General features: G+C 67.1%; 57 protein-coding genes (1 of these 57 cut by a window edge). 25 read left to right on the forward strand and 32 right to left on the reverse strand.

Going from position 1 to position 55,710, the window contains the following annotated elements:
* The 10 genes from pks13 to glf form a co-directional block, all read right to left on the reverse strand.
* Positions 1-1,011, reverse strand: partial view of a polyketide synthase Pks13 gene (gene pks13 / locus ACWW1C_RS27765; protein ID WP_455981244.1) — the beginning only. 4,470 nt of this gene lie to the left of the window's left edge; the window shows 1,011 of its 5,481 coding nt (coding positions 1-1,011); its start codon is at positions 1,009-1,011; the stop codon falls past the left edge of the window.
* Between the two features lie 56 nt (positions 1,012-1,067).
* Positions 1,068-2,954: a long-chain-fatty-acid--AMP ligase FadD32 gene (gene fadD32, locus ACWW1C_RS27770; RefSeq protein ID WP_455981245.1), complete on the reverse strand. Its 1,887-nt coding sequence runs from the start codon at positions 2,952-2,954 to the stop codon at positions 1,068-1,070.
* Between the two features lie 243 nt (positions 2,955-3,197).
* Positions 3,198-4,211, reverse strand: a complete 1,014-nt coding sequence (gene culp6 / locus ACWW1C_RS27775; RefSeq protein WP_455981246.1) for a carboxylesterase Culp6 — start codon at positions 4,209-4,211, stop codon at positions 3,198-3,200.
* Positions 4,212-4,370: 159 nt separating this feature from the next.
* Positions 4,371-5,273, reverse strand: coding sequence for an alpha/beta hydrolase-fold protein (locus ACWW1C_RS27780; RefSeq protein WP_455981247.1), 903 nt, complete (start codon positions 5,271-5,273; stop codon positions 4,371-4,373).
* Between the two features lie 235 nt (positions 5,274-5,508).
* The gene (locus ACWW1C_RS27785) at positions 5,509-6,510 is read right to left on the reverse strand and encodes an esterase family protein (protein WP_455981248.1); all 1,002 of its coding nucleotides are present in this window, start codon (positions 6,508-6,510) and stop codon (positions 5,509-5,511) included.
* Between the two features lie 163 nt (positions 6,511-6,673).
* Positions 6,674-8,668, reverse strand: a complete 1,995-nt coding sequence (zomB, locus tag ACWW1C_RS27790) for a flagellar motor control protein ZomB (protein ID WP_455981249.1) — start codon at positions 8,666-8,668, stop codon at positions 6,674-6,676.
* Entirely contained in the window at positions 8,665-9,579 is a 915-nt protein-coding gene (locus ACWW1C_RS27795) for a decaprenyl-phosphate phosphoribosyltransferase (protein WP_455981250.1), read from the reverse strand. Before ACWW1C_RS27795 ends, zomB begins: the two co-directional genes overlap by 4 nt.
* Positions 9,576-10,136 carry a phosphatase PAP2 family protein gene (locus ACWW1C_RS27800; RefSeq protein WP_455981251.1) on the reverse strand — a complete coding sequence of 187 codons (561 nt, stop codon included), beginning with the start codon at positions 10,134-10,136 and terminating at the stop codon, positions 9,576-9,578. The genes ACWW1C_RS27795 and ACWW1C_RS27800 overlap by 4 nt, the downstream gene beginning before the upstream one ends.
* On the reverse strand, positions 10,133-12,082 hold the full coding sequence (locus tag ACWW1C_RS27805) for a glycosyltransferase (protein WP_455981252.1): 1,950 nt from the start codon (positions 12,080-12,082) through the stop codon (positions 10,133-10,135). Before ACWW1C_RS27805 ends, ACWW1C_RS27800 begins: the two co-directional genes overlap by 4 nt.
* Positions 12,083-12,087: 5 nt before the next feature.
* The gene (gene glf, locus ACWW1C_RS27810) at positions 12,088-13,323 is read right to left on the reverse strand and encodes a UDP-galactopyranose mutase (protein WP_455981253.1); all 1,236 of its coding nucleotides are present in this window, start codon (positions 13,321-13,323) and stop codon (positions 12,088-12,090) included.
* 202 nt (positions 13,324-13,525) lie between these two features.
* On the opposite strand from glf, the gene ACWW1C_RS27815 reads away from it, so the two are divergent.
* Both ACWW1C_RS27815 and ACWW1C_RS27820 read left to right on the forward strand, forming a co-directional pair.
* On the forward strand, positions 13,526-14,533 hold the full coding sequence (locus ACWW1C_RS27815; RefSeq protein WP_455981254.1) for a hypothetical protein: 1,008 nt from the start codon (positions 13,526-13,528) through the stop codon (positions 14,531-14,533).
* A 179-nt stretch (positions 14,534-14,712) separates the two neighbouring features.
* Positions 14,713-16,329, forward strand: a complete 1,617-nt coding sequence (locus ACWW1C_RS27820) for an N-acetylmuramoyl-L-alanine amidase (RefSeq protein ID WP_455981255.1) — start codon at positions 14,713-14,715, stop codon at positions 16,327-16,329.
* Positions 16,330-16,347: 18 nt separating this feature from the next.
* Here the strand turns inward: ACWW1C_RS27820 and ACWW1C_RS27825 are convergent, their stop codons facing one another.
* Genes ACWW1C_RS27825 through ACWW1C_RS27835 form a run of 3 tightly spaced genes read right to left on the reverse strand, consistent with a single transcriptional unit; the run spans position 16,348 to position 18,675 of the window.
* Positions 16,348-17,160 carry an HAD family hydrolase gene (locus ACWW1C_RS27825; RefSeq protein ID WP_455981256.1) on the reverse strand — a complete coding sequence of 271 codons (813 nt, stop codon included), beginning with the start codon at positions 17,158-17,160 and terminating at the stop codon, positions 16,348-16,350.
* Positions 17,160-17,897, reverse strand: a complete 738-nt coding sequence (locus ACWW1C_RS27830) for a lysophospholipid acyltransferase family protein (RefSeq protein ID WP_455981257.1) — start codon at positions 17,895-17,897, stop codon at positions 17,160-17,162. Before ACWW1C_RS27830 ends, ACWW1C_RS27825 begins: the two co-directional genes overlap by 1 nt.
* Before the next feature lie 4 nt (positions 17,898-17,901).
* A complete protein-coding gene (locus ACWW1C_RS27835) occupies positions 17,902-18,675 on the reverse strand; it encodes a lysophospholipid acyltransferase family protein (RefSeq protein WP_455981258.1) in 774 nt (257 codons plus the stop codon).
* 61 nt (positions 18,676-18,736) lie between these two features.
* Here ACWW1C_RS27835 and ACWW1C_RS27840 point away from each other — a divergent pair, with 61 nt between their 5' ends.
* Genes ACWW1C_RS27840 through ACWW1C_RS27850 form a run of 3 tightly spaced genes read left to right on the forward strand, consistent with a single transcriptional unit; the run spans position 18,737 to position 21,371 of the window.
* Positions 18,737-19,414: a phosphotransferase gene (locus ACWW1C_RS27840; RefSeq protein WP_455981259.1), complete on the forward strand. Its 678-nt coding sequence runs from the start codon at positions 18,737-18,739 to the stop codon at positions 19,412-19,414.
* A 38-nt stretch (positions 19,415-19,452) separates the two neighbouring features.
* On the forward strand, positions 19,453-21,003 hold the full coding sequence (locus ACWW1C_RS27845; RefSeq protein WP_455981260.1) for a Rieske 2Fe-2S domain-containing protein: 1,551 nt from the start codon (positions 19,453-19,455) through the stop codon (positions 21,001-21,003).
* Positions 21,000-21,371: a hypothetical protein gene (locus ACWW1C_RS27850; RefSeq protein ID WP_455981261.1), complete on the forward strand. Its 372-nt coding sequence runs from the start codon at positions 21,000-21,002 to the stop codon at positions 21,369-21,371. Before ACWW1C_RS27845 ends, ACWW1C_RS27850 begins: the two co-directional genes overlap by 4 nt.
* Positions 21,372-21,392: 21 nt before the next feature.
* Here ACWW1C_RS27850 and ACWW1C_RS27855 read toward each other — a convergent pair whose 3' ends face one another.
* Together ACWW1C_RS27855 and ACWW1C_RS27860 are read right to left on the reverse strand one after the other, a co-directional pair.
* Complete coding sequence (locus ACWW1C_RS27855) at positions 21,393-21,641, reverse strand: hypothetical protein (protein ID WP_455981262.1); 249 nt, start codon at positions 21,639-21,641, stop codon at positions 21,393-21,395.
* Between the two features lie 69 nt (positions 21,642-21,710).
* Entirely contained in the window at positions 21,711-22,520 is an 810-nt protein-coding gene (locus tag ACWW1C_RS27860) for a DUF5718 family protein (protein ID WP_455981263.1), read from the reverse strand.
* 106 nt (positions 22,521-22,626) lie between these two features.
* Here ACWW1C_RS27860 and ACWW1C_RS27865 point away from each other — a divergent pair, with 106 nt between their 5' ends.
* Positions 22,627-23,352 (forward strand): hemerythrin domain-containing protein, encoded by a 726-nt coding sequence (locus ACWW1C_RS27865; RefSeq protein WP_455981264.1) that lies wholly within the window; start codon positions 22,627-22,629, stop codon positions 23,350-23,352.
* 13 nt (positions 23,353-23,365) lie between these two features.
* Here the strand turns inward: ACWW1C_RS27865 and ACWW1C_RS27870 are convergent, their stop codons facing one another.
* The gene (locus ACWW1C_RS27870) at positions 23,366-26,671 is read right to left on the reverse strand and encodes a BTAD domain-containing putative transcriptional regulator (RefSeq protein WP_455981265.1); all 3,306 of its coding nucleotides are present in this window, start codon (positions 26,669-26,671) and stop codon (positions 23,366-23,368) included.
* Between the two features lie 19 nt (positions 26,672-26,690).
* Positions 26,691-27,947 (reverse strand): serine--tRNA ligase, encoded by a 1,257-nt coding sequence (serS, locus tag ACWW1C_RS27875; RefSeq protein WP_455981266.1) that lies wholly within the window; start codon positions 27,945-27,947, stop codon positions 26,691-26,693.
* A gap of 122 nt (positions 27,948-28,069) precedes the next feature.
* On the opposite strand from serS, the gene ACWW1C_RS27880 reads away from it, so the two are divergent.
* From ACWW1C_RS27880 to ACWW1C_RS27890, 3 genes are read left to right on the forward strand one after another with little or no spacing between them, the layout of a single operon-like run.
* Positions 28,070-29,533, forward strand: coding sequence for a septum formation family protein (locus ACWW1C_RS27880; RefSeq protein ID WP_455981267.1), 1,464 nt, complete (start codon positions 28,070-28,072; stop codon positions 29,531-29,533).
* 2 nt (positions 29,534-29,535) lie between these two features.
* Complete coding sequence (locus tag ACWW1C_RS27885) at positions 29,536-29,886, forward strand: metallopeptidase family protein (protein WP_455981268.1); 351 nt, start codon at positions 29,536-29,538, stop codon at positions 29,884-29,886.
* Between the two features lie 49 nt (positions 29,887-29,935).
* Positions 29,936-30,133, forward strand: a complete 198-nt coding sequence (locus ACWW1C_RS27890; RefSeq protein ID WP_455981269.1) for a hypothetical protein — start codon at positions 29,936-29,938, stop codon at positions 30,131-30,133.
* Positions 30,134-30,136: 3 nt separating this feature from the next.
* Here ACWW1C_RS27890 and ACWW1C_RS27895 read toward each other — a convergent pair whose 3' ends face one another.
* Together ACWW1C_RS27895 and pheA are read right to left on the reverse strand one after the other, a co-directional pair.
* The gene (locus tag ACWW1C_RS27895; protein WP_455981270.1) at positions 30,137-30,811 is read right to left on the reverse strand and encodes a histidine phosphatase family protein; all 675 of its coding nucleotides are present in this window, start codon (positions 30,809-30,811) and stop codon (positions 30,137-30,139) included.
* Complete coding sequence (gene pheA, locus ACWW1C_RS27900) at positions 30,808-31,659, reverse strand: prephenate dehydratase (protein WP_455984469.1); 852 nt, start codon at positions 31,657-31,659, stop codon at positions 30,808-30,810. The genes ACWW1C_RS27895 and pheA overlap by 4 nt, the downstream gene beginning before the upstream one ends.
* 172 nt (positions 31,660-31,831) lie before the next feature.
* Between pheA and ACWW1C_RS27905 the strand changes: the two genes are divergently transcribed.
* The 3 genes from ACWW1C_RS27905 (at position 31,832) to ACWW1C_RS27915 (ending at position 34,163) form a co-directional block, all read left to right on the forward strand.
* The gene (locus tag ACWW1C_RS27905; RefSeq protein ID WP_455981271.1) at positions 31,832-32,635 is read left to right on the forward strand and encodes a DUF2470 domain-containing protein; all 804 of its coding nucleotides are present in this window, start codon (positions 31,832-31,834) and stop codon (positions 32,633-32,635) included.
* A 59-nt stretch (positions 32,636-32,694) separates the two neighbouring features.
* Positions 32,695-33,462, forward strand: coding sequence for a CPBP family intramembrane glutamic endopeptidase (locus ACWW1C_RS27910; RefSeq protein WP_455981272.1), 768 nt, complete (start codon positions 32,695-32,697; stop codon positions 33,460-33,462).
* Between the two features lie 152 nt (positions 33,463-33,614).
* Positions 33,615-34,163, forward strand: coding sequence for a ferritin (locus tag ACWW1C_RS27915; RefSeq protein ID WP_455981273.1), 549 nt, complete (start codon positions 33,615-33,617; stop codon positions 34,161-34,163).
* Positions 34,164-34,169: 6 nt separating this feature from the next.
* On the opposite strand, the gene ACWW1C_RS27920 is transcribed toward ACWW1C_RS27915, so the two are convergent.
* The 3 genes from ACWW1C_RS27920 to ACWW1C_RS27930 are packed head-to-tail and all read right to left on the reverse strand — an operon-like array spanning position 34,170 to position 36,398.
* A complete protein-coding gene (locus ACWW1C_RS27920; RefSeq protein ID WP_455981274.1) occupies positions 34,170-35,015 on the reverse strand; it encodes a glycerophosphodiester phosphodiesterase in 846 nt (281 codons plus the stop codon).
* A 4-nt stretch (positions 35,016-35,019) separates the two neighbouring features.
* The gene (locus ACWW1C_RS27925; protein WP_455981275.1) at positions 35,020-35,997 is read right to left on the reverse strand and encodes a DUF4328 domain-containing protein; all 978 of its coding nucleotides are present in this window, start codon (positions 35,995-35,997) and stop codon (positions 35,020-35,022) included.
* Positions 35,998-36,056: 59 nt separating this feature from the next.
* A complete protein-coding gene (locus ACWW1C_RS27930; protein ID WP_455981276.1) occupies positions 36,057-36,398 on the reverse strand; it encodes a rhodanese-like domain-containing protein in 342 nt (113 codons plus the stop codon).
* A 394-nt stretch (positions 36,399-36,792) separates the two neighbouring features.
* Between ACWW1C_RS27930 and ACWW1C_RS27935 the strand changes: the two genes are divergently transcribed.
* The 4 genes from ACWW1C_RS27935 (at position 36,793) to ACWW1C_RS27950 (ending at position 39,314) form a co-directional block, all read left to right on the forward strand.
* Positions 36,793-36,948, forward strand: a complete 156-nt coding sequence (locus ACWW1C_RS27935) for a hypothetical protein (RefSeq protein WP_212807585.1) — start codon at positions 36,793-36,795, stop codon at positions 36,946-36,948.
* Positions 36,949-37,093: 145 nt separating this feature from the next.
* The gene (locus ACWW1C_RS27940) at positions 37,094-37,717 is read left to right on the forward strand and encodes a superoxide dismutase (RefSeq protein ID WP_043402473.1); all 624 of its coding nucleotides are present in this window, start codon (positions 37,094-37,096) and stop codon (positions 37,715-37,717) included.
* Positions 37,718-37,934: 217 nt separating this feature from the next.
* On the forward strand, positions 37,935-38,468 hold the full coding sequence (locus ACWW1C_RS27945) for a peptidase (protein ID WP_455981277.1): 534 nt from the start codon (positions 37,935-37,937) through the stop codon (positions 38,466-38,468).
* A 447-nt stretch (positions 38,469-38,915) separates the two neighbouring features.
* Positions 38,916-39,314, forward strand: coding sequence for a transcriptional regulator (locus ACWW1C_RS27950; RefSeq protein ID WP_455981278.1), 399 nt, complete (start codon positions 38,916-38,918; stop codon positions 39,312-39,314).
* Positions 39,315-39,362: 48 nt separating this feature from the next.
* Here ACWW1C_RS27950 and ACWW1C_RS27955 read toward each other — a convergent pair whose 3' ends face one another.
* The 3 genes from ACWW1C_RS27955 to ACWW1C_RS27965 form a co-directional block, all read right to left on the reverse strand.
* Positions 39,363-40,529, reverse strand: a complete 1,167-nt coding sequence (locus ACWW1C_RS27955) for a hypothetical protein (RefSeq protein WP_455981279.1) — start codon at positions 40,527-40,529, stop codon at positions 39,363-39,365.
* Positions 40,526-41,017, reverse strand: coding sequence for an ImmA/IrrE family metallo-endopeptidase (locus ACWW1C_RS27960; protein ID WP_020099579.1), 492 nt, complete (start codon positions 41,015-41,017; stop codon positions 40,526-40,528). The genes ACWW1C_RS27955 and ACWW1C_RS27960 overlap by 4 nt, the downstream gene beginning before the upstream one ends.
* Before the next feature lie 62 nt (positions 41,018-41,079).
* Positions 41,080-42,006: a hypothetical protein gene (locus ACWW1C_RS27965; protein WP_455981280.1), complete on the reverse strand. Its 927-nt coding sequence runs from the start codon at positions 42,004-42,006 to the stop codon at positions 41,080-41,082.
* Positions 42,007-42,844: 838 nt separating this feature from the next.
* Between ACWW1C_RS27965 and ACWW1C_RS27970 the strand changes: the two genes are divergently transcribed.
* From ACWW1C_RS27970 to rraA, 3 genes are read left to right on the forward strand one after another with little or no spacing between them, the layout of a single operon-like run.
* Positions 42,845-43,501, forward strand: coding sequence for a DUF6474 family protein (locus ACWW1C_RS27970; RefSeq protein ID WP_455981281.1), 657 nt, complete (start codon positions 42,845-42,847; stop codon positions 43,499-43,501).
* Positions 43,502-43,520: 19 nt separating this feature from the next.
* Positions 43,521-43,970 (forward strand): hypothetical protein, encoded by a 450-nt coding sequence (locus ACWW1C_RS27975; RefSeq protein WP_455981282.1) that lies wholly within the window; start codon positions 43,521-43,523, stop codon positions 43,968-43,970.
* A 24-nt stretch (positions 43,971-43,994) separates the two neighbouring features.
* Positions 43,995-44,483, forward strand: coding sequence for a ribonuclease E activity regulator RraA (gene rraA / locus ACWW1C_RS27980; protein ID WP_455981283.1), 489 nt, complete (start codon positions 43,995-43,997; stop codon positions 44,481-44,483).
* An 88-nt stretch (positions 44,484-44,571) separates the two neighbouring features.
* Here the strand turns inward: rraA and ACWW1C_RS27985 are convergent, their stop codons facing one another.
* Positions 44,572-46,041, reverse strand: coding sequence for a flavin-containing monooxygenase (locus tag ACWW1C_RS27985; RefSeq protein ID WP_455979285.1), 1,470 nt, complete (start codon positions 46,039-46,041; stop codon positions 44,572-44,574).
* 78 nt (positions 46,042-46,119) lie between these two features.
* Between ACWW1C_RS27985 and ACWW1C_RS27990 the strand changes: the two genes are divergently transcribed.
* The 4 genes from ACWW1C_RS27990 (at position 46,120) to ACWW1C_RS28005 (ending at position 50,086) form a co-directional block, all read left to right on the forward strand.
* The gene (locus ACWW1C_RS27990; RefSeq protein WP_455981284.1) at positions 46,120-46,755 is read left to right on the forward strand and encodes a TetR/AcrR family transcriptional regulator; all 636 of its coding nucleotides are present in this window, start codon (positions 46,120-46,122) and stop codon (positions 46,753-46,755) included.
* Between the two features lie 37 nt (positions 46,756-46,792).
* Positions 46,793-47,998 carry a DNA polymerase IV gene (gene dinB, locus ACWW1C_RS27995; protein ID WP_455981285.1) on the forward strand — a complete coding sequence of 402 codons (1,206 nt, stop codon included), beginning with the start codon at positions 46,793-46,795 and terminating at the stop codon, positions 47,996-47,998.
* A gap of 259 nt (positions 47,999-48,257) precedes the next feature.
* Positions 48,258-49,544 (forward strand): C2 family cysteine protease, encoded by a 1,287-nt coding sequence (locus ACWW1C_RS28000; RefSeq protein ID WP_455981286.1) that lies wholly within the window; start codon positions 48,258-48,260, stop codon positions 49,542-49,544.
* Entirely contained in the window at positions 49,541-50,086 is a 546-nt protein-coding gene (locus ACWW1C_RS28005) for a hypothetical protein (protein WP_455981287.1), read from the forward strand. Before ACWW1C_RS28000 ends, ACWW1C_RS28005 begins: the two co-directional genes overlap by 4 nt.
* A gap of 33 nt (positions 50,087-50,119) precedes the next feature.
* Here ACWW1C_RS28005 and ACWW1C_RS28010 read toward each other — a convergent pair whose 3' ends face one another.
* On the reverse strand, positions 50,120-50,443 hold the full coding sequence (locus ACWW1C_RS28010) for a WXG100 family type VII secretion target (RefSeq protein WP_455981288.1): 324 nt from the start codon (positions 50,441-50,443) through the stop codon (positions 50,120-50,122).
* 171 nt (positions 50,444-50,614) lie between these two features.
* On the opposite strand from ACWW1C_RS28010, the gene ACWW1C_RS28015 reads away from it, so the two are divergent.
* Positions 50,615-51,136: a hypothetical protein gene (locus tag ACWW1C_RS28015; protein WP_455981289.1), complete on the forward strand. Its 522-nt coding sequence runs from the start codon at positions 50,615-50,617 to the stop codon at positions 51,134-51,136.
* 1 nt (position 51,137) lies between these two features.
* Here ACWW1C_RS28015 and ACWW1C_RS28020 read toward each other — a convergent pair whose 3' ends face one another.
* Genes ACWW1C_RS28020 through ACWW1C_RS28035 form a run of 4 tightly spaced genes read right to left on the reverse strand, consistent with a single transcriptional unit; the run spans position 51,138 to position 53,313 of the window.
* On the reverse strand, positions 51,138-51,530 hold the full coding sequence (locus tag ACWW1C_RS28020) for a hypothetical protein (RefSeq protein ID WP_455981290.1): 393 nt from the start codon (positions 51,528-51,530) through the stop codon (positions 51,138-51,140).
* Positions 51,527-51,847 (reverse strand): DUF4333 domain-containing protein, encoded by a 321-nt coding sequence (locus ACWW1C_RS28025; protein ID WP_455981291.1) that lies wholly within the window; start codon positions 51,845-51,847, stop codon positions 51,527-51,529. The genes ACWW1C_RS28020 and ACWW1C_RS28025 overlap by 4 nt, the downstream gene beginning before the upstream one ends.
* Positions 51,848-51,875: 28 nt before the next feature.
* Positions 51,876-52,298: a hypothetical protein gene (locus tag ACWW1C_RS28030; RefSeq protein WP_455981292.1), complete on the reverse strand. Its 423-nt coding sequence runs from the start codon at positions 52,296-52,298 to the stop codon at positions 51,876-51,878.
* Between the two features lie 10 nt (positions 52,299-52,308).
* On the reverse strand, positions 52,309-53,313 hold the full coding sequence (locus ACWW1C_RS28035; RefSeq protein ID WP_455981293.1) for a PHP domain-containing protein: 1,005 nt from the start codon (positions 53,311-53,313) through the stop codon (positions 52,309-52,311).
* 72 nt (positions 53,314-53,385) lie between these two features.
* Between ACWW1C_RS28035 and ACWW1C_RS28040 the strand changes: the two genes are divergently transcribed.
* Complete coding sequence (locus ACWW1C_RS28040) at positions 53,386-54,237, forward strand: LLM class F420-dependent oxidoreductase (protein ID WP_455981294.1); 852 nt, start codon at positions 53,386-53,388, stop codon at positions 54,235-54,237.
* 545 nt (positions 54,238-54,782) lie between these two features.
* Here ACWW1C_RS28040 and ACWW1C_RS28045 read toward each other — a convergent pair.
* Positions 54,783-55,574 carry a polysaccharide deacetylase family protein gene (locus ACWW1C_RS28045; RefSeq protein WP_455984470.1) on the reverse strand — a complete coding sequence of 264 codons (792 nt, stop codon included), beginning with the start codon at positions 55,572-55,574 and terminating at the stop codon, positions 54,783-54,785.
* Between the last annotated feature and the right edge of the window lie 136 nt (positions 55,575-55,710).

Below are 55,710 nucleotides of genomic sequence, written 5' to 3' on the forward strand. Positions count from 1 at the left end.
GTCGAAGCCGACCGTCACCATCGGCGTCACCAGCGCGTTGACGCCACCGGCCAGCACCACGTCGGCCTCACCGGAACGCAGCGCCTTGACACCTTCGTGCATCGCGACCAGCGACGAGGAACACGCGGTATCGATGGTCATCGACGGCCCGCGGAAGTCGAAGAAGTACGAAACCCGGTTGGCGATGATGGAACTCGCGGTGCCGGTGATGGCGTAGGGGTGCGTGATCGACGGGTCGGAGACCGACAGGAAGCTGTAGTCGTTGGTCGAGCTACCGACGAACACACCTACCGACTCACCGCGCAGCGCCGACGCCGGGATGCGGGCGAATTCCAGTGCCTCCCAGGCCAGTTCGAGCGCCATCCGCTGCTGCGGATCGATGTTGTCGGCTTCCATCTTGGCCAGCGCGAAGAACTCTGCGTCGAAACCCTTGATGTCCGACAGGTACCCGCCGCGGGTGCGGGCCTCGGCCACCCGCTCGGCGATCCGGGGCTCGGACAGGAACTCCGACCAGCGGCCCTCGGGCAGATCGGTGATGGCGTCGCGGCCTTCCAGCAGCGCCTGCCACATCTCGTCGGGGGTGTTCATGTCACCCGGGAAGCGAGTGGCCAGACCGACAACGGCGATGTTCATCGCGTCGTCGTCGGCGTCGCGGGACCAGTCCTCACCCTCGACGACCGCTACTTCGGGCTCACCCTCGATGATGACCTGGGCCAGCGCCTCGATGGTGGGGTGCCGGAAGGCCACCGTCGCGGTCAGCGTGACGCCGGTGAGGTCCTCGATATCGGAGGCCATGGCGACCGCGTCGCGCGACGCCAGTCCGAGCTCCACCATCGGCACCGACTCGTTGACGGAGTCCGCCGGCTGGCCGGTGGCGTTGGCCACCCAGTTGCGCAGCCACTCGCGCATCTCCGGCACGGACATGCCGTTGGCACGTGAGACAGCCGCGCTCTGGGGCCCCTCCTGCGGCGAAGTGTCGATTTCGTTCGAATTGTCTTCGGTGTCAGTCATTTTCACTGTTCACTTTCGCCGCCGGACGGGGTGGTTCAGGCCCGGGATAGAGGAGTTCAGTTCAGATCGTCGGGGAACGCGTTGGCCACCTTGCCGCTGCGCAGCGTGCCGTCCAGGTAGGCCGCACGCGTGGCCCGGCGGCCGATCTTGCCGCTGGAGGTGCGCGGGATGGCGCCCGCCGCGGTCAGCAGCACGTCGCGCACGGTGACGCCGTGGCGCACCGCGATGGCAGCCCGGATGTCGTCGATGATCGGCTGGACCTCGAGCTTGTGGGCCCCGGCGGCACGCTCGGCGACGATGACCAGCTGCTCGGAGCTGTCGTTGGGATCGCGCTTCAGGCCGGCGTGGGCGTCGGCGAAGACCTCATCGGGCAGCTGGTTGGCCGGCACCGAGAACGCCGCCACGTAGCCGACACGCAGGGCCTTGCTGGCCTCCTGCGCCGAGTACTCGAGGTCCTGCGGGTAGTGGTTGCGGCCGTCGATGATCACCAGGTCCTTGACGCGACCGGTGATGTACAGCTCGCCGTCGTAGTAGGCACCGTAGTCGCCGGTGCGCACCCAGGTGGCGCTGTCTTCGGCGCCCTCGGCGTGCGACGGGCTGGTACGCGACTTGAGGGTGTTCTGGAAGGTCTCGATGGACTCTTCGGGCTTGCCCCAGTAGCCGGTGCCCATGTTGGCACCGCTGATCCAGATCTCGCCGATCTGGCCGTCGGGCAGCTCGGTGGCGGTCTCGGCGTCCACGATGACGGCCCATTCGTCCACGCCGATCTTGCCGGCGCCGGCCTGGGCGACGGCCTTCGGCGAGTCGTCCGGGACCACCACGAAGGTGCCGGTGTTGAGGGCGTCGCGGTCCACCGACACGATGGTCGGCTCCGCGGCGGACGGCGTCGTCGACACCATCAGCGTGGCCTCGGCCAGGCCGTATGACGGCTTGATGGCCTTGGACGGGAAGCCGAACGGGCCGAAGGCCTCGTTGAACCGGCGCACGGTCGCGGCCGAGATCGGCTCGCTGCCGTTCAGCACGGCCTTCACGTTGGACAGGTCGATGTCCCCCTCCTTCGGCACGCCACGGGCCGCGGCATGGTCGAAGGCGAAGTTCGGGGCCACCGAGATGACGCCGCCGGTGTCGGTGTCCTTGCGGGCCATCTCGCGAATCCAGCGCTCGGGCCGGCGCACGAAGGCCGCGGGGGTCATGAAGGTGAAGCTGTGGCCGATCATCGGCGCGATCAGCGCGGTGATCAGGCCCATGTCGTGGAAGAACGGCAGCCAGGACAGGCCACGGTCGCCCTCTTCGCCCTCCAGCGCCTCGACGACCTGGACCACGTTGGTGGCCAGGTTCAGGTGGGTGATCTGCACACCGGTCGGGATGCGGGTCGAGCCCGAGGTGTACTGCAGGTAGGCGACGGTGTTCTCGTCGATTTCCTCGAACGGGATCCAGGTGGCCGCGACCTCGTTCGGCACGGCGTCGACAGCGATGACGCGCGGACGCTCGTTGGCCGGGCGGCTGCGGAAGAACTTGCGCACACCTTCGGCGGCGGCGGTGGTGGTCAGGATGGCCGACGGCTTGCAGTCGTCCAGGACCGCGTGCAGGCGGCCGACATGCCCGGGCTCGGACGGGTCGAACAGCGGCACGGCGATGCGGCCGGAGTACAGGACGCCGTACATCGCGACGAGGTAATCCAGGTTCTGCGGGCACAGGATCGCGACGCGGTCGCCGACCTCGGTGACCTGCTGCAGACGCGCGGCGACGGCCTTGTTGCGGGCGCTGAACTGGGCCCAGGTCAGATCTTTGGCCTCGCCGTCACGCTCGATGGAGAAGTCGAGGAACCGGAACGCGAGCCGGTCGCCGCGGACCTTCGCCCAGCGTTCGACGTGCTTCACGATGCCGGCACCGTCCGGGAAGGTGATCTTCCCGTTCTTGATGAACGGGTTGTGGAACGCCATCAAAAATCTCCTGTCACAGCCTGCCGCGCTGGCTACGTCGTATGCAGCCGGTCACGCCAAATCCCGGCAAATGGTACCGGGCAGTAGCGATATGCCACCCCAAGATGGTCCGGTCAGCAATACGACCGTGCTCTTAGTTATCTCTTAATGTTAGGTGACGCGAATTCGCAGGCCAAATCGCCCCACCGCTTCGGCGGGCCGAACATCGGCTGAGTTGTACTCGCCAGTAGCCATCGTCTGATGTCAGCCGTGCTTGGGATGCGGCGCGTTGTCGATCAGGTCCTTGGCCCACCCCAGCGTCCACTGCGTGGAGGTCTGGCCGTCGAGGGTCCAGAACTGCGGGGTGTTGTACAGCGCGTGCACCGGTCCGGCAGCGCTGCCGGACAGCGTGGCAAGGGTGCTGGGCAGGTTGACGACGTTGAACGCCTCGGTCGGCGCGGCGCAGATCAGGTCACCCTTTCCGCAGATCTCGTTGACCCGGTCGTTCAGCGCACCGAAACCGCCGACCCGCGGTCCGGTCATGTTGAGCCCGAGCATCCCGAGCGGCAGTTCGTGCAGCGTGATCTCGGCACCCTGCCCGGGAGGGTTCGGTCCGATGTCCTTGCCCACGTCGGGCTGGCGCCGGCCGTCGGCGATCAATGTCACGCCGAGCACCAGGTCCTGGTCGATGGGTCCGCGGCCGTTGCCGATGTCGCTGGCGATGTCGCCGGCGATCACCGCGCCCTGCGAGAAGCCGATGATCACGAAGCTGGTCAGCGGGCACCTGTTGTTGATCTCGGTGATCGCTTCTACAGCCTTCTTCTTGCCCTCTTCGCGGCTGTCGTTGTACGACATCTGGTTGTCCGCCGCCAGCGGGTTATGGAATTGCGCGGTGTAGGGCACCGTGTACTGCGCCAGCCGGTCGGCGCCGAAATCCTGGCCCAGCGGGTTGCTGACGTTCAGCAGCAGCGCGATCGGGAACGACGGCGTCGGATTCAGCGGGTCGAGCACGCGCGACGACTCCCAGGTGCCCGGAATCGACATCAACTGCACGTCGGGGCAATCGGCGGACTGGAAGGCCGGCCGCGGCTTGGACGGCTTCGTGGTCGGGCCCGAGGTCGGCGGTTGCGCCGACGGCGGAGTCGGTCCGGGAATCTCGCCGGGCTGGCGCAGCCACACCACGATCGCGAAGGCGACCACGATGACCAGCAGTGCTACCGCGCCCGCCGCTGCGATGGCAAGGATGCGGTGGCGGCGGCGCCGATTATTGGTGGCCATGTGGTGTGAGGTCTCCTGCGGGCTGAGTCGATCCGGTTGCGATCCGAATGTACTCAGCGCTCGTCACACCAAGGTCACGCCGACCGCTCTTGTGCTGGTCAGGGCCACGACGCTGTGCGCGAAATCATGGAAAACGCGTGCAGACCCGGCCGCGGCGCGCTAGCGGATGACGCTCACCAGTTCGCCCGACATGGCACCGAGCTGACCGCTCCAGCTGCCCCAGTCGTGCTGCGGGCCGTCCGGGAAGTCGAAGTGCCCGTTGTGGCCGCCGACGCTGCGGTAGTGCGCGTAGAACGCGCGGTTGCTGCCCTGAGCCTGGTCGCAGTAGCCGATCATGGCCGCGGGGTCACTGCAGGTGACGGTCGACGGGCTGAACACCCAGATGCGGGTGTTGTTCTGGTTCAGCAGGCTCACGTGCACATCCGGGTCGTGCCACTTCCAGCGGCCCAGCTGCGGGGCGCCCCACATGCCGTAGGTGTCCACCCCACCGAATTCACGCATGCCTGCGGTGATCGCGCCGTTGAACGTCGTCGACGACGGGGTCAGAAATCCCGACAGCGAGCCCGCGAACCGGAACCGGTCCGGGTGGAACTCGGCCAGCGCCAGCGCGGCCGTGCCGCCCTGGGCCGCACCCACGACGCCGTGGCCGTTGGGCGCCAGGCCCTTGGTGGCGGCCAGATAGTCCGGCAGCTCCTGGCTCAGGAAGGTCTCCCACTGCTTGCTGCCGTCCTGCTCCCAGTTGGTGTAGAAGCTGAACGCGCCGCCGGCCGGAGCCACCACCGAGATGCCCTTACCCGCCAGCGTGCCCATGGCGTTGCCGGCGGTGACCCAGTTGCTGACGTCGGGGCCGGCGTTGAAGGCATCGAGGAGGTAGACCGCGTGCGGGCCGCCGGCCTGGAACGTCACCGGGATGTCCCGGCCCATCGCAGCCGAGGGCACCATCAGCGTCTCCACGCCCGCGGCACGGGCGGTTCCGGTGCCCGTCAGAAGGCCACCGGCGAGCAATGTGACTGCCGCCAGTCCAGCAGCGGAAGTGGCCAGCGTCCGCATAGTTCTCCGCATTGCCTGCAGCCCCATAACCAACCTCACCTGTTCGTGATCGTCGAGCGTCCTGAAACCCGCGTTGTAGTGAACCACATCACCTCGACAGATGGTGACCGAACAATGGGAGGGAACGTTGCCAGGCGCCGCCGCGACGTGCGTACTTCCCGGCATAAACGACTGGCGGCGACGACCCGTGAAGGTCGCCGCCGCCAGTGCGAGTTGTTGCCAGAGGATTTACCTCAGGATCAGGGTGTTACGCCTGTCCCGAAGCACCCAGCACACGCTGCATGTCAGGCTTCATGGCCTGCAGCTGCTGGCCCCAGTAGCCCCAGTCGTGGGTACCGCTGTTGGGGAAGTTGAACACACCGTTGGTGCCACCGGCAGCCAGGTAGTTCTGCTGGAAGGTGCGGTTGGTGCGGATGGTCAGGCCCTCGAGGAACTTGGCCGGCACGTTGTCGCCGCCCAGGTCGCTCGGGTTGCCGTCGCCGCAGTAGACCCACAGGCGGGTGTTGTTGGCGACCAGCGTGGCCATCTGGACCATCGGGTCGTTGCGCTTCCAGGCGTTGTTCGGGTCGCCAGTGGAGCCCCACATGTCGTCGGCCTTGTAGCCGCCGGCGTCACCCATCGAGATGTTGACCAGGAACGGCCACCAGCCCTCGGACAGGTTCAGGAAGCCCGACATCGAGCCCGCGTAGATGAACTGCTGCGGGTGGTAGATGGCGAGGGTCATCGCGGCCGAACCGGCCATCGACAGACCGACAGCAGCGCCACCGGTCGGCTTGACCGACTTGTTGGCCTGCAGGTAAGCGGGCAGCTCCTGGGTCAGGAAGGTCTCCCACTTGTAGGTGGAGCAGCCGGCCTTGCCACACGCCGGCTTGTACCAGTCGCTGTAGAAGCTGGACTGGCCACCGACCGGCATGACCATCGAAATGCCCGAGCCGTTGTACCACTCGAACGCGGCGGTGTTGATGTCCCAGCCGTTGTAGTCGTCCTGCGCACGCAGGCCGTCCAGCATGTAGACGGCCGGCGAGCCCGCGCCACCACTCTGGAACTGAATCTTGATGTCGCGACCCATGGCCGCAGACGGAACCTGCAGGTATTCAACCGGCAGACCGGGACGCGAGAAAGCCCCTGCAGTCGCCGTTTCACCGACAACCCCGACAAGACCGGGCAGCGCTGCCGCGGCGACGGCCGCGACCGCCATCCGGCGCGGCATGGCCTTGGCCATCGACCGCATCTTCCCAACGAAACTCATACCGCTCCCTAATCTTTCCTATGACGGCGTACGGACAACCCTCATCCCCGCCTCTGCCGTTGAGGTGACGATCAGGCCGGGCGCACACGCCCGAGTGGTTATCGCCGCATGGTTCACCGGCGTTACCTACGCTTCAGACCGTGCCAGCGCTCGTGCGCTGAAACTACGGACCGGTAGCCGGTAAGCCAGTGTAAGGGGTCGACAGCCTCGGAGGCACATCGAGCCCGCAGCGATGCAGCTCGTATAACGGCACGCGATCAATCCGGTAACGCGTAAATGTGAACGCGTGTACCAGATTTGACATGAACCGGTGGAAGTCGATCGGAGCCCGCACCGAGCTCAGCATCGTTTCGGTCTCCGGGCACGTCAGCGCGACCGCCGCTTGCGCCACCCAGTCCTGGTCCAGATAGGTCGGAATCCACGGCGGCTTGCGCAGGAACGGCCCCTCGGCGACCGCCCAGTCCGGGAACAGCTCCTTGTCGTGACCGATACGCGCGTCATCCAGCCGGGCCGTGTGGGCGGCCAGCGGGTTGGCCAGCCCGATCTGGTCGATCACCCGGACCTCGAGCGGCAGGTTCATGCCCATCATGCCCAGGTTGGTGAAAAAGACTGTGTGCGGACCTTTTTCGAACCAGTTCGGCGGCGGCGGCGACGTCGGGTCCGGGACGGGCGGCGGCATGGCCGGGACCACGTCCCACTGGTCGTAGTTGCCCGACGGCAGCAGCAGCGCACCGACCGGGGTGTTGTCGATGGCCGCCAGCACCGCCCGCATCCGCGGGTAGTCCAGATAGTCGGCAGCCGTCAGCGGATGCGCATGGCCCGTGGCCTGCGAGTAGAAGCGCCGTTCGTCGACGATGCCGGAGTAGGTCACCCGGGTGGCGTCGTATCCGAGCCCCTGCGAGTTGGCCGCCCACAGCGACCAGCCGACGGCCGCCAACCACAGGGCCGTTGTCGTACCGGCCAGCGCGTAGCCGACCTCACGGGCGATGTTCTTGCCGTCGGGAAGCACGATCGGGATCACCGCAACCGGTATGACCAGGCAGAACAGCGGCACCAGCAGCACCCGGCCGTGCATGAAGTCACCGCCCTGGCGCAGCCAGTACAGACCCTGCACCAGGCCGCTGCCGGCCATGAAAATCACTACGGCAGTGGGACTTTGAACGCGGCGAGCCAGCGAACCGTAGCCACGCGGCGCGGTCTGGCCCCACCACGGCCGACTGTGAGTGACGAACAACACAATCGCCAGCGCCACGGTCAGCACCGCCGGGACCCACAACAGATAGGGCCGGTTGAAGTTCCCGAGGTAGACGAAGCCCTGCTGCCATTTGGATCCGGTGGCGTCCTTGGCCAGCGCGGTGATGGGCACCAGCAGGCCGTAATAGCCCATCCGGAAGATCTCGTACGCGACCGGCAGTAGCCCGCCGGCCACCACGATGATCGCGCGGCGACGCCGGCCTCGGGCGGCGACCAGCAGCATGACCAGCGCCACCCCGCCGATCAGCGCCAGTTCGGGGCGCACCAGGACCGACAGGCCGGCCACGCAGGCCAGGGCGCCGTCGAACCGGGCACTGGTCACGTTGGCGTCGGGTTCGCGGCCCGCGGCAGCGGTCGCGCGGAGAGCCTGCGCCCAGCACACCATCATCCACCAGAGCAGTCCCAGGTAGGCCATGATCAGGCCGTTCTCCAGGCCCGATGTGGCGAAGTCACGGGCCGGCGGCACAGCCATGTAGACCAGGGCGCCGGCCGGGACCAGCAGCGCGCGGCGGCCCCGCAGCCCCGGGGCGTACAGGCGCCCGGTGCCGAGCATCGCGAAGACCAGGCCCGCCACGCTCAGGGTCAACGCCAGGGCCAGGGCCACGTACTCGAGCTGTACCGAGCCGCCGATCCACGCACCGAGGGTGACGAGATAGGTCCACAGCGTCGAGGTGTTGGACTCGACGCGCTCACCGACGTTGAAGACGGGACCGTTGCCGACCAACAGGTTTCGCACGGTGCGGAGCACGATGAGGCCGTCGTCTGCGATCCACCGGCGCTGCCAGGCGCCCCAGCCGAACAGGGCGGCAGACACCACGACGCTCAGCCACAGACTGATCCGCGCGGCCCGGCCATACGGGAAGACCGGCCCGCGCAGCAATTGCCGAGCGGGCGAGTCACTCACCGGATCAGTCCGGGCAGAATCGCGGCGACGAGCGTTGCAACCAGGGCGACGCCCAGCAGTTGCAGCACGCGGTCGTTCAACACGATCTCCTCGGGTTCACCCGCGGCGCCGCTGTCGACGTCGACGGCGTAGCGCAGGATCGCGATGGTGAACGGCACCATCGAGACGGCGAACCACGGGCCCTTGTTGCCCTCGAAGGCCCACAGGCCGTAGCAGAGCACCACGGCGGTTGCCGACAGCGTCCAGACGAAGCGCAGGTAGCTGCTGGTGTAGGACTCCAGTGCCTTGCGGATCTTGGCGCCGGTGCGTTCGGCGAGTTGAAGTTCGGCGTAACGCTTTCCGGCCGACATGAACAACGAGCCGAACGCGAACACCAGCAGGAACCACTTGGACAGCGGGATGCCTGCGGCCGCGCCACCGGCGATGGCGCGGATCAGAAATCCCGACGAGTTGATGCAGATGTCCAGCACCGCTTGATGTTTCAGGCCGAAGCAGTAAGCCAGCTGAGTCGCGAGATACACCGCCATGACGATCGCCAGGCTCGGCGTGAGCCACCACGAGATGGCCAGCGAGCCGACACCGAGGACCACGGCCAGCGAGTAGGCCAGCTGGACCGAGACGACGCCCGCCGCGATCGGTCGGTACTGCTTCGTCGGGTGAACCCGGTCGGCCTCGACGTCACGGGCGTCGTTGATGAGGTAGATACACGACGCGGCCATGCAGAACACCACGAACGCGACGCCGACGGCCTTGAACACCTCGGTGTAGCTGTAGTGCGCCCCGACGCCTAGTGACGCCAGCGGTGCAGCCAGGACCAGGACGTTCTTCACCCATTGCCGCGGCCGCAGCGCCTTGACGACGCCGGCGGCCAGATTCTTCGGCGGCCCCAGCTCTTGCGTCTGTTCGGTCATACCCCAGCCTTTGGTTCGCGCTTGGCAGTTCGCTCGGAAACCGCCCCGACTGATTCGGCGACCACGGTTCCCACCACGACACCGGTAAGGACATCACTGGGGTAGTGCACGCCGAGAACCATGCGGGACAACGCCATCGGCGGTACCAGGAACCACGGCAGCGGCAGGCCCGTGGCCCGGCCGATCAGGATCGCGGCGGCGGCGGTCGACGTCGCATGCGCCGACGGGAAGCTCAGCCGGCTCGGGGTGCCGACATTGACGGCGATGGCCGGGTGCTGCGGGCGTTCCCGCTTCACGACCCGCTTGATCAGGACGGCGGCCGCATGAGCGAGGAAGGTGCCGACACCGGCGGTCACCCAGGCCCGGCGGCGCTGCGGCTGCAGCAGCGCGCCCAGGCCGCAGACGGCGAACCAGCCCAGGCTGTGTTCACCGAAGTACGACAGCACCCGAGCGCCGGCGAGGACGCCGGGACGACCGGTCAACGCCGACTGAACGCCGACCAGGATGGCGTCCTCACCGCGCGGGATGTCGGCGGTGACGTCACCCTCGAGACTCACCGGGCACCAGCCGGTTCGGTCTGGGAGGTCAGCAGGACCGTCTCCCACTTCTCCTTGCTCGTCAGCTCCGGCAGAGCGTTGCGGTACACCTTGCGCATGCGGTTGAACTTGCGGGCCAGCAGCGCCTGACGCTTGAGCGACTCACGCAGCAACTCGAACATCTTCTCGCGGTCGCGCTGCCGGTAGACCACGCCACGGCCGTCGGCGGTGGTGACGGTGACACCGTCGACCATGCACAGCGAGAACCAGCGGGCATCCTGCGTCGCCACGTTGATCTGTGGCCGCACATGGTGTTCCGGGTCGTGTGGCTTGAGCTGGTTGACGACGCCACGAGTAAGCCGGACTGCGATGGCGGGCAGGCTGGTGGGAATCTTGACTTTCCGGCGCCACTTCTTGTCCGACGGCGCGGGCAGCGAGGTCGCGCTTTCCAGCACCACGGCGTCCGGGTACTCGTTACGCATGGCGCGCACCTCGGGCAGCGCGGACTCTAGGATGGTGAACAGGTTGTCCGGCCCGGCGAGGAAGTCGTCCATCGCCCGGTTCTGGATGGCCACGGTCGAGTACTCAAGGCACAGAAGGTGTTTCATGGTCGCCTTGAAGTGGCTCGCAACCAGGCCACGAATGTTGCCGTCCCAGTGCAGCGCCGCCACGACGAGGCGGTTGCGCAGGTGGAAGTACGCCTGCCAGTCGATGGCGTCGTCCTTGTCGCTCCACGCCATGTGCCAGATCGCCGCGCCCGGCAGCGTCACCGTCGGGTAGCCGTGCTCGCCCGCGCGCAAGCCGTAGTCCGCGTCGTCCCACTTGATGAACAGCGGCAGCGGCTGACCCAGCTCTTCGGCCACCGCGCGCGGGATCATGCACATCCACCAGCCGTTGTAGTCGACGTCGATGCGGCGGTGCAGGATCTTGCTGCGGTACTCCTCCTCGTCGGCGAGGGGGTATTTCGCGAAGTTGTGGTCGTACTCGGCGTTGATGGCGTGCGTCCACATGAAGTTCGCCGAATCGACCATCTCACCCATGACATGCAGGTGCGAGGGCTCCTGCAGATTGAGCATCTGGCCACCGACCAGGGTCGGCGTCTTGGCGAACCGGTTGAACGCCAGGGCCCGCAGCACCGAGTCCGGCTCGACGCGGATGTCGTCGTCCATGAACAGGATCTGTTCGCAGTCAGTGTGTTTCAGCGCTTCGTACATCACGCGGCTGTAGCCGCCGGAGCCGCCGAGGTTCGGCTGGTTGTGAATGGCCAACCGGTCGGCCAGCGGGGCCGCCGCGGCCGCGAAGTCGGGATGGTCCTTGACCTTGCTGGTGCCCTGATCGGACACGATGACCGCGCCGATCACCTGGTCCACCAACGGATCCGACGTCAACGCCGCGAGCGCGTTGACGGCGTCGGCCGGCCGGTTGAAGGTCGGGATACCGATCGTGATGTTCGCCCGCCCGGGCGCTTCGACAGGGGCGTACCACCCGGCGTTGTGCACGGTCACCGCGCTGTCGGTGGTGATGTCGAACCAGATCCAGCCGCCGTCCTCGAACGGCTCCAGGCCGATCTCGAACTCGACCACAGCCGGCAGGCCGTCGTCGCCGCTGGCAATCTCGCTGCCGCCCACGGTGATTCGCGCACCGGTCGACTTCGACCGGTAGACGTCGACGCGGGCACCACCGGTCAACTCGACCCGCAGCACCACCGAGGTCAGGATCGACCAGCGGCGCCAGTAGCTGGCCGGGAACGCGTTGAAGTAGGTGGCGAACGAAACCTCGGACTCCCCACCGATTTCCAGCGTCGTACGAGTCGGGGCGTGCGCGCGCCGGGCGTTGGTGGACGACTCCTCGATGTACAGCTTGCGGACGTCGAGGGGCTCACCCGGACGGGGCAGGATGACCCGCGACAGCAGGCTCACCGCACGGGACTGTCCCGACGCCAACGCGCCGGACGGGATGTCGCTCATGGTCTTCAGCTACTTTCTGTACCGGCGTCGCCGAGTGCCGCGCCGTCACGCAGATGCGGCATCAGCACGTTGTCGTACATGTTCAGCGCACTGGCGATGGCCATGTGCATGTCGAGGTACTGATAGGTGCCCAGCCGGCCCCCGAACAGCACTCGGTTCTCCTCCGTTTCGGCCTTGGCCCTGGCGCGGTAAGCCGCCAGGATCGCGCGATCCGAATCGGTGTTGATCGGGTAGTACGGCTCGTCGTCGTCGTTGGCGAAGCGCGAGTACTCCCGCATGATGACGGTCTTGTCGGTCGGGTAGTCCCGCTCGGGGTGGAAGTGCCGGAACTCGTGGATACGGGTGAACGGCACGTTGGGGTCGTTGTAGTTCATGACGGGCGTGCCCTGGAAGTCTCCGATGGGAAGCACTTCCATCTCGAAATCCAGGGTGCGCCAGCCCAGCCGGCCCTCGGAGTAGTCGAAGTAGCGGTCGAGCGGGCCGGTGTACAGCACCGGGGCGTCCGGGCTCTCGGCCCGCAGGCGGTCGCGCACGTCGAACCAGTCGGTGTTCAGCACCACGTCGATGCGCTCGTCGGCGGCCATGTTCTGCAGCCAGGCGGTGTAACCGTCGACGGGCAGACCCTCGTAGGTGTCGTTGAAGTAGCGGTTGTCGAAGTTGTAGCGCACCGGCAGGCGGCTGATGATCGACGCGGGCAGGTCCTTCGGATCGGTCTGCCACTGCTTGGCCGTATAGCCCTTGACGAAGGCCTCGTAGAGCGGCCGGCCGATCAGCGAGATGGCCTTCTCTTCGAGGTTCTGCGCATCGTCGGTGTCGATCTCGGCGGACTGTTCGGCGATCAGCGCGCGGGCCTCGTCGGGGCTGAAGTAGCGCCCGAAGAACTGCGACACCAGACCCAGCCCCATGGGGAACTGGTAGGACTGACCGTCGTACATGGCAAAGACGCGGTGCTGGTAGCCGGTGAAGTCGGTGAATTGCCGCACGTAGTCCCACACCCGCTGATTGGAGTTGTGGAACAGGTGGGCGCCGTACTTGTGCACCTCGATGCCGGTTTCGGGTTCGGCTTCGGAGTAGGCGTTACCGCCGAGGTGGTGGCGGCGCTCGACGACCAGCACCCGCTTGTCGAGTTGGGTTGCCGCGCGCTCGGCAATCGTCAGTCCGAAGAATCCGGAGCCGACGACGATGAGGTCATATGGGCCGGAGGACTGGCTCGCAGCGCCCCGGGAATCAGCGGAGGTCATCGGCGTTCAGGGTATCCGACAGAGTCCGTCCGGCCCGAAAACACCCGGTCGGGTCGGGCAGTGCGCGGGCCGGTCGCAATTCGCTCACGATTCTGCATCGTCACTCTAATCCCACCAATCACAGCTTTAACATCGATGACGTCAGTACCGACGACTCGGCAAGCCAGCTCGAGCCGTGCCCCACACGATTGAGGAGACTTCCGTGCCTAACCGACGTCGACGCAAGCTCTCGACAGCCATGAGCGCAGTCGCCGCCGTGGCCGTCGCAAGTCCGATCGCACTCGTGGCGGTCGCCGAGATGACCCCGGCAAACCCGACTCCGCAGCACCGGGAATTCGTCCAGGCCGCGCTCGTGACCGACCTCCCCAACGAGGTCATGTCCGCGCTGTCCCAGGGCCTGTCCCAGTTCGGTGTCAACCTGCCGAACCTCATGGGTGGAGCCGCGAGCTCCTCCAGCCCGCTGACCGGCGGCCTGTCCCCGCAGACCGGCCTCACCCCCGGCCTGGGCACCAGCCCCAGCCTGGGCGCCACCCCCGGCCTGACCCCGCCGGCCGGCCTGACGCCGGCGGGTGGGCTCACGCCGCCTGCCGGTCTCACCCCTGGCCTGAGCACCCCGTCGACTGGTCTGACCGCACCCGGCCTGACCCCGCCGACCGGGGCGACCGCGCCTGGCCTCACCCCGCCGGCAGGCCTGGGCACCACCAGCCCGTCGGCGCTGCCCCCGGGCCTGGGCGGCCTGCCGAGCACGGGGCTGCCCACCGCCGGCCTGACGACCCAGGGCGCGACCCTCCCGAGCGTGAGCACGCCCGGGCTGACCGCTCCCGGTCTGAACGCCACGGGGCTGACGACGCCGTCGATCAGCGCGAACCCGGCAGGGCTCGGCGCCGCGGGCATGCCGATGACCGATCCCAACGCCAGCCTGGGCCTCGGCCCCGGCCAGGGTCTCGGCGGCAGCTACCCGATCCTGGGTGACCCGTCGGTCGGACTGGGCGGTGGCGACGGTCTCGGCCTCGGCGCCGCACCGAGCAGCGGCGGTGGCGGGTTGATCAGCGACCTGACCAGCGCCGCCAACCAACTGGGCGCGACCCAGGCGATCGACCTACTCAAGGGCATGGTGATGCCGGCCATCACCTCGGCGGTGAAGTCCGCTCAGGCCGCCCCCGCGGCAGCCGCCGCGGCCGCACCGGCGTTGCCCGCCCCTGCGGTCTGACATTCCGTCAGCGGCCACATCGACGGCTCGCCGTCGCCAACTGAATACCTGTAACCAAGACGGCACCGCAGAAGCCCTACGGCTCTGCGGTGCCGTTGCGGCGTATCGCAGAGAATTGACAGCACGGTAATCCGTGTCGAAACACGGGTAACACCTGACACATACGTAACATTCGCGCTGTGCCGCCCCGTCGCCCCGCACCGTCAATACTGTTGTCCGCTCTCGCGGCGACGGTCGTGATGGTGCCGTTGGCCGTCAGCGGTATCCCGAGCATCCCCGGCCTGACCGACGACAAGCCGTCGGCACCGGAACTCCACACGCAGCCATTGGCCGGCGTCGGAGGCGGACAGACCGTGCGGGAAATCCACCAGGACACGCCCTTCTCCTTGGTCGCCCTCACGGCGTCGGACTTCACCGGAACCTCGGCCCGGGTGCGCGCCCAGAAGGCCGACGGATCCTGGGGACCCTGGTACGAGGTCGAGGCGCCCGACGGTGTCGGAGAAGCGCGCGCCACCACGCGCGGCACCGAACCCGTGTTCGTCGGCCGCACCAAAACCGTCCAGATCGCGGTGACCCGGCCCGCCGAAGCCGCCGCCACGCCGCCCGCCGGCGACCGGCCGCAGGGCCCGGGCCTGGGATACCGCCCCGTCGACGTCGAAAAACCGTTGGGACCCAGCATGAAAGCGGTGCTCATCAGCCCGCCGGAGGCGCCGGCCGACGTCCAGTTCCAGCCGACCGCGGTGTCGGCGCCGAACCAGCCGCCGAACATCATCAGCCGTGCCCAGTGGGGCGCCAACGAGAGCGTGCGCTGCGGACAACCGGTCTACGACCCGGGCGTGCGCGCGGCGATCGTCCACCACACCGCCGGCAGCAACGAGTACGCGCCGGAGGATTCCGCGGGCATCGTCCGCTCGATCTACGAGTACCACACCCGCGAATTGGGTTGGTGCGACATCGCTTACAACGCGCTGGTCGACAAGTACGGACAGGTTTTCGAGGGCCGGTTCGGCGGCATGACGCGGCCCGTCGAAGGGTCGCACACCGGCGGATTCAACGTCGACACCTGGGGCGTGGCCATGCTCGGCGACTTCGACGCCGTGCCCCCGACCCCGCTGCAGTTGAAGATGACCGGCCGGTTGATCGGCTGGCGGCTGAGCCTGGACCACGTCAACCCCCTCGGCAGCGTGGTGCTGACCTCGGGCGGCGGTTCGTTCACCCACTTCCCCGCCGGCGCGACGCCGACGCTCCCGACCATCTTCACCCACCGCGACGTCGGCAACACCGACTGCCCGGGCAACGCCGCGTACGCCGCCATGGGCGAGTTGCGGGACATCGCAGCATCTTTCACCGCCCCGCCGGGCGCTCTGAGCGCGATGGACATGCTGCGCGGCGGCGCCATCTTCGACAAGTGGCAGGCCATGGGCGGGGCGTCCGGCCCGCTCGGTGTCGCCACCTCGCCCGAGGCCGCGGCCGACGGCAGCACCCGCTACGCGACCTTCGACCACGGCGCCATGTACTGGTCGCCGGCCACCGGGGCCCAGCCGCTGACCGGAGCGCTCTACGACACCTGGGGCGCACTGGGTTTCGAGCGCGGCGCCCTCGGCCTGCCGACCAGCGGCGAAATCCCGGAACCGCAGTGGATCGTGCAGAACTTCCAGCACGGCACCCTCAACTTCGACCGTGAGAACGGCAACGTCACCCGCGTCATCGACGGTGTGCCGCAAGAACTTCCACCACCGCCGAAGCAGGAGCCGGTGCAGCTCGAGCGGTTCAGCCGGATCGAGATGCAGAGCTAGTTTCGGCAGCAGGTGGCGTCAAAGCCACCAGCGTTCGAGAACCCGCGCGACCCCGTCATCACTGTTGGTCGTGGTGACCTCGTTGGCGGCCGCCAGTGCCTCCGGATGCGCATTGCCCATCGCCACCCCCAGGCCGGCCCAGGTCAGCATCGGGATGTCATTGGGCATGTCGCCGAAGGTCACGACGTCCTCGGCGGTGATCCCGAGCGGGCGGATGACCTCGGCGACGCCGGTGGCCTTGCTGATGCCCAGCGGCACCACTTCGATCAGCCCGTTGTTGGTCGAGTAGGTCAAGTCGCCGGTGATACCGACGTGCGGCGCCAGCGCCGCCGCAAGATCGGCGCTGTGCGCACCGGCCTTGCGGATCAACAGCTTCACCGCGGGCACGCTGAGCATGTCCTCGACCGACACCTCGGTGTTGTCCGGGTTGTGCCAGGCATGCTCGTAGCCGGGTGAACTCGCGAACTGCGGTATCGACTCGTCGAATGCGGTGCGGCCCACCCGCTCGACGGCCAGCCCGACGCCCGGGATCACGCGGGCGGCGATCTCGGCCAACTCACCCAACGCATCTGGGCTCAGGGTATGAGCCGAGACAATGCGGTCCGTCGCGGCGTCGTAGAGCACGGCGCCGTTGGCGCACACCGCCATCGGCGACAGCCCGAGGGCCTCGACGACCGGCGGGATCCAGCGCGGCGGCCGGCCGGTGGCGAGCACGAACTTGGCTCCGCCGGCGACCGCAGCCTGCACCGCGGCGCGCGTCCGCGGCGTCACCCGCTCGTGGGTGTCGAGCAGGGTGCCGTCGACGTCGGTGGCGATCAGTGCGGGCAGCATCACCGGCCCCCGGCTTCCCGGCGCATCCGCTCGGCCTTCTCCAGCACTTCGGCCTCCTCGGGCGTCGGGGCGCCGCCGCCCAGTCGGCGCGGCACCCAATACTCACCCGCCGGGTGCGGGTATTCCTCCTGCACCGTATGCAGCTGATCGGTCATCGTCTGCTGCAGGGTCGCCATCAATTCCGCGACCGGCCCGGCTGCCACTATCGGCGCGCCCACCCGGACGATGACCGGAATTTTCTTGCGCCCCAACCGCTTCGGGTGATCCTTGGTCCACACCCGATGCACGCCCCAGACGATGACGGGGATGATCGGCACCCGGGCATCGAGCGCCATCCGCGCCACCCCGGTCTTGAACTCCTTGAGCTCGAAACTGCGGCTGATCGTGGCCTCCGGATACACCCCGACCAGTTCGCCGGCACGTAGCCGCTCCACGGCGATCGGATACGCGTCACCACCGGAGCTGCGGTCGACCGGAATGAGCCCTGCCCGCTTCACCAGGAAATTGCCCATCGGCACCTGCTGCACCTCGGCCTTGAGCATGAAGCGGACCCGGCGCTTCCGATGCGTGGCGGCCAGCCCTACAGGCAGGAAGTCGACGTAACCGGTGTGGTTGATCGCGATCACCGCGCCACCGGTGTCCGGAATATGTTCCAGCCCTTGGTAAGTGATCCGAGTCCCGGTGGCGGCAACCGCTGCCTTGGCGGCAATCTCGATGCCGCGGAAGACTGGCTCCATGGCGCTACTCCGGTGCGCCTTCCGCCTGCCGCGCCGCCCGGCGGGCCGCTTTCTCGCGGGCTTCGTCGAGATCCATCTGGTCGGCCTCGGCCAGCGTCGGTGCCCCGCCACCCAACCGGTGCGGCACCCAGAATTCGCCGGCCGGGTGCTCTCCGTACGCGTCCTGGACTTCCGACAGCAGGTGCTGCATCCGGGCGTGCAGCAGCGCGGTCAACTCGGCCGCGGGCAGCGTCGGGTAGATGGGCTCACCGACATGGATGTGGATGGGCACCTTGGGGCGGCGCATGTTGCGCGGATGGCCCTTGGTCCAGATCCGCTGGGCACCCCAGATGATGTGCGGGACGATCGGCACGTCGGCCTCGATGGCCATCCGCGCCGCGCCCGATTTGAACGCCTTGATCTCGAAGCTGCGGCTGATCGTGGCTTCCGGATAGACGCCGACGAGCTCGCCCGCCTTCAGTTGCTTGACCGCCTCCTCGTACGAGTCGGCGCCGCTGCCGCGGTCGACGGGGATGTGGCGCATCTTGCGCATCAACCAGCCGCCGTACTTGTTGTCGAAGACTTCCTTCTTCGCCATGAACCGCACCTTGCGGCCCCGCTTCTGCAGGACGGCGGGCAACCCGGCGAAGGTGAAGTCGAAGTAGCTGGTGTGGTTGATGGCGACCACCGCACCGCCGCTGACCGGCAGGTTCTCTGTGCCCGTGACGGTGAACTTCAAGCCCTGCACGCGCCACACCGTGCGCGCGAGCTTGATTGCCGAGCCATATACCGGTTCCACGAGCATCAGCCTAGTGCGGACCGTCGGTACCGCGCCCACAAAGGTGGGCCAGGCTGTAGGGGTGACCTTTCCGCGCGGCCCCGTACCGATTCCCGACGTCGTCGACACGCTGGCCGTCGGCCGTCCCGTGACCGCGGTCTGGAAGAACGAACTCGGCGGCGTGACGTTCGCCATCGGCGCCGGCGACGAGTACGTGAAGACCTACCCGGCCGAGCACGCGCCGTTGTTGATCGCCGAGGCGGTCCGGCTGCGCTGGGCCGCGAAGTACATCGCCGTCCCGCCCGTACTCGGCGAAGGCGCGGGCTGGCTGCACACCGTCGGCCTGCCCGGCCGTTCCGCCGTCGACCCGCGGTGGTCCGACGATCCCGAGACCGCGGCGCGCGCGATCGGCGCCGGACTACGGGCCATGCACGACGCGCTGCCGGTCGAGGACTGCCCGTTCGGGCGCCCGTCCTGGGTGGCGGATATCCCGGACCCGGACCGGCTTGTCGTCTGCCACGGTGACGCGTGCTCGCCGAACACCCTCGTGAGCGACGACGGCGCGTTCGTCGGGCACGTCGACATCGGCGACCTCGGGGTGGCCGACCGGTGGGCCGACCTGGCCATCGCCACCATGTCCCTGGACTGGAACTTCCCCGGCAACTACGAGGCCGCCCTGCTGGACGCCTATGGAGTGGCGCGCGACGACGAACGCATCGACTACTACCGCTCGCTCTGGGACGCTCCGGAATCCGGCTAGACTCGCTGGCGAACTCTCCACCGCCAAAAGGGGCATTTGTGCAGGTCACAAGCGTTGGACACGCCGGATTCCGGATCGATACCGCCGCGGGAAGCATTCTGTGCGACCCGTGGGTGAACCCTGCCTACTTCGCATCGTGGTTCCCGTTCCCGGACAACAGCCAGTTGGACTGGGACGCGCTCGGCGACTGCGACTACCTCTACGTCAGCCACCTGCACAAGGACCACTTCGACCCGGAACACCTGCGCGCGCACGTCAACAAGGACGCGACGGTGCTGTTGCCCGACTATCCGGTGCCGGACCTGCGTCGTGAGCTCGAGGCCCTCGGCTTCCACAAGTTCTTCGAGACCACCGATTCGGTGAAGCACCGCGTCAGCGGGCCGAAGGGCGACCTGGACGTGATGATCATCGCGCTGCGCGCCCCGGCCGACGGCCCGATCGGCGATTCCGGCCTGGTGGTGTCCGACGGCGAGACCGTTGCGTTCAACATGAACGACGCCCGCCCGATCGATCTGGACATGGTGGCCACCGAGTTCGGGGACGTCGACGTACACATGCTGCAGTACTCGGGCGCCATCTGGTACCCGATGGTCTACGACATGCCGGCGCGGGCCAAGGAGGCCTTCGGCACGCAGAAGCGGCAGCGGCAGATGGACCGCAGTCGCCAGTACATCGCGCAGGTCGGCGCCACCTGGGTGGTGCCGTCCGCCGGTCCGCCGTGCTTCCTGGATCCCGAATTGCGTTGGCTCAACGACGATCACGATGATCCGGCCAACATCTTCCCGGACCAGGCGGTGTTCCTGGACCAACTGCGCAGGCACGGCCACGACGGCGGCCTGCTGATGATCCCGGGAACGGTCGCCTCGTTCACTGGGTCGACGCTCGACTCGCTGGTGCACCCGATTCCCGACGCCGCGGCCGAGGCGATCTTCACCACCGGAAAGGCCGCGTACATCGAGGCCTACGCCCAACGCATGGCGCCGGTGCTGGCCGCCGAAAAGGCCTCGTGGGCACCAGCTTCCGATGATTCGCTGCTGGAGCCGCTGCGGGCCAAGTTCGAGCCGATCATGGTCCAGAGCGACCAGATCTGCGATGGCATCGGCTACCCCGTCGAGCTGCGCATCGGAACCGAGAGCGTGGTCCTGGACTTCCCGAAACGAGCTGTGCGGGAAGCGATTCCGGACGAAAAATTCCGGTACGGCTTCGGTATCGCGCCGGAACTGGTGCGCACTGTGCTGCGCGACGACGAGCCGGACTGGGTCAACACCATCTTCCTGTCGACCCGCTTCCAGGCGTGGCGGGTCGGCGGCTACAACGAGTACCTGTACACGTTCTTCAAATGCCTGACCGACGAGCGCATCGCCTACGCCGACGGCTGGTTCGCCGAGGCGCACGACACGTCGGCGTCGATCGAGCTGGGCGGCTACGAGATTCAGCGCCGATGCCCGCACCTGAAGGCCGACCTGTCGAAGTTCGGCATCGTCGAGGGCAACACGCTGACCTGTAACCTGCACGGCTGGCAGTGGAACCTGGACAGCGGCCGCTGCCTGACCTCCAAGGGGCACGAGCTGCGGAGCGCCAAGCGGTGACCAGTGCCCACTCCGGCGCTCGCTCGGACGCACACTACGACGACGGTCAGATCTTCCTGGACCGGCAGGCGATCACGTTGCGCCGCTACCACTTTCCGTCGGGCACGTCGAAGATCATCCCGCTGAGCGCGGTCCGCGGCTACCGGGCCGAGTCGCTCGGCTTCATCATGGACCGGTTCCTGATCTGGGGCGGCACCGATCCACGTCGCTGGCTCCCACTGGACATCTGGCGGCCCATCAAGTCGACATTGGTGACCCTCGACGTCGTCGGCACCACTCCGGCGCCGGCGTGTACCCCGTTGCGGCCCAAGGAGTTTCTGGCCACGCTCGACGAGCTGCTGAAGGAACAAACCGGCCGTCGCGATTGACCGGCCGGCGGCTTCCGCCCGCTACCAGCTGGTGCCCGAGAGTCCGGGAATCACGCACCGCCCGTCCGCGGCGACACGGCCGATGAGCATCCCGTCGTAGCCGGTACAGGACGCGTTGAGCGGCTCGCAGGTGTTGATGGACGTGATCACCTTGTCCTGGCCGCACGGGCTACCCGGACCGGGAGGATCGGCTGCGGCCACCGCGCTGCTGAAACTCAACGCCAGGACGGCGCAACACGGGAGGACGAGCAAGCGGGTCGAGTCGAACATCATCAATACCTCCGGCCGATGGCCCCGACGTGCACCAATGCTACGCCGAAATCGCGGCGGTGAGCCGAGCTATTCCGCCGCTCGCACCGTCTGCCGCAGCTCCGAAACATCGTCGGAGGCGGTGTCGTATACGCGCACGATCGCCTGGTCGCCCGGCTTGAGATACGTGGACTCCCCCAGCTCGGTGTACCGCGTCGCGCCGATACCGACGAGCAGGTGCGACGGGTGGCCGCTGGCCACCATCAGGGCACCGACGTCCTCCAAAGGCGTGTCGTCCGAACCTTTCTGGTTCGCCAGCCGGTCGACGACCCAGTCCAGCAGCTGTGTCCCGTAGTACGAGTAGCCCAGCAGCGGGCTGTCCTGACCGTAGGCCTGCTCGACGCCGCTACCGTCGTCCAAGAAGCTGGCCAGCCGCAGCGACGACGTCGGGCCGTCCGGGCTCAGGTCGCTGATCGCGAAGAACTGCGGGGCGACGCCCTTGGACGCCGGGCCCCAGTTCTTCTTGTGGCTGATCTTCGGGGCGCCCGGCCGGCGGATCGAGCAGTCGTTGAACGCACCCAGCGCGAACGGCCGCAGCCCGACCACCCGGTCGCCCGACCACGCCACCTCGCACGCCAGCCCGACCTCGGGCTCGATCTGGAGGTTCAGCGGCGTATCACTCACCGGCAACCGGACGGCATCTGTCGACAGCGGGAACTCACCCAGAAAGGTGTCGCTCCCCGGTGCGTACCACGGGAAGATGCCCTTGGGCGCCCCACCTTCGGACCGCACGTTGACGAAATCGACTGCCTCCCCGGCCTGTTCGAGATGCCCGGCGAAATTGCCCGCCACCCCGAAGCCGAACCAGCCACGCATGTCGTCCAGGTCGAGATCGATCATGGCTGCCACCCTACTGCGGCCGTGACCAGCGCCGACAAGCCACAACCAAGTCGCGCTTAAGTCACGGGCAGCAGGCTGTGCACCAACCTGATCACAAGGAGCACCAGTGTCCACCTCTCTCGATACCGTCGCCGTCGCACCGCGCCAGGCCGGCGAACCCAAGCCCGATCTACTGGGCATCACGCTGGCGCACCGCGCCATGCTCGTCGACCTCGTCCGGCTCACCGAGCTGGCCAAGGCCGTGCGCGACCGCGACGTGATCTGCACGCCCGCCCGGGCGCGCGCCATCTCGCAGTACGTCGAGATGCTGTGCGACTCCATCCATCACCACCACACCACCGAGGACACCGTGCTGTGGCCGGTGATCCAGGCGAGCGTCGGCGATCATCTGGATCTCAGCGAGCTCACCGATGACCATGCCGCCCTCGAGCCGCGCCTCGATCAGCTGCGGGCCCGTGCCGCGGCATTCCGCTTGTCGAACGGTGACCGCAAGGTCGCCTTCCTGATGGCCTTCGAACTCGCCGAACTCACCGCGCTGCTGACCGAACACATCAACGACGAGGAACTCGACCTGTTCCCCCTGATCACCGAGCATGTGTCGGTCGCCGATTGGGTGTCGGTGGAGGCCGCCGCCCGCTCCGGCAGCCGGATGTCGTTCGACGGTCCGCGCTCGCTCGCGGTGATGACCGACGACGAGCGGGCCACGATGGCCGGACAGCTGGGCATCGGGCTGCGGGCGTTCCTGGCGGTGCTGGCGTTCCGGCACCGGCGGGTCATGCGCGCGGTCTTCGGCGATCTCGCGGAGAGCCCGTTGGAGTCGCTGGCCGGCTGATCGATGAAGCCCGTCAGTCGATGAAGCTCAGCGCCTCGGCGGCCAGTCGCGTTCGCAGCGTCTCGGCGGCCTTGCGGTACCGGCGGGCGTCGTCGGGTCGGTCCAACACGTCGGCGGCCGCGGCGAGCGCGTCGTCGACGGGGCCGACCATGAGGCCGTCGACGCCGAGCCCGGCGATCAGGCCGGAGTACGGCTCGAGTTCGGCGGCCCGGGCGCGGGTCTCGTCGACGTCGCCCAGCGCCACGGCGGCGTTGACCCGCAGCACCGTGAAGGGCACCCAGAAGTACGCACGCTCAATCGGTTTGCGGTCCCGCCACAGTTCCCGGGCCTCGGCCGCGCGGCCCCGCGCGACCAGTGCCAGCACCGCCGCGTCCAGCGCCGCGACCGAGATTTCGCGGTAGAAGAACAACAGCTCGTCGGCCAGCGTGCCCAGATCGCCGAGGCAGAATTCGCCCGTCACCCGGCCGACCATCGCCAGCTTGGCGCCGTTGGCGGCGCCGTTCTCGGCCATGCGCGCCGCCAGGTCGGTGTAGGCGCGCACCGCCTCCTCCAGCCGGCCGGCGAGCAGGTACATCCGCGCCTGGAACAGACCCAGCACGCCGAGCAGGTGCACCAGCTGGCCGGTGCTCGCGCGCGCCACCGCGAGGTCGACGTGGCGCTTGGCCGTCGCGAGATCGGAGCGGTTACCGGCGGCCAGCGACAGCAGCCAGTGCGCCACCGCCTGGTAGTCGGCCTGCTCGGCGGCTTCGGCGGTCTGCAGCAGTTCGGCGGCAAGCGCGTCGCGCTCGGTGTCCAGGTCAGGGCCGAGGGCACAGAACGCCTGGACGTTGAGCGCCGTGCACAGCAGACGGCCCGCCGCGGGATCGTCGGCGTACACCCGCCGCGCCAGCGCCAGCATCTCGGTGCTGGCGGCCAGCGCGGCGTCCGGGTCGTTGCCCTCCAGTTCGACGTAGAGCGCCTTGAGCAGCCGAATCCGGTCGGCCGCGGAAACGTCGGTGGCCAGCACCTGCCGCAGCAACCCGATCATCTGGCCGTCGGACTCGTCGTACTCGCGGTCGCGCCACACGAGCGGGGTGTCCCACGCGGTGAGGATGCGCACCACCAGGTCATCGCGCGACCGGCCCGCCACCAGTTGCAGCGCGCATTTCATCTCGTTGCGCGCCGTGACGGCATCGCCGGATTGCGCGAGGGCCGCGATCAGCCCGCAGCGCACCTCGATGTCCTGGTCGAGCATCGCCTCGCTCGGCGCCAACTGCCGGCTGGCCGCCAGTTCGAGCATCTGCACGGCGGCACGCCACTGCCGAGCGGCTTCCGCGTGGGCCCCGACCGAACCCGCGTCGCGCGCCGCAGCCGTCGCGAAATCGGCTGCGGCCGAGGCGGTTTCGGCTGTCGCCGAGGCGACGGCGTGGTGGGCCAGGGCCGCCTGGTCCACCGAGCGACCAGGTGCCCGCAGCAATTCCAGCGCCGCGGCATGCAACCGGGACCGACGCAGTTTCGAGGTGTCCTCGTACAGCGTGTCGCGCACCAGGCCGTGCGCGAACTGCAGCCGGCCGGGCGTCGGCTCGTCGAGCAGGCCGAGCAGGACGGCCGGTTCCAGGGCGTCAAGCAGATCGTCGGGGTCACCGCGGCCCAGCTCGGCCAGCAGGTCGACGTCGATGTCGCGGCCCAATACCGCGGCCTGACGCAGGGCGGTGACCGTCGGGCCGGGCAACCGGGCCAGCCGGCGCCGCAGCACGTCACGCACCCCGACCGGCACCGACGCCCACACCGCGTCCGGACCCTCGGCGGCCATCAGCCGCGCCAGCTCCCGCACGAACAGCGGGTTGCCGCCCGTCCGTTCCCGCAGCAGGCGCAGCGCCTCGCCGCTGGTCGTCAGCCCGCAGTCCGCGGCGACCGCGGCAGTGGCCGCCGCGTCCAGCCCGCCGAGGATCAGATGCGCCGACGTGTGCACCGTCAACGCCGCGCGGGCCACCTCCAGTTCACCGCGATCCTCCGACGGGCGGTAGGTCGCGATGACCAGCACGCGACGGTCCTGAATCCGGTCGGCGACGAGGCGCAGCAGCTCCAGCGTCAGCCCGTCGGTGCGGTGCAGGTCGTCGAGCACGACAGCCAGGGGCTGCTCGTCGGCGACGGCGCCGAGCGCGTCGGCGACCGCCTGTCCCAGCCAGAACGTGCCCTGTTCGGCCGCGGCGCCGTCGTGCAGCAGTGGGGCGAGCGCCTGCCGGTCCCGATCCGCCGGGTCCACCAGCTCACGGAGCACCTCGGTCCACGCCCAGCCCGCCGGCGCCCCGTGGACCTCCTGGCACCGGCCGTGCACGGTCCGCCAGCCCGCCGCCCGCAACCGGGCCGCGGCGGCCGCCGCCAGCGTCGTCTTCCCGGACCCCGCCTCGCCGCCGATCCACAGCACCGCGCTGGCACCCGCGGCGACGGCGCGGGCCGTGGCGTCGATCGTCGCGAGCTCCTCGGCCCGGCCGTACGCGCCCTGGCCCACCGGTTCGCGGGGCGCGGCCTTCGGCGCCGGCGACCGTACGGGCGCGGGCCGCGACGGCTCCAGATGGTCGGCCTGGCGCAGGATGTCGCGTTCGAGATCGCGCAGGGCGCGGCCCGGTTCCAGTCCCAGCTCGTCGATCAGGTGCTCGCGGGTGCGGCGCAGTACCTCGAGCGCGTCGGCCTGCCGCCCGGTCCGGTACAGCGCGGTCGCCAGGACCGCGGCGGCGCCTTCGCGCCCCGGATGCGCGGCGACGTGTCCTTCCAGCGCCGCGACGGCGGTGCCGTACCGCCCGAGATCGACGTGCACGGCGGCCAGGCTCTCCACCGCGGCCAACCGCAGTTCGGTCAGCCGCGAGACCTCGGGCGCCGCCCACAAGGCGTCACCGGCCCCCGCGAACGGCTCGCCCGCCCAGCCCGCCAGCGCCTCATCCAGCCACTGCGCGCGCCGCTGGAGGTCCGATTCTTCTTGCGCTGCAGCAACTTTCGATTCGAACCGCCAGGCGTCGACAGCGTCGTCCGGCAACCGCAGGCAATACCCCGGCGCGGCGCTGACCAGAATGCGGGCCGGCGCCCGGCGCTGCCGATCGGGTTCGAGGACCCGGCGCAGATGCGAGACATACACCTGCAGCGCGGACAACGCCTTGGGCGGCGGTTCGCCTTCCCACAGGTCGTGGATGAGCCGGTCGACGGACACCGTGTGCCCGCGGGCGGCCACCAACCGGGCCAGCAGCGCCCGCTGCATGCGCGCGCCCAGGTCCACCGGGTCGCCCCCGACCCACGCCCGCACCGGGCCGAGCACCGTGACCCGCACCGCCCGTTCCACCGTCATGCCCCCGCCGACGTGGTTCCTACTTGGGCTGTAACACCGAGGTGCCGACGTACGGCACCAACGCTTCGGGGACGCGGACGCTGCCGTCGGGCTGCTGATGGTTCTCCAGGATCGCCACCAGCCAGCGGGTGGTGGCGAGGGTGCCGTTGAGGGTGGCCGCCGTCTGGGGCTTGCCGTTCTCGTCGCGGTACCGGGTGGAGAGCCGCCGGGCCTGGAATGTCGTGCAGTTCGAGGTCGACGTCAGCTCGCGGTAGGCCTGCTGCGTCGGCACCCAGGCCTCGCAGTCGTACTTGCGGGCGGCCGACGAGCCGAGATCGCCCGCCGCGACGTCGATCACCCGGTAGGGCACCTCGATCATGGCCAGCATCTGACGCTGCCAGGCGAGCAGCTTCTGATGCTCGGCCTCGGCGTCTTCGGGCTTGCAGTAGATGAAGGCCTCGACCTTGTCGAACTGGTGCACGCGGATGATGCCGCGGGTGTCCTTGCCGTAGCTGCCGGCTTCCCGGCGGAAGCACGACGACCAGCCGGCGTACCGCAGCGGGCCCTCGGACAGGTCCAGGATTTCGTCGGAGTGGTAACCGGCCAGCGGCACCTCCGACGTCCCGACGAGGTACAGGTCGTCAGCTTCGAGGCGGTAGATCTCGTCGGCGTGCGCGCCCAGGAATCCGGTGCCGCGCATCACTTCTGGGCGCACCAGCACGGGCGGGATCATCAGGGTGAACCCGTTCTCGGTGGCGAGCCGGACCGCCAGTTGCAGCAGACCGAGCTGCAGCAGGGCGCCCTGACCGGTCAGGAAGTAGAACCGCGAGCCGGACACCTTGGCGCCGCGCTCCATGTCCAGCAGGCCGATCGCCTCACCCAGTTCCAGGTGGTCCTTGGGGTTCTCGATCTCCGTCGGCGTACCGACCACATCGAGCACCTCGAAGTCGCTCTCGCCACCGGCGGGCACGCCGTCGATGATGACGTTGCCGATCGCCAGGTGCGCGGCGGTGAAGGCCGCCTCCATCTCGGCCTGCCTGGCCTCGATGTCCTTGATCGCCGTGGACAGTTCCTTGGCCTTCTCCAGCAGCGCGGGCCGCTCTTCCGGGGAGGCCGCGCCGACGAGCTTGCTCGCCGCCTTCTGGTTGGCGCGTGCCGTGTCGGCCTCGGCGATGGCGGCGCGCCGGGCCGCATCGGCATCCAGCAGCGCGTCCACGAGGCCAGGGTCTTCGCCGCGGGACCGCTGCGACGCCCGCACCCGGTCCGGATCTTCGCGCAACAGTTTGAGGTCGATCACGGGCGTCAGACTACTTTTGTCGTCGCGGCCACGGAATGTCGAGGGCCTGTAGTCGGCCCTGGCCACAACCACATAACGGTACAACTGCAACTCTTGTCACAGCTCCAGCTGCGGCTGTCACAATGGAACCGATGTTGGACGCACCCGCGGCGGTCGAACCGGGCCTGGATACGCCCCCCGACGAACCGAAGACGACGACCACCTGGCGGCAACGCATGCACGGCATGCATGCCACCGGGACCCAACGTGCACTCGTCCTCACGGCGCTCGGCGGCCTGCTCATCGCCGGTGTACTCACCGTCATGCCGGAAGGTTCGCTCGGCCCGACCGGCCTCGGCTTCAACACCGGCCGTCTCAACGTCAGCAAAGTCAGTGACACTCTCGACCACGCCAAGCAGGGCGAATGCCTGAACTGGCCGGACCGCTCGCCGGACGCCGTCGAGATCGTCGACTGCAAGAACGAACACCGCTTCGAGGTCGCCGAGTCCCTGGACATGCGCACGTTCCCGGGCAGCGAATACGGCCCCGACGCGGCGCCGCCGTCCGACTCCCGGATCAAGCAGATCAGCCAGGAGCAGTGCCAGAACGCGGCGCGCGACTACCTCGGCCCGCGCTTCGACCCGAACGGCAAGTTCGCGGTCAGCCTGGTCTGGTCCGGCGACAAGGCCTGGAAGACCAAGGGGCAGCGCCGCATGTTGTGCGGTCTGCAGTTGCTCGGACCGAACAGCCAGCAGCTGGCCTACAAGGGCAAGGTCGCGGACGTCGACCAGTCCAAGGTGTGGCCGGCCGGCACCTGCCTCGGCATCGACCCGGCGACCAACCAGCCCATCGACATCCCCGTCGACTGCTCCGCGCCGCACGCCATGGAGGTCACCGGCGCGGTCAACCTCGCCGACAAGTACCACGACGTCATGCCCACCGAGCCGGACCAGCTGGCGTACATCAAGGACAGCTGCACCAAGGCCACCGATGAGTACCTGGCTCCGGTGCAGCTGCGCGGCACCACGCTGACCCTGATCTACAGCTCCATCGCGCTGCCCAGCTGGACCGCCGGCAGCCGGCAGGTGTCCTGCAGCATCGGCTCGTCGCTCGGCAACGGCGGTTGGTCGACGCTGGTCAACAGCGCCAAGGGCCCGCTGATGATCAACGGGCAGTCGCCCGTCGCGCCGCCGGCCATCCCGGAGGAGCGGCTGAACCTCCCGCCGATCCCGGTCGTCGAGCCGCCGGTGGACACGTCGTCGCAGAGCTCGTCGTCATCGTCATCGTCGTCGTCGCAGGGTTCGCAGTCCGGTCAGTCCAGCCAGAACCAGCGCGACCAGCAGACTTCGCAGTCGCCGCAGGGCAACCAGCACATGCCCGGCCAGCCCGACACCTCGAGCCAGAACGGCAACACCGCCCCCGGGACCCCTCAGCAACAGCAGGGCAATACGTTCCTCAACGGCCCGCCGCCCGCACCCGCGCCGCCGCCCGGGTCCGGCGCGCCGCTCGACGGTCCGCCGCTCGAGGAGGCCCCCGCACCGGCGCCGGCCGGACCGGTGGGCGGGGGCGCGCCCCCTGGGCCGGTGGCGCCGCCGCCCGCGCCGTAGCCATGCCGGTTCGCATGGGACAGCAGCGCTTCGAAGAGTTGGTGTCCGACGCGCTCGATCTGATTCCGCCCCGGCTCGCCGCGGCGCTCGACAACGTCGTGGTGCTGGTGCAGCCGCGCAACCCGGACGAGCCCGCGATCCTCGGGTTGTACGAAGGGGTCGCCCTCACCGAACGCGATTCCTTCTACGCGGGCGCGCTGCCCGACACCATCACGATCTACCGCGACGCCCTGCTCGACATGTGCGACTCAGAGGAGGAAGTCGTCGACGAGGTCGCCATCACCGTGATCCACGAGATCGCGCACCATTTCGGCATCGACGACGAGCGCCTGCACGAGTTGGGCTGGGGGTGAGCAGCGCGGCACCCCCGATTTGTCGGACCGCGGTGCTACAACAGAGTTCATGAGCACCGCCTGCCGCCACTGCGTGGACGGGCTGGCGCACTGCCATGGCACCGTCATCGTGCACGCCGGCCTGCCGGCCGAATGCACCGACGAGGCGTGCGCGCTGCCCGAATCCGAGCACACCCTGCGCATCGACTGCGACGTCGTCGCGTGCGGCTGCGCTCAACCCGCGATGGGCCTGCGCGCCACGGGGTAGCCGTCAGGCCATGGGATCGGGGGCCGGCCGCGCCTCGGGGTCGTGCCCCGGATAGAACGGCGGCGTCTTCGGTCCCCACTGCACGCAGCTCCACCGCCCGTCGGTGATCGGGCTGAGGACCACACATTCGGCGTTGACCAAGTGATGTTCCAGCGCGAAGTCGGCGTCGATACCGGCCAAGTGGGCTCCGACGAGCCGAATCGCCGCGCCGTGGCTCACTACGAGGATGTCGCCGGTCCAGTCGTGGTTGTCCAGGTTGCGCACGCGAAGGTTCGTCAGGACCGGCACATACCGGTCGAGTACCTCGCGGCCGGTCTCACCGCCCGGCATCGCCGCGTCCAGGTCGCCGTAATGCCATTGCTCGTACACCGCCTCGAACTGCTCGATGCCGGCGGTGTCGCTGCGGTCTTCGAGGTCACCGACCTGGACCTCGTGGATACCGTGCGCCTCGACCGGTTCGAGCCCCAGCCCTTCGGCGATGTCGGCAGCGGTCTGCTGCGCCCGCAGGGCGATCGAATGCACCACCAGGCCGACGGGATGCGGCCAGTCGATGGCGAAGTCACGCGCCTGCTGGTGACCGAGCTGCGTCAGCGGCGCCCCCGGCGGCCGAGTATCCAACCGCTTGGCGACGTTCGCCTCCGACTGCCCGTGCCGCACGAGAACCAACCGGCCGCTCACGTTCCGTCCCCCTTTCGCAACCCCGCCAACCATTGTGCCGCTTCGTCGGTGACCGGCGGCGCCGCACCGGCAGCCACCCCGGTCGGCCACGACCCCAGGTACCGCACGTCGGCCACCCGCCGGTGCAGCGCTTTGAGCGCCTCGGCCACCGGTGCGTCGTCGATGTGACCGACGCAATCGAGGAAGAAGATGTAGGTGCCCAATTCTGTTCTGGTGGGCCGGGATTCGATACGGGTGAGATCGATGTCCCGGATCGAGAACTCGGTCATCGCCGACACCAGGGCACCCGGTTCGTTGCGCAGCCGCAGCACGACGGACGTCCGGTCGGCGCCGGTGCGCGGCGGCGGCGGTCCGGGACGGCCGACGAGCACGAATCGTGTTCTGGCATTGGGCTCGTCGACCACCCCGTCGGCCAGCGAGTCCAGTTCCCATCGCTCGGCCGCGAGCGCGGTACTCACACCGGCATCCACCAGGCCTTCGGAAACTTGCTGCGCCGCACCGGCATTCGAGATGGCAGGCACCAGGGTCGCGTGCGGCAGCCGGTCGGCCAACCAGCGCCGGACCTGGGCCGCGGCGACGGGGAATGCCGCGACCGTCGACACCGCGTCGGCGGTGACTCCTGGCCGCACGACGATGCTGAACGCGACGTCCAGCGTGTGCTCCGCGAAAATCTGCACCCCGCTGCCGGAAGACAGGCTGTCCATCGTCGGCAGCACCGAGCCTTCGATGGAGTTCTCGATCGGCACGCACGCGTAATCCGCACCCCCGGCGCGAACGGCTTCCACCGCCGCGCTCGAGCTGTCACAGGCGACCGGTTCGAAGTCCTTGCCGGCGGCCAACCGCAGCATGGCCGCTTCAGTGAAGGTGCCTTGCGGCCCGAGATAGGCGATGCGTGCCACGCCGCAACCCTACTGGCTGCCCGCCGACCAGAGCCCGCGACGCGGTCCTTTCGCTAGGCCTTGCGCCAACACCCTCGGATAGTTAACTTAGCCTTACCTCACTTACTAGCGAAGGCGGGACATGCGCGACCTCACGACGACAACCGCAGCACCGACCACAGCCGAACGCGTCCGCAGTGCGTGCGCCCGAGCTGCCGATGCGACGCTCGCCGCCGACGGCGTCGCGCCGACCATCACGCCGGTGCACCACCTGCTGGCCGACGGATCCGTCGCACTGACCGTGCCGGCCACCGGCCTGCTCGCCGCCACCGTCACCGCCGCGGGCGCCGGCGGCGTCGCCGCAATGCTCGAACTGACCGACCTTGCCGCCCTACCGCTGCGCGAACGGGTGCGCTCACTGGTCTGGTTCCGCGGCCGCCTCCACGGCGTGCCTGCGGCACGCGTGCCCGCGATGCTCGACCTGGTCGCCTCCGAGAACCCGCACCCCGCATTGCTCCAGGTGAACGCCGGATCGGGGCACGACGAAACCGATACGCCCTACACGCTGGTCCGCCTCGAGATCGAGTCCGTCGTGGTGGCCGACGCGACCGGCGCCGAGTCGGTACCCGTCGGCGCGCTCCTGGACGCCCGGCCCGATCCGTTCTGCGCCATGGAGTCGCACTGGGTGCAGCACATGGAGAGCGCCCACCGAGACATGGTCGACCGGCTCGCCAGCCGGCTGCCGATCACGCTGCGCCACGGCCACGTACGCCCGCTGGGCCTCGACCGCTACGGCGTCCAGCTGCGCATCGAACGCGAAGACGGCGACCATGACGTCCGCCTGCCGTTCACCAAGCCCGTCGACGACGTCACCAGCCTCAGCCGGGCCATCCGCACCCTGATGGGCTGCCCGTTCCTCAACGGCCTCCGCGCGCGCAAAATCTGAGCGTCCCGATGAGCCGCTCGCGCGAAGAGCAGTAGACAGGCGCGGTTACCGTAGCTGCGATGACCGGGCCGCAGCAGGAGCACACCGAACGTCGCGCGCTGCGCATCGAGATCGTGGTGGTGCTGGCCGTGTCGTTCGGCCTGTCGGCCTACACGGCGGTCGTCAGCCTGGCCGAAGCCGTCATCCTCGGGTTGGCCGGGCAGAAGGTCGCGCTCAACCACCGTCGCTCGCCGATCGATTTCATCGACTTCCTGCTCAATCTGAGCCCCGTGTTCACCCTGGTGGGCTGGGGCTGCCTGGCCCTGTACCTGTTGTGGCGCACCGGCTTCCGGCCCGCCGCGATCGGGCTGGGCCGCTTCCGCTGGCGTCCCGATCTGTTGGGCGGCCTCGGGCTCGCCGCGCTGATCGGCCTCCCCGGACTCGGGCTGTACCTGGCCGGCCGAGCGCTCGGCATCGGCGTCGATGTCGTACCGAGCACGCTCAGCGACACCTGGTGGCGCGTGCCGGTCCTGCTGCTGATGGCGTTCGCCAACGCATGGGCGGAAGAGATCATCGTCGTCGGGTTCCTGCTGACCCGGTTGCGCCAACTGGATGTGTCCGAGACCAAGTCGCTGATCCTGTCGGCACTGCTGCGCGGCAGCTATCACCTGTACCAGGGGTTCGGCGCCGGGCTCGGGAACATCGTGATGGGCCTGGTGTTCGGGTACACCTGGCGCCGCACCGGCCGATTGTGGCCGTTGATCATCGGGCACGGCGTGATCGATGCGGTGGCATTCGTGGGCTACGCCTTGGCCGCCCGCCATTTCGGTTGGCTGCACTCGGCGTAATTCCGCCGACGCCAGCCAAGCCTTACCTGTATTCGCATTCAGCAATGCGAATTAATGGATATTGCATACGTCACATCAGGTAAGGATATGCTTTCCTGAATTAGGTTGACCTTGCATGACAAGGCCATTTGACCTGCATTATCTTCAAATTCATGACCGAAGTGACGCGCCTCGAGACGAAATTCCACCAACTGCTTCAGGAGCAGATTCGGAGCGAATTCGGCGCGTCTCAGCAATACATTGCGGTCGCCGTCTACTTCGACGGAGAAGACCTTCCTCAGCTCGCCAAGCACTTCTATGCGCAGGCCGTCGAGGAACGCAATCACGCCATGATGCTGGTGAAGTATCTGCTCGACCGTGACATCGAGGTCGAAATCCCCGGCGTCGATCCGGTGCGCAACGCGTTCGCCTCGCCGACGGAGGCCCTCAAGCTCGCGCTCACCCAGGAGCGGGTGGTCACCGAGCAGATCAGCCGCCTCGCCAGCGTGGCTCGCGAAGAGGGCGATTACCTCGGCGAGCAGTTCATGCAGTGGTTCCTCAAGGAACAGGTCGAAGAGGTCGCGACCATCACCACGCTGGTGAAGATCGCCGACCGCGCCGGCGAAAACCTGTTCAATCTCGAGGATTTCGTCGCCCGCGAACTCGCCCGCACCGGTTCCGTCGACCCGACCGCACCCGAGGCTGCCGGCGGCAACCTCTAGTCCGGCCTAGGCTTCACCGTCCTGGCCGGCGTCCCGGCCCGCGCCCGTCAACCCGTTCTGCAGCCAGTCTTTGGTGCGGCCCGGGTGATTGGTGGCGACCCACCCGACACCCAGATCGGCGCAGTAGCGCACGTCCTCGTAGTGGTCGACGGTCCAGCAGTACAGCGCACGCCCGTGCGCGGCGGCATGGTCGACCAGTTCGGGATGCTCACGCAGCGTCGTGATGGACGGACCCACCGCCGTCGCGCCGACGGTCGTCGCCGCGCTGCCACCCAGGTACCGCGACGTCTCGCCGAGCAGCACCGTCGGCAGCATCGGCGCGGCCCGGCGGATCCGCCACACCGCAGCCGCGGAGAACGACATCACGACGGCACGAGCGAGATCCGCGGACGCCGGCGCGGCGATGCCGTACCGGTGCAGCAGCGCAAGCACCTTGCTCTCGACCAGCGCGCCGTACCGCACCGGATGCTTGGTCTCGATGAACAACTTCACCGGGCGGCCCCAGTCCAGCGCCAGCCGGATCAACTCGTCGAGGGTGAGGAGCCCGGCCGACCCCTGACCGCCGTCGGCCCGGCTCGGATGCCAAGCGCCGTAATCCAATTCGCGAAGCTGGGCCAGGCTCATCTCACTGACCAGCCCGGTGCCGTTGGACGTGCGGTCCACCTTGCGGTCGTGCACACACACCAGGTGCCCGTCCCGGGTCAGGCGGACATCGCATTCGAGGCCGTCTGCGCCCTGGCCCAGGGCCAGTTCGTAGGCCGCCAGCGTGTGCTCGGGCCGCTCGGCCGATGCGCCACGGTGTGCCACCACGAAAGAGTGACCGAGTGTGCCGTCCTGCCCGTCCGAGCCCATGGTCCTATGCTGCCGGTTCCTCCGGCGTGGGCTCAACCGGAACGGACGAATCCGCGGCCGATGCCTCCGGTTCCTCAGCGCTTTCCGCAGCGCGTTCCTCAGCCCCCACGACGACCCAGCGCTGTCCGGGCGAGTCCGCCTGCGTCCGCTCGAAGGCGTGATAGACGCGCAGGACCAACGCCAGCGCCAGCATGCCCATCAGGTACGCGATGACGGTCACCTCGGTGCTGTCCGCGATGCCCTGAGGGTCGGTCGCGAACATGTCCCAGACGGACCACGCGACGACCAGACCGGACACGGCCCAGATCGACCACCAGATGCCGATCGGGCGACGCAACGTGCTCATGCGGTTCTCGGCCGTCGCCATCTCGGTGACGAAGACCGGCGCGAGGAACATGTTGACCACCGGGACGAGGCAGCCCACCCACAGCACCCAGCGGCGGCGCGGCTCCGTCGTTCCCGCGCGGTGGTAGGCCGCCGCGCGGCGGGCGATCAGCCAGTTGGTGAGCACGATCGCCGTCGCCAGGACTGCGAACAGCGCAACGACGCTGGAGGCAACGCCCAGCCAGCTGCCCCCGATCGCGACCCACGGGTTGAGCAGCACGGTGCGGTTGATCAGCAGCAGGATGTATCGCACGACGTGCATGAGCGCCGCGGCGCCGAGCGCGACCATCGTGATGACCGCGACCGTCTGCACCACCGCGGTCGACGGGCCACGATGAACCTGATCCTGCCCGGCGGCCTCCCCAGGAGCCTGCTCGGTGAAGTCCTCGCTCAGGCCCCAGCGCGGAATGTGGTCATAGTGGGGCGTCGGCCCGAGCGGAGGCTGGTGTCGCCGCGGCTTCGGCGCCGGACCGGGACGGACGGCGATCCAGCGATAGCCGCGCGACGATTTCGACTGACCGGCGGCAGGTGTCTGTGCGACGGGCGCCAACAGCGGACCGCGGCAGCGCGGGCACCACTGGCGTTGGCGATCACGCACGTTCCAACGCGTCGAGCACCGGGAACAGACCTGGATCACGAAACCAGCCTACGGGCCCGTCAGACGGCGCCGGGCGCGCCGTCGTCGGTGACGATCGCGCGGCCGGATCCCGCCCAGGCCAGCATCCCGCCGTTGACGTTGATCGGTTCGAACCCGTTGCGAGCCAGGTAGTGCGAGACCTTGAGCGACCGGCCACCGGCATGGCAGATGACGTACAGGGCGGCGTCACCGTCGATCTCACCCAATCGGGCCGGCACCTCGCTCATCGGGATGTGCTGCGCGCCGGACGCATGGCCGCGGGCCCACTCATCGTTCTCCCGCACGTCGAGCAGGACCGCGGTCGAGTCGAACTCGGCGGGCAACTGATCGACGTCAATCTGCGGCACGTGCACATCATCCATGGGTACATGCTGGCACGGGCTGCGCTTGGAGACCACGCCGCGCCGTGACAGCAATCGGCGAACTATCCACAGTTTCCACAGGTTCATCCACAGGCCGCCGAATCGCGCGCGGGCGTCCGTACCGGCGACAGCGCACCAAACCGGTAATTGACTGGGGATAAAACAAGGGCCATTGGTCCGCATTGATCAACAGGCCGACACGCGGGGCGAGCGAAAAAGCTTGTCGAGCTAAGTAGTTTTGGCTCCGCGGATTCGACCCACCGCCGATGGCGCCCGATTTCCCCGTCCAGCCGGCAAATGGTTATGATCGGCATCACAACACCGGGTTGTGACAATCCTCACTCCCCTCGAAACCGGGAACTCAGGATTGTTGAAGCAGGTCAGGGAGCATGCAATGGCGGCACATCCGTTGCGCCCAGGGTCGGGCGCATCGCCGGAGTGGCAGTCCGCTTTCCCGTCCCGCACCCACAGCCAACTGGTCGCCTGCGTGCGCGCCGGGATCATCGCGCTGGTCCTGCTCGTGGTGCTTGTTCTGATCGTTCTGGTGTAAAGCCCCGACGGGCGCCGATCGCACCCCTGTTACCGGGGGTCTCCTTGCGGTGCGCGCAGGGATGGAGCAATGTGGTCTCGGATCTGTGGACGAACCCCAACTAGGGTCGTTGATCCCGCACGCGATCATCTAAGGAAGGAATCCTGTGGCTGAGTACACCTTGCCGGAACTGGACTACGACTACGGCGCCCTGGAGCCGCATATCTCCGGTCAGATCAACGAAATCCACCACAGCAAGCACCACGCGGCCTACGTCAAGGGCGTCAACGATGCGGTGGCCAAGCTTGAAGAGGCGCGGGCCGGCGACGACCACGCCGCGATCTTCCTGAACGAGAAGAACCTGGCCTTCCACCTCGGCGGCCACGTCAACCACTCGATCTGGTGGAAGAACCTGTCCCCCAACGGTGGTGACAAGCCGACCGGCGAACTCGCGCAGGCGATCGACGACCAGTTCGGGTCGTTCGACAAGTTCCGCGCACAGTTCACCGCTGCCGCCAACGGCTTGCAGGGCTCGGGCTGGGCGGTGCTCGGCTACGACAGCCTGGGCGGCCGGCTGCTGACCTTCCAGCTGTACGACCAGCAGGCCAACGTGCCGCTCGGCATCATCCCGCTGCTGCAGGTCGACATGTGGGAGCACGCGTTCTACCTGCAGTACAAGAACGTCAAGGCGGACTACGTCAAGGCTTTCTGGAACGTCGTCAACTGGGCCGACGTCCAGGAGCGCTTCGCCGCTGCCACCACCAAGACCAATGGTCTGATCTTCGGCTGATCTCGCGTTCCCGGCTGACGGGGCGTCGCGCTTGTGCGCGGCGCCCCGTTCGCGTTACCACCGAAGCGTCAAGCGCGCCAGCCGAATTGCCACTTTCGGCTCACAAGACACTTCTGGCACTCGGGCCATCTTGCGTGCTAACCCGTCACTGCCGCACCCTGGAATCAGCGATCCACTGTCGTATCGACAAGATTGCTGATGAGCACCGGAGGCAGCCATGGACAGCGGGTCTGGGCAAGCGGTCGAGATTGCACCCTTCCATTCCGGCGGTGCACTGAAGGGGTTCGTGGTCTCCGGACGGTGGCCGGATTCCACCAAGGAATGGGCTCAGCTACTCATGGTCGCGGTCCGGGTGGCCTCTCTGCCGGGACTGCTGGCAACCACCACCATCTTCGGCACACGCGACGAACTTCCAGAACATCCACAGCCAGGCACGGTCGGCCTGGTTCTCGCCGAAGGTCCGGTTATTGGCGAAGCTGCGGTGCCACCCGGATATTTCGCCAGCCACCAGCCGACGGCACTGTTGATGCTCCATCCGCCCGCCGAGACGACGCCCTCCCTTCCGGAGTGCCGCGGCGCCGCGTCCGGCTGCCTGCTCCTACCCGGACTGCCTTACCTGGGACTCGATCACCGTGCCGCCTGGGTCGAAGCGGAGGCGGACGGCACCATCACCTCGATGGTCAGCAGGGTCGGCGTGGATCCCATCAGCCACCCCGATACCGCCATTCTGGCGATGCTGCTTGCCGCCTGACCCAACAGTGGATTAACAGCAAAGATGCCGCCATTTTCGGCATCTCGCCGGCCGGCGGCCCCGGACGCATGGCGAGCGGCGTGGGCGGTTACCACGCCCCGCTCCTCCGGTTAATCGCCGGTACCCTGATGGCAAACACTTTGGACGACACCGACCGCCCCGCGCCCGGATTGCTGAATCGTCCACCGCCCGACGAAGACTGTGACGCGACGTGCAGCAGAGGTCCGGGCAAAATAGCACATGCGTCAAAATTTGCCTCATCAGGCCACCGGTGTGCGCTGGGATCCACCGTTAGATTCCCAGCTCGGAGGCCATTCGGTCGACTAATTTGGTAGCTGGATCGAGTTTTCCGCGGTTTGCACTTGGCTCTCGGCGCAACTCTCGCTACGATAGTCAGCAAATAGTGACACTGACGCCTGCAGATATCGCTAAGTGGAGGAATAACCGATGAGCATGACGTTCGCCGCTCGGCTGAACCGGCTGTTTGACACCGTCTACCCGCCAGGACGCGGCGCTCACACATCGGCCGAGGTCATCGCCGCACTGAAGGCCGAGGGTGTGACCATGTCTGCCCCGTACCTGTCGCAGCTGCGTTCGGGCAACCGGACCAACCCGTCCGTCGCGACGATGGCCGCGCTTGCCAACTTCTTCCGGATCAAGCCGGCTTACTTCACCGACGACGAGTACTACGAGAAGCTCGACAAGGAGCTGACGTGGCTCGCCAACATGCGCGATGAGGGCATCCGCCGCATTGCCGCTCGTACTGTCGGCCTGTCCTCTGAAGCCAAGAGGGACCTCGCAGACAAGGTTGACGAGCTGCGTCGCCAGGAGAACCTCGACAGCTGAACCGGTTAGCCCGCTCGGGCTCAACCACCTTACGACCAGCGGATTCCGTTAATCCGCTGGTCGTACTGCTTTCACCCGTCCGACGGACGCCTTGGCGGCGGTTCCGGTCGCCTCAGCCTTACCCTGCCGATCCAGGTCGCGGTACTGCGCGGCAATAGCCAGGATCCACTCACGGTCCGAATACGACGCGGGCTGCCGCAGCCAGCTCGGGCCGGGAAACTTCGTTCGCGACGCGCCCTTCGGCCGGCCGCCTCGGCTGTCGTAAAGCCAGCTGGCCACCCGCCGCGCCTGCAGATCCGGCGCCACGTCGACGGACCCGGAATCGCCGGCGTGACCGGCACTGTCCAGAACGGCGGTGGCCTCCAGGTACAGCGCGTCGGAGATCAGCGACATCTGCTCTGCCACGCGAAAGAGCAGCGGCCCGCGGGGACGCACGCCGATCCCGATGTTGGGGTGACGGCGGCTCAATTCCGCGAGCAGCGGGGCGATGGTCCGCAGTTCGCGCCGCGCCCCGAACCAGTCTTCAATGCTGGGCAGCAGCGAGCCACTGGCCACCACGAGCATGGCGCAGCCGAGGATCGTCGCGGCGGCGCCCACACCGACCAGCTGGGTGCTGCCCACGGCCCGCAACAAGATGAAGGCGCTGGCCAACACGATCAGCACGATGCCGACGCTGAAGACGAACAGGGCCCTGCCCCGCCGGGTCCGGTTGGAGTTACGCACACCGGCCCACGCAACCAGCGTGAGTGCCAACAGCACGTACAGCAATGGCAACAGCCACGACAGCGAGTTGCCGCCCGAACCGAGATTGCGGCGCAGATACTCCTCGGGCGCCATCTCCGGCTGTTGCGGCGTCACGAAGAACAGCACCAGCGTCAGTGCCGCGATCGCCGCGGCGACGCTGTACTGAACCAGGGCGATGCGCCGGATCGCCAACGGTTTACGGCTCGACGACGCCGACGTGATCATGACGCAGCTGCCGGCGGCACAGGCGATCAGCGCTACCTGGCTGAGCATGCTGGACACGTTCGGCCAGCGCAGGATCGTGTCGAGCAGCAGCGTGAGCGGCTCCCAGTTCAGTGCCGCGACCAAGCCCAGGCTGCCGAGCGCGACGATCATCGCTGCGCTGACGAGCGACTGCTTGTTGACCAGTGCCCAACCGATACGAAGGCCGGTCGCCAGGCCGAGCAGGCCGGCGATTACCCAGATGATCAACCAAATGCCTCGCCGAGACGGATCTGGACGATCGAGGATCGGTCAGACGGCAGCCGACCCAGCCGATGGATCAGGAGCGCGGCGAAATCTTCGGCTTCTTGTTCGGCTTCCTCGCCGGCCGGACCCATGCACCCGGTCCGCTGATTCAGCATGTAGCCGATGAGATCGGAACTCGCCAGTTCCATGGAGTCCCGGGCGGCCTCGACGACGGAGACGCCCTCATGACCGAGAACCAGGTGGCCGAGCTCGTGGGCGAGCGTCCGATCGCCGGCCGGGAGTCCTTTTTGCAAGAGGAACACGTCACGGTCGTTGTACTGGCGCCACTGTCCACAGACCCCGGCGGGGAGGTCGGCCATGGTCACCTCGATCGGGCGGCCACGATCCTCACTGACCGCTTCGACGAGACGGGCGAGTGAGACTTCACCACGTCGCGGGGCTAGATCCAGCACTGAGTTGACTGCGCGTGTGACGCGGCGGCTCGCGGGCATGCCGAACCCCCTTTCACTGCGATTGGCACGGTTGCCATCAATTGTGCCGCAGACCCATTCCGTCAGGTCATAAATCGTGCAGTGCCGCTGCGGCGGACTACGTGACCAGCGCGCGCCTGCCGGTACCCGACCAGCCCACCGGCGCCGGTCAGGATGAGGATGCCGGTGAAGCCGGGGACGGCCACCGCCGCCACCTCACTGAGACCGGCCGCACGCAGGTAGTCAGGATATCCGGCCCGGAATGGGGGGTCGGCGATGATCTCGTTCTTGGTGCCGAACGTGGTCGGCTGCGGTGACCGCACCGCCGGGACTTCCGCCGGCGCGCTGACCACGACCGGGTTGTCCAGTTTCAGCGCGGGAAACGCCGGCGGGTCCAGCACCGGTGCGATCGGCAGTCCCGCCGACGGCAGGGGCATGCGGTTGGGGCGCCCGACGTTCAAGTTCATGGTCGGAACGACCTGCCCGCTCAGCATCGAAAGCGACGTCTGCATGAAAGGCAGCGACGTCGCGGCGTCCAGCGTCGCGTTGGTGAGGCCTGCGACGAAGTCATAGACCGGCTCGATGTGGGCGAGGACGAACACCGGAATCGCGGCGAGCTGCGCCAGCACCGGAATGTTCGACATGTCGGGCAGCTGCGGGAGCTGATCCCACCGCGGCAATCGCGGTACCAGCGCCGCCAGCGGGATCTTCGTCAGATCGATGCTCTGCACGGCGCCGGTCGACGTCGTGTGGACTGCCGCGGCCGGCAGCGAGAACGTCAGACCCATCAGGTTGAGGCTGGTGGTCGCCCCGGTCGAGGTCGGCTTGGCCGGTGTCTTGGTGGGCGACGACGTCGGCGACGCGGGGCTGTCCGTCCCGCTTCCCGGCTTGACGCCCCCGGGAACCGGGACGGTCGGCAGCCCCGGCAGCTTGGGCAGGCCGAGTGCGGGCAGACCCAGGAGGCTGGGGATGCTGGGCAGACTGGGGAGCCGAATACCGGGGACGCTCAACGCGGGCGCGGGCGCGGGCGCGGGCCCGGTCGCGGCCGCCGGCTCCGATGGGCTTGTGCCGCCCGTCGTCGAGGGTGTGGCGGCGCCGGCCGTAATCCCGGTCTCGGCCTGCGGCGTCGACGAGCCGGCCGGTGTCTGGTGTTCGCCAGCGGCCGGCTTTGAAGTTCCAGATTCCTCGGATTGCCCCGGAGAAGTGGCATTGTTTTGTTTGCTGGAAGGATTGCTTTCAGGCGTATTCCTGCCCGATTCACCGGTTTTACCGGGGCCGCGAACACCCGCTTCCGGACCACTCTGAGCAACGCCGCCAGACGCGCCGTGCTTATCTTTTTTCGCGCCCGAAGCGGTGCCGCCGGTCGACGGCGTCTGCGACTGGCCGTCGGACGGCTTGATCGGCCGAGTGGGCGCCTTGTGGCCGCCACCAGCGGTTGTGCCACTACCAGGCTTGGTAGCGCCAGGGGAAGCTCCCCCACCGTGGTCACTCGAGCCCGCACCGGAACCTGCAGGATCAGCGAAGGCGTTCGCGCCGCCCATGCCAGCGATCAACAGCCCAGATGCCATCAGAGCGGCAGCTGTAGCTATTCGTTGGCGTGGCGCCATCGTTCCCTCTGCTTTCATGGCATCAAAAACCCGCTCCGATGAATTCGGAATAATTGTCGCACAACCGCCGGACTTTGTTTGCTGGATAAAGTAGCCAGAAATGTGTGAAATTCCACGCTCGAATTACGGCGGAATTCGACCTGCGACCCGGTGCCCGATTCCGGTCCACGGACGATAAGGTGACGTCACCATCGCAGCAAGATCGTGCACACGTGTCGAGACGACCGGGAGGTCAGCCGGAATGGGCCTGTTCAAGCGACGCAAGAGCCGGGCAACCCGTCGCGCCGAGGCGAAGGCGATCAAGGCGAAGGCGAAACTCGAGGCACGGCTGACCGCCAAGAATGAGGCACGCCGCATCAAGGCGGATGGCCGTCGGCAAACGAAGCGGGACCGCGCCGGTGTCAAAGCCCAGCGGGACAGCGACAAGGTGGCGCTCAAGGTAGCTGAAACACAGCTCCAAGCGGTCCGTGAGGGCAAGCTGCTGTCGCCGACCAAGATTCGCCGGCTGTTGATGGTTTCGCGAATCCTCGCGCCTGTGGTGGTGCCGGTGGCGTACCGGGCCGCGATCGCCGCGCGTGGCGTCATCGACCAGCGTCGCGCCGACCAGCTGGGTGTTCCGCTGAGCCAGATCGGGCAGTTCTCCGGCACCGGCGGCGCGTTGTCCGCCCGGATCGCCGGTGCGGAGCGCTCGCTGCGCAAGGTGGCCGAGAACAAGCCCAAGGACGCCGAGACCAAGCAGTTCGTGACGACGTTGTCGAGCAAGCTGGCCGACTTGTCCGCTGCGGTGACGGCGGCCGAGAACATGCCGGCCCCGCAGCGGCGGACCGCGCACGCAGCCATCGACAGCCAGCTCGATGGCATCGACGCAGACGTCCTGGCCCGCCTCGGAGTGTCGTAACCGCTCGGAGGAGCACCGCATGACAGACGAGCAGAACTCTCCCGACGAGTTGCGGCCCAGCGTTCCGGCGAAGAAGACGCCGGCCAAAAAGGCCCCTGCCAAGAAGACGCCGGCAAAGAAGGCCGTCGCGAAGAAAGTGCCTGCCAAGAAGGTGCCTGCCAAAAAGGTGCCGGCCAAGAAAGCCGCGACCACCGCCCCGGCCAAGAAGGCCCCCGCGAAGAAGGCTCCGCCGAAAGTCGCGCCACCGGCGCCGCCGGCGCCCGAACTCCAGGCCCCCGAACCTCGGGCGGCAGAACCCCAGGCCCCCGAAGCCCAGGCTCCCGCATCGCCGGCGCCGGCGCCGCTGCCCCTGCTCGACCTGGCTCCGCCCATCCCGCAGCGCTCGCCTGTGCCGGTCGCCGCGGTGATCGCCACGGCCGTACTGGCTCTGCTCGTCGTGCTGCTGGCCCGACGCCGTACCGCGGACTGACACCGCCCCTGAGATAATCGGCGGGTGACCATCGAACCCCGCGCCACCGCCGACCTCGTCGACGAGATCTATCCCGACGTCCGCAGCTGCGATCTGCAGTTGCAGAACTACGGCGGCCGGACCATGTTCGCCGGCCGGATCACCACGGTGAAGTGCTTCCAGGACAACGCGCTGCTCAAGTCGATCCTGTCGACGCCGGGCGACGGCGGCGTCCTGGTGGTCGATGGCGACGGATCGCTGCACACCGCCCTCGTCGGCGACATCATCGCCGGCCTCGCCCACGACAACGGCTGGTCGGGCGTCATCGTCAACGGCCCGGTGCGCGACGCGTCGACGCTGCGCACCATCGACGTCGGCATCAAGGCGTTGGGTACCAACCCCCGCAAGGGCACCAAGACCGGCGCGGGTGAGCGCGACGTCGAGGTGACCTTCGGCGGCGTCACCTTCGTCCCCGGCGACATCGCCTACTGCGACGAGGACGGCATTGTCGTGGTCGCCGGAGGCGACCGGTAGGCCGCAGTCACGCCTTCCGCCCGAACAACGCGCGAAAACCCCCAAAATCAACAGATTTTGGGGGTTTTCGCGACTATTGGGCAGAGAACTAGGCGTTCACGGCAACCCGGTGTTTCGTGAACTGCAGGGCCTGCTCGTCGACCTTGCCGTACCGGATGGTCCGCATGTCGAAGAAGTAGTTCTGCTTGAGCTTCCACGGCGCTTCCGAGCCCGACTTCGGCAGGCTGTCCATGGCCCGCTTGAAGTAGCCGGGAGTGAAGTCCATGAACGGCAGCTCGTCGACGCGGTCACCGGGGTGCTGCGGCTCGACGCGGTCAAATCCGTTGGCGTCCATATAGTTCAGCACGCGGCAGATGAACTCGGACACCAGATCGGCCTTGAGCGTCCAGGACGCGTTGGTGTACCCGAAGGTGATCGCCATGTTCGGCACGCCCGAGAGCATCAGGCCCTTGTAGGTCATCGACTTGGGCAAGTCGATCGGCTCGCCGTTGCGGTATGCGACCGCGCCACCGAACAGCTGCATGTTCAAACCTGTTGCGGTGACGATGATGTCGGCCTGCAGCTCTTCACCGGAGCTCAGCTTGATGCCGTTCTCGGTGAAGGTCTCGATGGTGTCGGTGACCACGCCCGCCTTGCCCGAGCGGATGGCCTTGAACAGATCTCCGTTGGGCGCCAAGCACACTCGCTCGTCCCACGGGTTGTAGCGCGGGCTGAAGTGCTTGTCATAGTCGAAGCCTTCGGGCAGCCGGCGGGTCGCCATCTGGCGCAGCGCCTTCTTGAACACCGCGGGGAACTTACGGGCCAGCTGGTACTGCGCGGTGCTGTAGCCGATCTGCTTCCAGCGGTTTGCGAAGTGCGCCAGGTGCTTTGGCAGGTACTTGTTGGTCTGCTTGGCGACCGGGTCCTCCAGCGGCAGCGCGCCGATGTAGGTGGGCGAGCGCTGCAGCATGGTGACGTGCCCGACACCGCCGTTCACCAGTGACGGGATCAGCGTGACGGCCGTGGCACCGGAACCGATGACGACGACGTTCTTGCCGGTGTAGTCGAGATCCTCGGGCCAGTGCTGCGGGTGCACGATCTGACCCGTGAAGTCGGCCGCGCCGGGGAACTCGGGCGAGTAGCCCTCGTCGTAGTTGTAGTAGCCGCTGCACACCGACAGGAACGACGCGGTGATCTGCTTGTCTTCGCCACCCGCGACGATGTTGATGGTCCAGCGGTTGTCGGCATCCGACCAGTCCACCGAGGTGACCTGCTGGCCGGTGCGGATGTGCTGGCGGATGCCGTTCTCGTCGGCAGCCTCGTTGATGTAGTTCCAGATGGACTGGCCGTCGGCGATCGACTTGGCCGACTCCCACGGCTTGAACCGGAAACCGAGGGTGAACATGTCCGAATCCGAGCGGATGCCCGGGTACTTGAACAGGTCCCAGGTGCCACCGATGTTCTCCCGGCGCTCCAGGATCACATAGCTCTTGGTGGGGCAGCGGTCCTGCAGGTGCCAGGCGGTGCTGATGCCGGAGATCCCGGCGCCGACGATGACAACATCGAAGTGTTCGATCATGGTACCGACGGTATCAACACCATGTCGACAACGTCAACAGTCTGTCGAAAACTGTGGTTTCCGGCTACCATCGACGGTATGACCACCGCCAGCGCGAGCCGCGCACCCCGCGGCCGTCGCGCGGCCCGCCCATCCGGTGACGACCGCGAAGCGGCCATCCTGGCCACCGCGACCACCCTCCTGCAGCAGCGCACCTTCGCCGAGATTTCGGTCGACGACCTGGCAAAAGGCGCCGGCATCTCGCGGCCGACCTTCTACTTCTACTTCCCCTCCAAGGAAGCGGTACTGCTCTCACTGCTCGATCCACTGATCAAGCGGGCCGACACCGGATTCGACGGCGCACTCGAAGACATGCCGGCCGACCCCAAACAGGCCATCCGGCACGGCATCGAGATCTTCTTCAGCTCGTTCGGCTCGCACCCCGCGACCGCCCGAGCCGGCGTCGAAGCCGTCAGAACAGTCCCCGAATTCCGGGAATTCTGGGCCGGCCTCATGCAGAAGTGGATCAACCTCACCGCCGCCCTGATCGCCGCCGAACGCGCACGCGGCGCCGCGCCGGAAACGCTGCCCGCCCGAGACCTCGCAACCTCGCTGAACCTCATGAACGAGCGCATGATCATGGCCACCCTGGCCGGCGAGCCCGGCGCCGTCGCCCACGACGACGTCGTCGACACCCTGACCCACATCTGGCTGAACGGCATCTACGGCAGCTGACCTTCCATGTGTCGAACATGTGTGCGAACATATGTAGGTGTCGGACGCTCAAGCAGCCATCTTGCACGCCGACCTCGACTCGTTCTACGCCTCGGTCGAACAGCGCGATGATCCCGCACTGCGCAACCGGCCGGTGATCGTCGGCGCCGGCGTGGTGCTCGCCGCCAGCTACGAGGCCAAGGCCTTCGGCGTGCGCACCGCGATGGGCGGGCACCAGGCCCGCAGTCTGTGCCCGCAGGCCATCGTCGTGCCCCCGCGGATGTCCGCCTATTCGGAAGCCAGCAAGGCGGTCTTCGAGGTCTTTCGCGACACCACGCCGCTCGTCGAGCCACTGTCGGTCGACGAGGCCTTCCTCGACGTCAGCGGTCTCGGCCGGGTGTCGGGTACCCCGGTGCAGATCGGCGCCGCGCTGCGCGAGTCGGTCCGTGAGCGCGTCGGGCTGCCAATCACCGTCGGCATCGCGCGCACCAAATTCCTGGCCAAGGTCGCGAGCCGCGAAGCCAAGCCCGACGGACTGCTGCTGGTGCCGCCGGACCGCGAGCTTGCCTTCCTCCATCCTCTTCCGGTGCAACATCTCTGGGGCGTCGGCGCCAAGACCGCGGACAAGCTCCGGACACACGGTGTCGAAACCGTGGCCGATGTCGCGGCCCTGACCGAGTCTGAACTGGGCACCATGGTGGGCGCGGCCATGGGGCGCCAACTGTTCGCGTTGTCGCACAACATCGACCGCCGGCGCGTGACCACCGGCGTGCGGCGGCGCTCCGTCGGCGCCCAGCGGGCAGTGGGACGGCGCGGAAACACCATGTCCGACAACGACATCGATGCCATGATCATCAACCTGATCGACCGCATCACCCGTCGCATGCGCAGCAGTGGACGGACTGGACGCACAGTGGTGCTGCGGCTGCGGTTCGACGATTACAGTCGTGCCACCCGATCACACACCATGCGGCGTGCGACCGCGTCGACCGAGGAGATCCTCACGGCCGCACGTGGATTGGTGGCCGCGGCGGGTCTGGTCATCGCCGATCGGGGGCTGACCCTGATGGGGTTCTCGGTATCGAACGTCGACACCGGCGGCACCGAACAGCTCGAGTTGCCGTTCGACGGCGAGCCGGATACCGCAGCGGTGGACTGCGCCGTCGACCTCGTGCGCCAGCGGTTCGGCAACGCCTGCCTGACGCGCGCGGTCCTGGTCGGCAAGGACCCCGGCTGGGAAGTGCCGATGCTGCCGGAGCCTTGATCGAGTGAAAGATACTGCATCCGAACTTGTTTGCGTCAAGAGAATGTTTGACCCCAGGATCTACTGAGCGGCCCGAATTGGTGCGGGGCGGGTCCGGCGGGCCGGGTTAGGCTCGGTTGAGGGTCGGGTGTTGATTGCACTGGAGGGGCGCGTGGGTCAGGAGTGCAGCTCCCTAGCGATGGCGAGCGGCAAAGTTGCCGATGCTGGGGCAAGTCCGGTCCGCAAAACGGCCGAGAACATCTCTTAGGTCGGCTGCACGATGGGGCTATCGATTGCAGATGTTGATGAGTGGAATCCGGATTCACTCAGTGCAGTAGGTACGGCAAGTACCGCGCGCGCGAATGCCGCCGCGGAGGCCGGTAGCGCCTTGAGAGGACTGTCGGCGTTTGACAGCTGGCAAGGCACGGGCGCCAATGCCGCGCGAGTGCGCACCCAGGCAAACGCAGATGATTTGGATGGGCATGGCCGCGACGCGTCTGCGGTTGCCGCAGCGGCCAATACCGCAGCCAACGAGGTCAGGCAGGTCAAGAGCCAACTCCGCGAGTTGAGATCAACGCTGGGGCAGTACGGCATCACGGTTGACGCCAACGGAAACCGTGTGATGCCGCCGACGAATTTATCGTCGTTGCCACCGGCCTTTCGCACGCTTGTACAGGGCGTGACCAAGGCGGGTCAGCAGAGCCTGGATCAGATTCGACAAGCGGCCGATCACGCCGACGGCCTTCTCGCCGATGCACTGACGAAGGCCAGTGAAAAGCTACCGATGGCGGGCGAGGATGGAAAAGGCGAGGACAAACCGCCTCCTCGGTGGACCGACAAAAATTTGTATCCGCACGATCCGACTGCCGACGATGTCAATCAAGACAGCATTGGAGATTGCTACCTAGATTCGACTATGGGCGCAATTGCCAATGCGAATCCGCAGTGGATAAAGGACCGAATACACTACGACCCGGCATCGGGAAATTTCGATGTCACGCTGTGGGACGGCAAGCAGTGGAAGCACATCTCTGTTACCCAAGAGGATATCGACACCAATATTGCGCATCACGGTGCGAGTTGGCTCGATAATGGCAGACCTGATGCACCGTTATGGCCGGCTGTTCTGGAAAACGCTTATGCGAAGTTGAAATCTCCGGAGCGAAACCTTGGAGATGCGCTGGACAATGGCATAGGCCAGGGCGGCTACCCTCAAGACGCGATGGAAGCTCTCACCGGAAACCGAGGCACGGTGATCAATCCACAGAATGTCTGGCTGACGAGGGACCACCTCGACCAAGAGATTGCACAGGCCCTGGCCAATCACCAGCCTGTCACGATTGGAAGCACACCGGATGGCAGCCCAATACACAATAGCCACGCATATATGGTCGAAAAGATCACCGGAACCGGCAGCGACGCGCAAGTCACGCTCCGCAATCCGTGGAACAGCGACAACGAGAACCCGATCATCACTGTCAGGCTTGGCGAACTCATCGGTTCTGGAATTCCTGGCGTCAACGGGCATCACCCCACTAATGTCGTCAACATTGGATCACTAGGATGAAACGGTCAACGAAGAAGATGTGGATTGGTTTTGCCGTTGTCGTATTCGTCGTTATTGCCGCTGGAGGAATCACGATGTTTCGAATTGCCCAGCGACCGGTTGTGCCATTAGCAGACATTCCCGCCTATCCATACGAAAAACATCGGATGCGGGGGGCGTCCCTTCCTATTGATGGCGTTGATTCGGCGGTCCGGACCCGTGCCGAACAGGCGTTGACGCAGTTTGCTTCGACAGTTGAGTCCGGCTACGTCGTCGCCGACAATCGGTTCTTGGCCGGCAAGGGCGGGTTTGCCTGGGACGCGATTCGCAGCGAGGCCGGAGGATATCTGCAGAGAGCAGGCTACTCAGTCGATCGCGCCGGCCAAACCCCAGAGCGCGAGATCGACTTTGCCTACATTTTATGGCGACGCGACAGCAAGTTCTGGCGACCGAACAGCAACGACCGAGTGCTTGCGGTCGCTTTACAGGACCCCGTCACGCCGGGGCCGATCGACGAGCAGGTCCATATATACGGTTACTTCAGGCTGACGCCCGCGCACTGAGCGGCATCGAGGCCCCCAGTCGAACCAAGGTGTTCAGATACGCGAACGAATCCCAATATCCTGGGCTGCTTTTCTTACCAAAGCCGCCCCCGATTCGTCGGACTGAACGTATTTCTCAGCCGCTTCAATGAACTTGTCACCGTGCTCGACAAGATTCTTGGGACACAACACCGTCGCTTCCCGCCATTCTGCGGCCAAAGACGCAAGTGCGCCGGCGGAGCTACCCACCCAACCCGACTGAGCCGACGCAAGCGCTGTGTCGCTGTCGGCGAATGCCGATTTCGCCCTCGCAGCGATCTCACCCACCTCGACACCTGATTTGTGAATCTCGGCCGGATCGACCTTCAACTCACTCATGCATCCCCCTTGCGCACAGACCCGCCGCTGCCCCCAGCTCATCCAGGTTAACCCCGCTATGTACACCTGATCAGCACGAAATTCCCCGCGACTCGGAATTGTCGGCGCTGCTAATGTCATGGCAGGCACTCGAATCTCATCTGATTCGAAGAAGGCAACCAGGGGTCCACGTTGCACAGTGACCATTCGGACGACTTCGACGACTGGGCCGACGAAAGCGACGTGGATTCCTACGATTACGTCGCCCCGCCCAGTTACTTCGATGTCGTGGAGGATGCCACCGACCGTCAGCCGCCCGCGTCCGACAGCGTGTCTGACTCGGCAGGCGTTCTCACGCGAGACGACGACATCACCGCCCCGATCGTGCTCGCAGTCAGCGTGACCAATGCCGCGGGCACGGTCACTGCCACGGCGACCGTCAGCGGCTGGTTGCAACGCATCGAACTCGAACCACAGGTGACGGCCATGGACGAGGCCCAATTGGCGCGCGAGATCGTCGCCACCGCGGAGCTGGCCAGCCTGAAGGGCCAGGCCAGTCAGCGCACGCTGGTTGAAGACATGCTCACCTACCACGGCGCCGACGAGCACACCGCACGCGACTACGTGGACCAGTACATGAACTTGCCCACGCCGGAGCATGCCGCCGACGCCGAGGCTGAGGCGAACGCGCGTTACCTACGCGGCGAGTACTGAGCTAACCGATCCGGTACGTCCACCCCGCGTCGGCGACGCACTGCTGGATCGGGACCTTGATGTCGTCGGTCGTGATCAGGTGGTGCATACAGTTCGAGTTGCCCGACCAGAACAGCTGCAGGTCGCCGGTGTCATGGCATTCGATCCACTGGCCCTCGGCATCTTGCCGCCATTCGACCAAGTGGTCCACCGCGTGCAGCTGTCGCTGTTCGGTGTCCAGGCGCAGATGGATCTGGAAGGTCAGCGCCACTGCCAGGTCTTCGAGCACCTGCCGCCAGTCCGGGTCGTCGGACTTCCACTCGGCCACCAGATCGACGCCCTCCGGAGCGCCGTCGCGGATCAACCACGGCCGCGCCGGGCTGTTCAACTGCAGCAGACCGTCGTGAAGTGTCACTTGCCGGGAATGATCTCGATGCTGAGGGCCATGTCGGAGCCGCGAATATCCGCGACCCGTACCGTCGCGTGACGACTCGTCTTGCCGGTGACGACGGTGCACGTCTGCGCCGCTCCCACCGACGCCTGGAGAGCGCCGTCGCACACCACGGAATCGATGTTCGATTCGGTCTGCAGGCTCAGCTTGTTCTTGACCGCCGTCTCCAACTTGTCTTTGGACATGGTGGCGGCCCCGCCGCCCACGTGGACGGAACACGCGGCCAGCAGACCTGCCGCGGCCAGGGTGGCGACCCGACGCATCTTCGATCGAAGAGCCATGCTCACCGAGTATGCCCGCACGCCCGGTTCAGAACTGCGCAACCACGAAACCCGCCAGCAGCACCGCAAATCCGCCGACCTCGCCGAGGATCAGCGCCACCATTCCGGCGTGCAGACCGCCGGTCGGGTGCTCGAACTGGTTGGTGGTGTCCTGCCGCAGTCCGTGCAGAATGTACGCGGCGATCGCGACGACGAAAAAGAAGACCAAAACCATTGCGGCCGTGAGATTCACCCACGTCGGCCAGGCGCTGAGCTGCACGAACACCGCGACCAGCAGCGTGGCGAACGAGTACATCAGCGCGGCGCGGTGCGCGATGTCGACGTACGGGTGCGCCAGGTGATCGGCGTTTACGGCCATCTGCCGGTACTTCCAGATGCCGAGGATCAGGGCCAGCAGGAAGATCAGGCCGGCGGCGAAAAGCGTGACGGCGGTTGCGGTACCGAGAACCATGGGCCAGACGCTACGCGGCGGCCCATGACAGCAGTCGCTCGACCGGCCAGGTGTTGACGATCCGTTCCTGCGGCACACCGGCGTCGAGCGCCCGCTGCGCCCCGTAGCCGAGGAAGTCCAGCTGTCCGGGCGCGTGCGCATCGGTGTCGATCGAGAACAGGCAGCCGGTCTCCAACGCCAGGTTCAGCAACCGCGTCGGTGGGTCGCGCCGTTCGGGACGCGAATTAATTTCCACCGCAACGTCATTGGCGGCACACGCCGCGAACACCGCTTCCGCGTCGAATTTCGATTCCGGCCGGGTGCCACGCGAGCCCTCGACCAGACGTCCGGTGCAGTGGCCGAGCACGTTCGCCTGGCCACCGGACACCGCGCGGACCATACGCCGAGTCATCGCGGCGGCATCCATGGACAGCTTGGAGTGCACGCTGGCCACCACCACGTCCAGCCGCTCCAACAGTTCGGGCTCCTGATCCAGCGAACCGTCGTCGAGGATGTCGACCTCGATGCCGGTGAGGATGCGCATCTGTGCGAACCGGTCACGAATTTCGTCGATGACGTCGAGCTGTCGACGGAGCCGGTCCGCGCTGAGGCCATTCGCCACGGTCAGCCGCGGTGAGTGGTCGGTGAGTGCGCAGTACTCATGACCCAAACGCTTTGCGGTGGCCATCATTTCGCTGATCGGTGCCGATCCGTCGGACCAGTTGGAGTGCAGGTGCAGATCGCCCTTCAGCGCTGTACGCACCACTCCCCCACCCAAATCAGCTGCCTGAGTGCGTAGTTGGACGAGCGCGTCGGGCTCACGACCCGACCAGGCCTGGGCGATCACGGCGGCGGTCTTGGGCCCGACTCCGGTCAGCGTCTGCCAGCCGTTGGCCCGGCCCAGTTTGTCGCGCTGCTCGGGGGTCAGCGCCTCCACGACGTCCGCGGCTTTGCGGTAGGCCATGACGCGACGGGACTCCTCGCGCGCGCGGTCCTTGTAGAAGGCGATCTCCCGCAGTGCGGCCACCGGGTCCATGGCGTCCAGTCTGCCAATGCCTTGAGGAAACTCACAGGAATTAGTCGACGGTCATGACTAGTTTCAATAAGCGTGCGATTCGCCTTCAAAACCTCACCGCAAGACACGACCTGGTCGGACATGCTCGCCGTTTGGCAGGCCGCCGACGACATCGACGCGTTCGAGTCCGGCTGGACCTTCGACCACTTCTATCCGATCTTCTCCGACTCGACCGGCCCGTGCTTGGAGGGCTGGGTCACGCTGACCGCGCTGGCGCAGGCCACCAAACGGCTGCGGGTGGGCGTTCTGGTCACCGGCATTCACTATCGGCACCCGGCAGTACTGGCCAACATGGCCTCGGCGCTGGACATCGTGTCGAACGGCCGGCTGGAGCTGGGCATCGGCGCCGGCTGGAACGAGGAGGAGTCCGGTGCCTACGGCATCGAGCTGGGCTCCATCAAAGAACGGTTCGACCGCTTCGAAGAGGCCTGCGAGGTGCTCAAAGGCCTGCTCAGCCAGGACACGACGACCTTCGACGGCAAGTTCTACCAGTTGAAGGACGCCCGCAACGAGCCGAAGGGCCCGCAGCAGCCGCACCCGCCGTTCTGTATCGGCGGTAGCGGCGAGAAGCGCACCCTGAAGATCACCGCCAAGTACGCCGACCACTGGAACTTCGTCGGTGGAACGCCCGAGGAGTTCGCCCGCAAGCGAGACGTTCTCGCCGCACATTGTGCCGACATCGGCCGGGATCCCAAGGAGATCACGCTGTCGGCACACGTCCGACTCGGTCAGGATCGCGATTACCGCAAGGTTGTCGACGAGGCTGCCGGCCTCGGCGCCGAAGGCCTCGACCTGGCGATCATCTACATCCCCCAACCGCATGACCCGGCCGTGCTGGAGCCCTTGGCCGAAGCCATTCGCGACTCAGGGCTACTGACCTCCTGAGATGACCTCCTGGGATACAGCAACCGCCCGGAGCCGAGAGATCGGTTCCGGGCGGGAGTTGGTTCTTAATTATCGCGGAGGTCACAAATCGATAACGGTCAGCAAATCAGCTGACGTTACCGCCGAATACGGTCGGCCGGCGCGGTCGAGCGGGCGCTAGACGCCGAAGCGGACCATGTCCGCGGCGGTGACCAGGCGTTCGTTCTTGGCCGGAAACTCGCGGCTCTTGACCGGGTGCCGGAACAAGGACCAGGCAATACGTCCCATGCGCGAACGTGAAAGCGGGTTGTTGTACACGGTGATCACTCCTGCGGTCGGCGATTGGTTGCACCGTGGGGCCAGACTATCGCACGGCCCTCGCGATTTCATTACAACGCCGGTCATCGGCAAACCTTTGGAGGCGCGCCGTAAGTAACAGCGGCGTGTCTGATGTGACTGGTGTGATTCATGTTGCGCGAGAAGCCCTTAACTCCCTCTTAATTTAAGAAGTCGAGCACCCGCGCAAGTGACCTACCGGACAATATGAGGTCCGTCACTCGTCGGCGTCAGACGGGAAGTTCGCGCGGCTTCCGGAACACGTCGTCGAGCGTGACGGTCCGCAGATTGCGTTCCTTCAACAGATCGACCAGTTGGCCGTACACATGTGTGACCGGCAGGTGGTTCAGGTGACCGATGACCACCGTCTGCTCGGTGAAGTACTTGCTCGCCATCTTGAGGATGTAATCCTCGGTGACGATGTTCTCGTCGCCCAACGATCCTGTCCACATCGTCGGCGTCGAGTAGCCGAGTTCCGCGGCGATCCGGTCGACGATCGCATTGTGGCTGCCGTACGGCGGCCGGTAGTACGGCCGGGAGTCGACACCGAACGTCGACTGCAGGAACTTATGGTTGCGCTCCAGCTGGTCGACGATCTCGTCCTTGGACAGTTTTGCCAGGTCCGGATGCGACCAGGTGTGGTTGCCCAGCTGAATCTGCCCCGATTCCACCAGCGGCAGCATCAGGTCCCGATTCTCGGTCCAGGATTGGTATCGACCATTGACGAAATAGGTGAGCCGCATCCCGGTGTCGCGCGCGAGCTTGGTGTATGCACGCACCACCTCGGAACTCACGCCGTCATCGAGTGTGATGGCCACGCGGTTTTCGGCCACGCCCGGCAGGCTGCTGAGCTCGCCACCACCGGGCAGCGCCAGTCCCATGCCCCGCTGTACCGGTTCGGCCGGAGGCTTCGGCGGCGCCGCGGCCACGGTCGCTGCCGGGCCGTCGACCGCGCACCGCGCCAGGCCCACTCCGGCCACGACCGAGGCCGACAAACCGACGAGAAAGCGTCGCCGGCTCAGCTCGGAGCCGGCGAACAGGGTTCCGGGTGCAGTGGAGTAGTTCGCCATAAGTATTTAGTTCTGGTCGGTCAGGACCCGAACCGATCAATTGTGCAACTCCAGTAACACCAGCCTCACGCGACACACCCGACGGTAT

It is taken from the genome of Mycobacterium sp. HM-7 (genome assembly GCF_053852335.1).

What these genes read in the sequence shown, in the direction of transcription:
- fadD32 (WP_455981245.1), bottom strand. Translation starts at nt 2,954, where the DNA reads ATGGCGTTCCACAACCCGTTCATCAAGAACGGGAAGATCACCTTCCCG.
- culp6 (WP_455981246.1), bottom strand. Translation starts at nt 4,211, where the DNA reads ATGGCCACCAATAATCGGCGCCGCCGCCACCGCATCCTTGCCATCGCA.
- ACWW1C_RS27780 (WP_455981247.1), bottom strand. Translation starts at nt 5,273, where the DNA reads ATGCGGAGAACTATGCGGACGCTGGCCACTTCCGCTGCTGGACTGGCG.
- ACWW1C_RS27785 (WP_455981248.1), bottom strand. Translation starts at nt 6,510, where the DNA reads ATGAGTTTCGTTGGGAAGATGCGGTCGATGGCCAAGGCCATGCCGCGC.
- ACWW1C_RS27795 (WP_455981250.1), bottom strand. Translation starts at nt 9,579, where the DNA reads ATGACCGAACAGACGCAAGAGCTGGGGCCGCCGAAGAATCTGGCCGCC.
- ACWW1C_RS27805 (WP_455981252.1), bottom strand. Translation starts at nt 12,082, where the DNA reads ATGAGCGACATCCCGTCCGGCGCGTTGGCGTCGGGACAGTCCCGTGCG.
- glf (WP_455981253.1), bottom strand. Translation starts at nt 13,323, where the DNA reads ATGACCTCCGCTGATTCCCGGGGCGCTGCGAGCCAGTCCTCCGGCCCA.
- ACWW1C_RS27825 (WP_455981256.1), bottom strand. Translation starts at nt 17,160, where the DNA reads ATGCTGCCCGCACTGATCGCCACCGACGTCGACGGCACCCTGCTCGAC.
- ACWW1C_RS27830 (WP_455981257.1), bottom strand. Translation starts at nt 17,897, where the DNA reads ATGGAGCCAGTCTTCCGCGGCATCGAGATTGCCGCCAAGGCAGCGGTT.
- ACWW1C_RS27855 (WP_455981262.1), bottom strand. Translation starts at nt 21,641, where the DNA reads ATGTTCGACTCGACCCGCTTGCTCGTCCTCCCGTGTTGCGCCGTCCTG.
- ACWW1C_RS27860 (WP_455981263.1), bottom strand. Translation starts at nt 22,520, where the DNA reads ATGATCGATCTCGACCTGGACGACATGCGTGGCTGGTTCGGCTTCGGG.
- ACWW1C_RS27870 (WP_455981265.1), bottom strand. Translation starts at nt 26,671, where the DNA reads ATGACGGTGGAACGGGCGGTGCGGGTCACGGTGCTCGGCCCGGTGCGG.
- ACWW1C_RS27880 (WP_455981267.1), top strand. Translation starts at nt 28,070, where the DNA reads ATGGAACCGATGTTGGACGCACCCGCGGCGGTCGAACCGGGCCTGGAT.
- ACWW1C_RS27885 (WP_455981268.1), top strand. Translation starts at nt 29,536, where the DNA reads ATGCCGGTTCGCATGGGACAGCAGCGCTTCGAAGAGTTGGTGTCCGAC.
- ACWW1C_RS27890 (WP_455981269.1), top strand. Translation starts at nt 29,936, where the DNA reads ATGAGCACCGCCTGCCGCCACTGCGTGGACGGGCTGGCGCACTGCCAT.
- pheA (WP_455984469.1), bottom strand. Translation starts at nt 31,659, where the DNA reads ATGCTGCGGTTGGCCGCCGGCAAGGACTTCGAACCGGTCGCCTGTGAC.
- ACWW1C_RS27905 (WP_455981271.1), top strand. Translation starts at nt 31,832, where the DNA reads ATGCGCGACCTCACGACGACAACCGCAGCACCGACCACAGCCGAACGC.
- ACWW1C_RS27910 (WP_455981272.1), top strand. Translation starts at nt 32,695, where the DNA reads ATGACCGGGCCGCAGCAGGAGCACACCGAACGTCGCGCGCTGCGCATC.
- ACWW1C_RS27915 (WP_455981273.1), top strand. Translation starts at nt 33,615, where the DNA reads ATGACCGAAGTGACGCGCCTCGAGACGAAATTCCACCAACTGCTTCAG.
- ACWW1C_RS27920 (WP_455981274.1), bottom strand. Translation starts at nt 35,015, where the DNA reads ATGGGCTCGGACGGGCAGGACGGCACACTCGGTCACTCTTTCGTGGTG.
- ACWW1C_RS27930 (WP_455981276.1), bottom strand. Translation starts at nt 36,398, where the DNA reads ATGGATGATGTGCACGTGCCGCAGATTGACGTCGATCAGTTGCCCGCC.
- ACWW1C_RS27935 (WP_212807585.1), top strand. Translation starts at nt 36,793, where the DNA reads ATGGCGGCACATCCGTTGCGCCCAGGGTCGGGCGCATCGCCGGAGTGG.
- ACWW1C_RS27945 (WP_455981277.1), top strand. Translation starts at nt 37,935, where the DNA reads ATGGACAGCGGGTCTGGGCAAGCGGTCGAGATTGCACCCTTCCATTCC.
- ACWW1C_RS27950 (WP_455981278.1), top strand. Translation starts at nt 38,916, where the DNA reads ATGAGCATGACGTTCGCCGCTCGGCTGAACCGGCTGTTTGACACCGTC.
- ACWW1C_RS27960 (WP_020099579.1), bottom strand. Translation starts at nt 41,017, where the DNA reads ATGCCCGCGAGCCGCCGCGTCACACGCGCAGTCAACTCAGTGCTGGAT.
- ACWW1C_RS27970 (WP_455981281.1), top strand. Translation starts at nt 42,845, where the DNA reads ATGGGCCTGTTCAAGCGACGCAAGAGCCGGGCAACCCGTCGCGCCGAG.
- ACWW1C_RS27975 (WP_455981282.1), top strand. Translation starts at nt 43,521, where the DNA reads ATGACAGACGAGCAGAACTCTCCCGACGAGTTGCGGCCCAGCGTTCCG.
- ACWW1C_RS27985 (WP_455979285.1), bottom strand. Translation starts at nt 46,041, where the DNA reads ATGATCGAACACTTCGATGTTGTCATCGTCGGCGCCGGGATCTCCGGC.
- ACWW1C_RS27990 (WP_455981284.1), top strand. Translation starts at nt 46,120, where the DNA reads ATGACCACCGCCAGCGCGAGCCGCGCACCCCGCGGCCGTCGCGCGGCC.
- ACWW1C_RS28000 (WP_455981286.1), top strand. Translation starts at nt 48,258, where the DNA reads ATGGGGCTATCGATTGCAGATGTTGATGAGTGGAATCCGGATTCACTC.
- ACWW1C_RS28005 (WP_455981287.1), top strand. Translation starts at nt 49,541, where the DNA reads ATGAAACGGTCAACGAAGAAGATGTGGATTGGTTTTGCCGTTGTCGTA.
- ACWW1C_RS28010 (WP_455981288.1), bottom strand. Translation starts at nt 50,443, where the DNA reads ATGAGTGAGTTGAAGGTCGATCCGGCCGAGATTCACAAATCAGGTGTC.
- ACWW1C_RS28025 (WP_455981291.1), bottom strand. Translation starts at nt 51,847, where the DNA reads ATGGCTCTTCGATCGAAGATGCGTCGGGTCGCCACCCTGGCCGCGGCA.
- ACWW1C_RS28030 (WP_455981292.1), bottom strand. Translation starts at nt 52,298, where the DNA reads ATGGTTCTCGGTACCGCAACCGCCGTCACGCTTTTCGCCGCCGGCCTG.
- ACWW1C_RS28035 (WP_455981293.1), bottom strand. Translation starts at nt 53,313, where the DNA reads ATGGACCCGGTGGCCGCACTGCGGGAGATCGCCTTCTACAAGGACCGC.